This window comes from Aquibaculum arenosum, assembly GCF_029222965.1.
Classification (GTDB): Bacteria; Pseudomonadota; Alphaproteobacteria; order Kiloniellales; family DSM-21159; genus Aquibaculum; species Aquibaculum arenosum.
Window position 1 is genome coordinate 167,596 of the sequence record NZ_JARHUD010000003.1, and the last position, 55,536, is coordinate 223,131.

The 55,536-nt window shown below is 66.1% G+C and carries 55 protein-coding genes, 1 tRNA gene and 1 riboswitch (1 of these 57 only partly in view); of the genes, 38 read left to right on the forward strand and 18 right to left on the reverse strand.

Going from position 1 to position 55,536, the window contains the following annotated elements; translation table 11 throughout:
* Together P2G67_RS05895 and P2G67_RS05900 are read right to left on the reverse strand one after the other, a co-directional pair.
* Positions 1–1,072: the 5' portion of a Na/Pi symporter gene (locus P2G67_RS05895; RefSeq protein WP_275820992.1), read on the reverse strand. Its footprint begins 563 nt before the window's first position; 1,072 of the gene's 1,635 nt are visible here — the first part of the coding sequence; it begins with the start codon at positions 1,070–1,072; its stop codon lies off the left edge, out of view.
* Between the two features lie 14 nt (positions 1,073–1,086).
* Positions 1,087–1,800 carry a hypothetical protein gene (locus tag P2G67_RS05900; protein WP_275820993.1) on the reverse strand — a complete coding sequence of 238 codons (714 nt, stop codon included), beginning with the start codon at positions 1,798–1,800 and terminating at the stop codon, positions 1,087–1,089.
* Between the two features lie 190 nt (positions 1,801–1,990).
* On the opposite strand from P2G67_RS05900, the gene P2G67_RS05905 reads away from it, so the two are divergent.
* The 8 genes from P2G67_RS05905 to P2G67_RS05940 all read left to right on the forward strand — a co-directional run bounded on the left by P2G67_RS05905 (position 1,991) and on the right by P2G67_RS05940 (position 11,703).
* A complete protein-coding gene (locus P2G67_RS05905) occupies positions 1,991–2,440 on the forward strand; it encodes an ATP-binding protein (protein WP_275820995.1) in 450 nt (149 codons plus the stop codon).
* Between the two features lie 21 nt (positions 2,441–2,461).
* Entirely contained in the window at positions 2,462–2,794 is a 333-nt protein-coding gene (locus tag P2G67_RS05910) for an STAS domain-containing protein (RefSeq protein ID WP_275820997.1), read from the forward strand.
* Positions 2,795–2,829: 35 nt separating this feature from the next.
* A complete protein-coding gene (locus P2G67_RS05915) occupies positions 2,830–3,594 on the forward strand; it encodes a hypothetical protein (RefSeq protein ID WP_275820999.1) in 765 nt (254 codons plus the stop codon).
* Positions 3,595–3,677: 83 nt separating this feature from the next.
* Positions 3,678–5,690, forward strand: a complete 2,013-nt coding sequence (locus P2G67_RS05920; RefSeq protein ID WP_275821001.1) for an MFS transporter — start codon at positions 3,678–3,680, stop codon at positions 5,688–5,690.
* Positions 5,691–5,715: 25 nt separating this feature from the next.
* Entirely contained in the window at positions 5,716–6,759 is a 1,044-nt protein-coding gene (locus P2G67_RS05925) for an ABC transporter substrate binding protein (protein ID WP_275821003.1), read from the forward strand.
* A 3-nt stretch (positions 6,760–6,762) separates the two neighbouring features.
* A complete protein-coding gene (locus P2G67_RS05930; protein WP_275821005.1) occupies positions 6,763–7,584 on the forward strand; it encodes a hypothetical protein in 822 nt (273 codons plus the stop codon).
* Positions 7,571–9,568, forward strand: a complete 1,998-nt coding sequence (locus P2G67_RS05935; RefSeq protein ID WP_275821007.1) for a hypothetical protein — start codon at positions 7,571–7,573, stop codon at positions 9,566–9,568. Before P2G67_RS05930 ends, P2G67_RS05935 begins: the two co-directional genes overlap by 14 nt.
* Positions 9,568–11,703 carry a PP2C family protein-serine/threonine phosphatase gene (locus P2G67_RS05940; RefSeq protein WP_275821009.1) on the forward strand — a complete coding sequence of 712 codons (2,136 nt, stop codon included), beginning with the start codon at positions 9,568–9,570 and terminating at the stop codon, positions 11,701–11,703. The genes P2G67_RS05935 and P2G67_RS05940 overlap by 1 nt, the downstream gene beginning before the upstream one ends.
* On the opposite strand, the gene P2G67_RS05945 is transcribed toward P2G67_RS05940, so the two are convergent.
* Positions 11,682–12,515 (reverse strand): formyltransferase family protein, encoded by an 834-nt coding sequence (locus P2G67_RS05945; protein WP_275821011.1) that lies wholly within the window; start codon positions 12,513–12,515, stop codon positions 11,682–11,684. The genes P2G67_RS05940 and P2G67_RS05945 overlap by 22 nt on opposite strands.
* Before the next feature lie 96 nt (positions 12,516–12,611).
* On the opposite strand from P2G67_RS05945, the gene P2G67_RS05950 reads away from it, so the two are divergent.
* The 3 genes from P2G67_RS05950 (at position 12,612) to P2G67_RS05960 (ending at position 15,728) form a co-directional block, all read left to right on the forward strand.
* Positions 12,612–13,259, forward strand: a complete 648-nt coding sequence (locus tag P2G67_RS05950) for a GNAT family N-acetyltransferase (RefSeq protein WP_275821013.1) — start codon at positions 12,612–12,614, stop codon at positions 13,257–13,259.
* 61 nt (positions 13,260–13,320) lie between these two features.
* Positions 13,321–14,703, forward strand: coding sequence for a YcjX family protein (locus P2G67_RS05955; RefSeq protein WP_275821014.1), 1,383 nt, complete (start codon positions 13,321–13,323; stop codon positions 14,701–14,703).
* Positions 14,700–15,728, forward strand: a complete 1,029-nt coding sequence (locus P2G67_RS05960) for a TIGR01620 family protein (RefSeq protein ID WP_275821016.1) — start codon at positions 14,700–14,702, stop codon at positions 15,726–15,728. Before P2G67_RS05955 ends, P2G67_RS05960 begins: the two co-directional genes overlap by 4 nt.
* A 61-nt stretch (positions 15,729–15,789) precedes the next feature.
* Here P2G67_RS05960 and secB read toward each other — a convergent pair whose 3' ends face one another.
* Together secB and P2G67_RS05970 are read right to left on the reverse strand one after the other, a co-directional pair.
* Positions 15,790–16,365 (reverse strand): protein-export chaperone SecB, encoded by a 576-nt coding sequence (gene secB, locus P2G67_RS05965; protein ID WP_275821018.1) that lies wholly within the window; start codon positions 16,363–16,365, stop codon positions 15,790–15,792.
* Positions 16,366–16,485: 120 nt separating this feature from the next.
* Positions 16,486–17,034, reverse strand: a complete 549-nt coding sequence (locus P2G67_RS05970; protein WP_275821020.1) for an FxsA family protein — start codon at positions 17,032–17,034, stop codon at positions 16,486–16,488.
* Between the two features lie 144 nt (positions 17,035–17,178).
* Between P2G67_RS05970 and P2G67_RS05975 the strand changes: the two genes are divergently transcribed.
* The 15 genes from P2G67_RS05975 (at position 17,179) to P2G67_RS06045 (ending at position 33,296) form a co-directional block, all read left to right on the forward strand.
* Positions 17,179–17,889, forward strand: a complete 711-nt coding sequence (locus P2G67_RS05975) for a Tim44/TimA family putative adaptor protein (protein ID WP_275821023.1) — start codon at positions 17,179–17,181, stop codon at positions 17,887–17,889.
* A gap of 10 nt (positions 17,890–17,899) precedes the next feature.
* Positions 17,900–19,165 (forward strand): murein transglycosylase A, encoded by a 1,266-nt coding sequence (mltA, locus tag P2G67_RS05980; RefSeq protein WP_275821025.1) that lies wholly within the window; start codon positions 17,900–17,902, stop codon positions 19,163–19,165.
* Between the two features lie 64 nt (positions 19,166–19,229).
* Complete coding sequence (locus P2G67_RS05985; protein ID WP_275821027.1) at positions 19,230–19,922, forward strand: NnrU family protein; 693 nt, start codon at positions 19,230–19,232, stop codon at positions 19,920–19,922.
* A gap of 33 nt (positions 19,923–19,955) precedes the next feature.
* Positions 19,956–21,551: a murein biosynthesis integral membrane protein MurJ gene (gene murJ / locus P2G67_RS05990; protein WP_275821029.1), complete on the forward strand. Its 1,596-nt coding sequence runs from the start codon at positions 19,956–19,958 to the stop codon at positions 21,549–21,551.
* A 21-nt stretch (positions 21,552–21,572) separates the two neighbouring features.
* Positions 21,573–21,767: riboswitch (cobalamin riboswitch) on the forward strand.
* Positions 21,768–22,006: 239 nt separating this feature from the next.
* The gene (locus P2G67_RS05995) at positions 22,007–23,938 is read left to right on the forward strand and encodes a TonB-dependent receptor plug domain-containing protein (protein ID WP_275821031.1); all 1,932 of its coding nucleotides are present in this window, start codon (positions 22,007–22,009) and stop codon (positions 23,936–23,938) included.
* Between the two features lie 18 nt (positions 23,939–23,956).
* Positions 23,957–24,823 (forward strand): ABC transporter substrate-binding protein, encoded by an 867-nt coding sequence (locus P2G67_RS06000; RefSeq protein ID WP_275821033.1) that lies wholly within the window; start codon positions 23,957–23,959, stop codon positions 24,821–24,823.
* Positions 24,820–25,836 (forward strand): FecCD family ABC transporter permease, encoded by a 1,017-nt coding sequence (locus P2G67_RS06005; protein WP_275821035.1) that lies wholly within the window; start codon positions 24,820–24,822, stop codon positions 25,834–25,836. Before P2G67_RS06000 ends, P2G67_RS06005 begins: the two co-directional genes overlap by 4 nt.
* Positions 25,833–26,624 carry an ABC transporter ATP-binding protein gene (locus P2G67_RS06010; protein ID WP_275821037.1) on the forward strand — a complete coding sequence of 264 codons (792 nt, stop codon included), beginning with the start codon at positions 25,833–25,835 and terminating at the stop codon, positions 26,622–26,624. The genes P2G67_RS06005 and P2G67_RS06010 overlap by 4 nt, the downstream gene beginning before the upstream one ends.
* A gap of 105 nt (positions 26,625–26,729) precedes the next feature.
* Positions 26,730–27,758, forward strand: a complete 1,029-nt coding sequence (gene trpS / locus P2G67_RS06015) for a tryptophan--tRNA ligase (protein WP_275821039.1) — start codon at positions 26,730–26,732, stop codon at positions 27,756–27,758.
* A gap of 413 nt (positions 27,759–28,171) precedes the next feature.
* Positions 28,172–29,083: a sulfite exporter TauE/SafE family protein gene (locus P2G67_RS06020; RefSeq protein WP_275821041.1), complete on the forward strand. Its 912-nt coding sequence runs from the start codon at positions 28,172–28,174 to the stop codon at positions 29,081–29,083.
* The gene (locus tag P2G67_RS06025; RefSeq protein WP_275821043.1) at positions 29,080–29,829 is read left to right on the forward strand and encodes a TIGR02186 family protein; all 750 of its coding nucleotides are present in this window, start codon (positions 29,080–29,082) and stop codon (positions 29,827–29,829) included. Before P2G67_RS06020 ends, P2G67_RS06025 begins: the two co-directional genes overlap by 4 nt.
* Positions 29,830–29,868: 39 nt before the next feature.
* On the forward strand, positions 29,869–30,411 hold the full coding sequence (locus tag P2G67_RS06030) for a universal stress protein (protein ID WP_275821045.1): 543 nt from the start codon (positions 29,869–29,871) through the stop codon (positions 30,409–30,411).
* A 128-nt stretch (positions 30,412–30,539) separates the two neighbouring features.
* On the forward strand, positions 30,540–31,085 hold the full coding sequence (locus P2G67_RS06035) for a NifU family protein (RefSeq protein ID WP_275821047.1): 546 nt from the start codon (positions 30,540–30,542) through the stop codon (positions 31,083–31,085).
* Between the two features lie 231 nt (positions 31,086–31,316).
* Positions 31,317–32,546: a DUF418 domain-containing protein gene (locus P2G67_RS06040; RefSeq protein WP_275821049.1), complete on the forward strand. Its 1,230-nt coding sequence runs from the start codon at positions 31,317–31,319 to the stop codon at positions 32,544–32,546.
* Between the two features lie 216 nt (positions 32,547–32,762).
* Positions 32,763–33,296: a GNAT family N-acetyltransferase gene (locus P2G67_RS06045; RefSeq protein ID WP_275821052.1), complete on the forward strand. Its 534-nt coding sequence runs from the start codon at positions 32,763–32,765 to the stop codon at positions 33,294–33,296.
* Here P2G67_RS06045 and P2G67_RS06050 read toward each other — a convergent pair.
* Positions 33,282–34,166 (reverse strand): methylated-DNA--[protein]-cysteine S-methyltransferase, encoded by an 885-nt coding sequence (locus P2G67_RS06050; protein WP_275821054.1) that lies wholly within the window; start codon positions 34,164–34,166, stop codon positions 33,282–33,284. The genes P2G67_RS06045 and P2G67_RS06050 overlap by 15 nt on opposite strands.
* Positions 34,167–34,570: 404 nt before the next feature.
* On the opposite strand from P2G67_RS06050, the gene ugpB reads away from it, so the two are divergent.
* The 6 genes from ugpB to hslU all read left to right on the forward strand — a co-directional run bounded on the left by ugpB (position 34,571) and on the right by hslU (position 40,871).
* Complete coding sequence (gene ugpB / locus P2G67_RS06055) at positions 34,571–35,893, forward strand: sn-glycerol-3-phosphate ABC transporter substrate-binding protein UgpB (RefSeq protein ID WP_275821056.1); 1,323 nt, start codon at positions 34,571–34,573, stop codon at positions 35,891–35,893.
* A gap of 104 nt (positions 35,894–35,997) precedes the next feature.
* Positions 35,998–36,879, forward strand: coding sequence for a sn-glycerol-3-phosphate ABC transporter permease UgpA (gene ugpA, locus P2G67_RS06060; RefSeq protein ID WP_275821058.1), 882 nt, complete (start codon positions 35,998–36,000; stop codon positions 36,877–36,879).
* A gap of 12 nt (positions 36,880–36,891) precedes the next feature.
* Positions 36,892–37,740: a sn-glycerol-3-phosphate ABC transporter permease UgpE gene (ugpE, locus tag P2G67_RS06065; RefSeq protein ID WP_275821060.1), complete on the forward strand. Its 849-nt coding sequence runs from the start codon at positions 36,892–36,894 to the stop codon at positions 37,738–37,740.
* Between the two features lie 17 nt (positions 37,741–37,757).
* Positions 37,758–38,879: a sn-glycerol-3-phosphate import ATP-binding protein UgpC gene (locus P2G67_RS06070; protein WP_275821063.1), complete on the forward strand. Its 1,122-nt coding sequence runs from the start codon at positions 37,758–37,760 to the stop codon at positions 38,877–38,879.
* Between the two features lie 89 nt (positions 38,880–38,968).
* Complete coding sequence (gene hslV, locus P2G67_RS06075; protein ID WP_275821065.1) at positions 38,969–39,532, forward strand: ATP-dependent protease subunit HslV; 564 nt, start codon at positions 38,969–38,971, stop codon at positions 39,530–39,532.
* Positions 39,504–40,871 carry an ATP-dependent protease ATPase subunit HslU gene (gene hslU, locus P2G67_RS06080; protein WP_275821067.1) on the forward strand — a complete coding sequence of 456 codons (1,368 nt, stop codon included), beginning with the start codon at positions 39,504–39,506 and terminating at the stop codon, positions 40,869–40,871. Before hslV ends, hslU begins: the two co-directional genes overlap by 29 nt.
* 145 nt (positions 40,872–41,016) lie before the next feature.
* Here hslU and P2G67_RS06085 read toward each other — a convergent pair whose 3' ends face one another.
* Positions 41,017–41,466, reverse strand: a complete 450-nt coding sequence (locus P2G67_RS06085) for a MerR family transcriptional regulator (RefSeq protein ID WP_275821069.1) — start codon at positions 41,464–41,466, stop codon at positions 41,017–41,019.
* 78 nt (positions 41,467–41,544) lie between these two features.
* Between P2G67_RS06085 and P2G67_RS06090 the strand changes: the two genes are divergently transcribed.
* Positions 41,545–42,177 (forward strand): cation efflux transmembrane domain-containing protein, encoded by a 633-nt coding sequence (locus P2G67_RS06090; RefSeq protein ID WP_275821071.1) that lies wholly within the window; start codon positions 41,545–41,547, stop codon positions 42,175–42,177.
* A 48-nt stretch (positions 42,178–42,225) separates the two neighbouring features.
* Here the strand turns inward: P2G67_RS06090 and P2G67_RS06095 are convergent, their stop codons facing one another.
* The 7 genes from P2G67_RS06095 to P2G67_RS06125 all read right to left on the reverse strand — a co-directional run bounded on the left by P2G67_RS06095 (position 42,226) and on the right by P2G67_RS06125 (position 48,149).
* The gene (locus P2G67_RS06095) at positions 42,226–43,023 is read right to left on the reverse strand and encodes an amino acid ABC transporter ATP-binding protein (protein WP_275821073.1); all 798 of its coding nucleotides are present in this window, start codon (positions 43,021–43,023) and stop codon (positions 42,226–42,228) included.
* A 14-nt stretch (positions 43,024–43,037) separates the two neighbouring features.
* Positions 43,038–43,841 carry a transporter substrate-binding domain-containing protein gene (locus P2G67_RS06100; RefSeq protein ID WP_275821075.1) on the reverse strand — a complete coding sequence of 268 codons (804 nt, stop codon included), beginning with the start codon at positions 43,839–43,841 and terminating at the stop codon, positions 43,038–43,040.
* A gap of 37 nt (positions 43,842–43,878) precedes the next feature.
* The gene (locus P2G67_RS06105) at positions 43,879–44,535 is read right to left on the reverse strand and encodes an amino acid ABC transporter permease (RefSeq protein WP_275821077.1); all 657 of its coding nucleotides are present in this window, start codon (positions 44,533–44,535) and stop codon (positions 43,879–43,881) included.
* A 10-nt stretch (positions 44,536–44,545) separates the two neighbouring features.
* Positions 44,546–45,217 (reverse strand): amino acid ABC transporter permease, encoded by a 672-nt coding sequence (locus tag P2G67_RS06110; protein WP_275821079.1) that lies wholly within the window; start codon positions 45,215–45,217, stop codon positions 44,546–44,548.
* Positions 45,218–45,351: 134 nt separating this feature from the next.
* Positions 45,352–45,981 (reverse strand): 2,3-bisphosphoglycerate-dependent phosphoglycerate mutase, encoded by a 630-nt coding sequence (locus P2G67_RS06115; RefSeq protein ID WP_275821081.1) that lies wholly within the window; start codon positions 45,979–45,981, stop codon positions 45,352–45,354.
* 114 nt (positions 45,982–46,095) lie between these two features.
* Positions 46,096–46,866 (reverse strand): SAM-dependent methyltransferase, encoded by a 771-nt coding sequence (locus P2G67_RS06120; protein WP_275821083.1) that lies wholly within the window; start codon positions 46,864–46,866, stop codon positions 46,096–46,098.
* Positions 46,863–48,149 (reverse strand): MFS transporter, encoded by a 1,287-nt coding sequence (locus tag P2G67_RS06125; RefSeq protein WP_275821085.1) that lies wholly within the window; start codon positions 48,147–48,149, stop codon positions 46,863–46,865. The genes P2G67_RS06120 and P2G67_RS06125 overlap by 4 nt, the downstream gene beginning before the upstream one ends.
* Before the next feature lie 237 nt (positions 48,150–48,386).
* On the opposite strand from P2G67_RS06125, the gene P2G67_RS06130 reads away from it, so the two are divergent.
* The 5 genes from P2G67_RS06130 (at position 48,387) to P2G67_RS06150 (ending at position 53,727) form a co-directional block, all read left to right on the forward strand.
* The gene (locus tag P2G67_RS06130) at positions 48,387–49,292 is read left to right on the forward strand and encodes an EamA family transporter (protein WP_275821087.1); all 906 of its coding nucleotides are present in this window, start codon (positions 48,387–48,389) and stop codon (positions 49,290–49,292) included.
* Positions 49,293–49,512: 220 nt separating this feature from the next.
* On the forward strand, positions 49,513–50,487 hold the full coding sequence (locus P2G67_RS06135) for a TRAP transporter substrate-binding protein (RefSeq protein WP_275821089.1): 975 nt from the start codon (positions 49,513–49,515) through the stop codon (positions 50,485–50,487).
* A 90-nt stretch (positions 50,488–50,577) separates the two neighbouring features.
* Complete coding sequence (locus tag P2G67_RS06140; protein ID WP_275821091.1) at positions 50,578–51,093, forward strand: TRAP transporter small permease; 516 nt, start codon at positions 50,578–50,580, stop codon at positions 51,091–51,093.
* Positions 51,094–51,098: 5 nt separating this feature from the next.
* Positions 51,099–52,421: a TRAP transporter large permease gene (locus P2G67_RS06145; protein WP_275821093.1), complete on the forward strand. Its 1,323-nt coding sequence runs from the start codon at positions 51,099–51,101 to the stop codon at positions 52,419–52,421.
* 121 nt (positions 52,422–52,542) lie between these two features.
* Positions 52,543–53,727 (forward strand): NAD(P)/FAD-dependent oxidoreductase, encoded by a 1,185-nt coding sequence (locus P2G67_RS06150; RefSeq protein WP_275821095.1) that lies wholly within the window; start codon positions 52,543–52,545, stop codon positions 53,725–53,727.
* A 122-nt stretch (positions 53,728–53,849) separates the two neighbouring features.
* On the opposite strand, the gene P2G67_RS06155 is transcribed toward P2G67_RS06150, so the two are convergent.
* The 4 genes from P2G67_RS06155 to pip form a co-directional block, all read right to left on the reverse strand.
* Positions 53,850–54,146 (reverse strand): type II toxin-antitoxin system RelE/ParE family toxin, encoded by a 297-nt coding sequence (locus tag P2G67_RS06155; RefSeq protein ID WP_275821097.1) that lies wholly within the window; start codon positions 54,144–54,146, stop codon positions 53,850–53,852.
* On the reverse strand, positions 54,143–54,412 hold the full coding sequence (locus P2G67_RS06160; RefSeq protein ID WP_275821099.1) for a CopG family ribbon-helix-helix protein: 270 nt from the start codon (positions 54,410–54,412) through the stop codon (positions 54,143–54,145). The genes P2G67_RS06155 and P2G67_RS06160 overlap by 4 nt, the downstream gene beginning before the upstream one ends.
* 19 nt (positions 54,413–54,431) lie before the next feature.
* A tRNA-Arg gene (locus tag P2G67_RS06165) sits at positions 54,432–54,508 on the reverse strand.
* A gap of 76 nt (positions 54,509–54,584) precedes the next feature.
* The gene (gene pip / locus P2G67_RS06170) at positions 54,585–55,532 is read right to left on the reverse strand and encodes a prolyl aminopeptidase (protein WP_275821101.1); all 948 of its coding nucleotides are present in this window, start codon (positions 55,530–55,532) and stop codon (positions 54,585–54,587) included.
* Positions 55,533–55,536: the final 4 nt, after the last annotated feature.

Consider the following 55,536-nt stretch of genomic DNA (forward strand, 5'->3'; position numbering starts at 1 on the left):
GGGCCGGGAGCCGGGTCAACAGCGCCTGCTGCTCCCGCTCCACCAGTTCCAGGGCGATCGCACTGTCTTCCAGCGCCTGGTCGTAGAGGAAACGCGGGCGCGCCAGCGCTTCAGCGGGAGCTGGCGGCGCCAGGCTGGCGCAGAGACGCAGCAGCGGCCGCTGCAGAGGGTGGCTGAGCAGGGCGCCGGCGAGCTGAATGACCAGGAAGAGCAGTGCCATCTGCAGCGCCGTCCCCTCGGCCAGCGCCTGAACCGCTGCGAGCAGCAGTGGCACGCCCCCGTCGCGCTCCAGCCAGAAGAGCAGCAGCACGCCCAGGCTCCCCAAGAGCTTCACCGCAACCTGGAAGTAGGCGAGCTGACGTGCGCTGCCGCTAAGACCGCCAGCCATGACCGCAACGCTCAAGCCGGAGCCGACGCCTGAGCCCAGAACCAGCACCAGGGTCTGCTCCAGCGACAGCAAACCCAGGCCCGTGAGCGTGACGGCCATGATGGTGAGGGTGGCCGAGGATTGCAGGATCAGCGCGCCGAGCAGGCCGATCACCAGCCCAAGCCAGTCGGCGGTGCCGGCGAAGGTCAGGAAGGCGCTCATCCACTCGAGTTCGCGCAAGGGGCCGGCCGCGGCCTTGATGTACTGAAGGCCAAGGAACAGCAGGCCGATGCCCAGCAGCGCGCCGACCACATGCCGCCAGCGGGCCGATCGCTCGACATCGAAGTAGTAAGCAAAGCCCACCAGACCGAGCAGGAAGAGCACCAGCAGCCTGATATCCATCGCCGCCAGCAGCACCAGACCCGCCGTTCCCACATTGGACCAAGCCACCAGCGGAGCGGCCCGGCGCACCTCCGTAAGACCGGCCGTGACCAGACCCACGGCGATGAAAGTCACGGCGTTGCTGCTCTGGGTCAGCGCACCCGCCACCACACCAACGATCGCGCTTGTGCCGGACCGGCGGGTGGCCGCCGCCACGGCACGGCGGAAACGCCGGCCGGTCATGCGCTTCAGATGGCTGCCGATATAGCGGATGCCGATGAAGAAGAGCCCGAGGCCGGCGAAAAGACTGGCGAAACTTTCCATCCCGTCCGTCCAGTTCAGCCGCGCCCCACTGGCTTGCGCCCGCCAGGGTCACGCAGAGCCAAAAGCAGGAGGAGCGCCAGCAGGCCGATACCGAGCCCGTGCGCGAACAGCACGACCTTGTGCAGGGCCTCATAGCGGCGTTCCGCGGCAACTCGGGCCTCCTGCAGCGCCTTACCCAAAGCGGCCCGCAGCTGCTCTGCCAGGGCATCCAGCGCCTGATCCAGTTCGCGATCCACCCCGCGAACCCGGGCGTCCACCGCGACAGGGTCCCGGCGTCCCGCCTCCTCGAAGGCAGCGGCCGCCGCTTCATAGTCCGCCTGGATTCGCTCATGCAGCGCACGCGCCGCCGACGCGCGTTCCGCCAGGGCCGCTGGCGTGCCCGGCGCACTGGCAAGGGCTGCCAGCGCAGTCTCGACGCGCTCGCTCTGGGCCTGCATCGCTACACGATAGCGGGTGTAATCCTGCGCATCATGGCCGCGCAGCAGGAGATTCTTCCACTCCTGCACCTGTCGCTTGAAGGCGACCTGCGCCGTTCCGGCCTCGCGGCTGGCCTCATCCAGGTCCTGAAGCGTCTGGACCGTCTGCCGGTGCCCCTGGTCGGCATAGTAAAGGCTGAAGAGGGCGACGATTCCGGCAATCAGGATCGCAAGGATGCCCAGCGCGCCGATGGTCAGTCGCGCCCGCCGCGTTGACTGTTCGCCATAGGCATTGCGTTGCAGGCGCTCCACCCAACCCCCCTAACAAGCTGTAATATTTACTTAATACTCGCCGCCGCCCGTCGAGTGCCAAGCTAGGCCGGAAGGCCGTGGCGCGCAACACGCAATGCCGCGCCCTCCAAGGCACGGATCAATTGCAGGGTTTACTCCCTGTGCAGCCGCGATCACTGTGGTATGGTGGCGCCACGGGGGCGAGGGAAGAATGTCCGAGGCCAAGAGCGCGCGATTGGAACTGCGACTGCGCAACGACTTGACGGAGCTCGACACGTTAAGCGAGGCGCTTGAGGAATTCTGTGAGGCCAAGGCGGTGCCCACAGGCGCCGCCTATCATCTCAACCTCGTGCTCGATGAGCTGGTGACGAACATCGTCAGCTACGGATACGAGGAGGATGCCGGTGAGCGGGAGATCGTGATTCAATTAGAGCGCGAAGCAAACGCCGTTGCCGTGGTCGTGGAGGACGATGGCGTGGCTTTCAACCCTCTGTCCGCCAAGGAGCCGGACCTGGACGCCTCGGTGGAAGAGCGACCCATCGGAGGTCTGGGCTTGCATTTTTTGCGTACTCTGATGGATGACCTTTGCTATCGACGCAAGGATGGGCGAAATAGGCTGGGATTCCGCAAGCCGCTGACGGACCAGCCCAACGCGGCATAGAGCAGACGAGGTAGGAGCACGATGCAGATTGATGAAACCATGGACGGTGACGTCCTGATCCTGTCGATTCAGGGGCGACTGGACAGCAACACCTCCAAGCAACTCGACGAGGTGTTGACCAACCAGGTTCAGAACCGCCCTGCGGTCGTCCTGGATTTTTCAGGCCTCGAGTACATCAGCTCCGCTGGATTGCGGGTGCTGCTCAAGGGCGCGAAGCAGGCGCGGGCCAGCAACGGCAAGTTGGCGCTCTGCTCCCTGTCGCCGCACGTCCGCGAGGTCTTCGACATCAGCGGCTTCTCCAACATCTTCTCCATCCAGGCAGACCGGCAGACCGCTCTGGCTGCCGTCAAGTAGCGCGGAGTCCAGCCAAGCGGTACGGGAACAGTCGCATGCGACTGTCGGTCAAGATTGCCGTCTACATGGTGGGGATCATCGCTTTCGCCCTGCTGCTCCTGACCTATCTGACCAACGCCAAGTTCCGCTCACTGCAAGAGGAGGTGGAGCAATCGCGCTTCCTCGTGCTGGCGCTGGACGTCAAGACGACGGCCGAGCGCGGACTCGCACTCGGCCTCACCCTTGAGCAGATGGACAATCTCGGGGGCATCCTGCACCGCCTGGTGGAGACCCACGGGGACATCCTCTCCCTGGTGATTCTCGACCAACAGGGTGAACTGCTGCACCTCGCCGGCGCGCTCCCGGACGACTCCGGCTTGTCCTCGGGCCTGGAACGCTTGCAAAGGCCGGAACGGGGCGGCGATGACACTCTGGTGCTCTCCAACAGCCGGTCCTTTGGACTTATGGTACCGCTGCTCAATGCCTTCGGGCAGCAGGCCGGGGTGGTGGCGCTCCACTATGACCGCGCGGCCAGCAGCGCGCTGGTGCGCCAGGTGACGCTGGAACAGCTGCGCTTCGGCCTGGCCGCCTTGCTGCTGAGCTGCGTGGCAGCACTGTTGCTGACCGGCTGGTATCTGCGCGGCGTCACGCAGGGCTTTGCACGACTGACCCGCCTGGTCGAAGGCCGGGAACGCCAGGCTCCAGTGGTCGGCGGCTTGCCGGCCGACGATCTGGAGCGCCGTTTCCAGGTCGTCCATCAACAGGTTGGGGAACTGGAAGCCAAGGTCGAGAAGGCCGAAAACGCGCTGGCGCGCCGCTGAGCGGACTCGACTCCGCTCGAAAGGGAGCGGTTGGCAGATCCGCAACTTCAGCCAGCCGGCGCTCAAGGGGGATGGGGCAAAAGGTGATCGAGGAACGCGGGCTCAAGCGCCTGTCCTACGGGCTTATCGTCCTGACCCTTGCGCTGCTCACTGCTGCGCTGTCGGGCGTGGCCTATCTCAGCCTGCAAAGCTTCGAGCGGGTGCTGCAACCGCGTCTCGAGGCCAAGGCCGGGGTGGTCGCCAGCGTCATCGGCAGCGAGATCGATCGCGCCCTGGCCGCGGGAATCCCGCTCGAGGAGCTGCGCGGCTTTCAACCCTTTGCCGCCGCCATCCTGGAAGACCATCCGGAAATCCTGAAGATCGAACTGCGCGACAGCAGCGGCCAGACACTGTTCGCCAGTTCGGAGCAAAGCGTGCCGGCCGAGGCGAGCTGGAACGAGACGGTCGCCGTCGGCACGGCCGGCGCAGAAGCGGGGCGGCTGGCCGTGGCCGTGGCGCCGGGCTACGTGACGGATCGCCTGCGCGAGATTCAGGCGGAGATTCTGGTCATCCTGCTGGTGGCGCTTTTCCTCACCTTCGAGGTGCTGCTGGTGGTGGTGGCCATGTTCGTCACCGAACCGGTGCGACGCCTCAGCCACCTGATGGCCGATGGGGAGCGGGGCTTCTTCCGCCATCTGGTCCCGGGAGAGACGCGCGACGAGATCGGCCGCTTCGCCGCCGCCTTCAACAGGGTGGTGCGGCGTGAGCAGGAGCGCTTTGCTGCTCTGGAGGAAGCCTTTTCCCGCCTGCGTCCCACCGCGCCGCCGGAACTCAGCGCTCTGATGCAGGATCTGGGCGAGCGCCTGCGCCCCGAAGCGCGCCCCGCCGCTGCCACCGAGGGCAGCATTGCCGATGTGCGCATGCCGCTCTTCCTGTTCTTCTTCGCAACGGAACTCAGCCGCTCCTTCCTGCCGATCTTCGCGCGCGACCTTTACGAGCCGCTGCCCGGCCTCTCCTACGAGCTCACCATCGCCCTGCCGATCGCACTCTACCTCTTCCTGGTGGCGATCTTGACCCCCATGGCCGGGGCGCTGGCCGGCCGCTTCGGCAGCCGCCTGCTCTTCCTGCTCGGCCTGGTGCCGACCGGGGTCGGCTTGCTGATGACCGCCCTGGCAAACGACATTGCCATGCTGATCCTCTGGCGCGCGGTGAATGCGGTGGGCTTCGCGCTCACCACGATCGCGGCCCTGGACTACATCGCCCGGGCGGCGGGGCGGAGCCGTCGGGCTGAAGGCATGGCAATCTACACCGCAGCCTTCGTGACCGCCGGGCTTTGCGGCACCTCCATCGGCGGCATCCTCGCCGACCGCCTCGGTTATCACGCCACCTTTCTCGTGGCCGCAGCGGTGACCCTGCTCTCAGCCTTCATGCTGGTGATCAACCTGCGCGACCGAGGCACCTCGGCGATGGGTGGCGGGGTGCGGCTGCGCTTGGCCGACTTCGGAACGGTGCTGGCGAACCCGCGCTTTCAGCTCTTGATCCTCATCGCTGCCATTCCGACCCAGCTGCTCACCACCGGCTATCTTTTCTACGCCACCCCCATGCTGCTTGATTCGGTCGGCTACTCCACCTCGGTGATCGGCCAGACCATGATGGTCTACTTTGTGGTGATGATCCTGATGGGCGTGCCGATGGCCCGGCTGGCGGACCGGGTGGGGCGCTACCGCCTTTTCGCCGGCGCCGGACTGCTGCTGGCCGGGCTGGCGGCAATGCTGCCCTCTTCTCTGGAAGGCAGCGCCCACTTCGCGCTTTGGGTTGCGCTGTCCATGGGTCTGGTGGGCGTCGCCCATGCGCTCTGCATCCCCTCCCAGGGCGCTATCCTGCTTCAGGAGGCCGATCGGGTTGGCGGGGACAGGCGCACCGCTGCGATTTCAGCCTACCGTGTTCTGGAGCGCATCGGCAGCGTCCTGGGCCCGATCCTGGCGGCCAGTCTGGCCGCCCTCTACGGCTATGCCTGGACGATCGGGCTGCTCGGGCTGTACGTTCTGGCCTGTGGGCTTCTGTTCACGGCGATCTCGCTGCTGCGCGCACGCGGCGGTGCCAGCGCGGTGAACTAACGGAAGCAAGGGGGGACACAAAAAGATGCAAAGGCGCATAACAACCGGCTGGGTCGCGGTGAGCCTGCTGCTGGGCGTGCTCCTGGGCATCCTGATAACGGCCCCGGCCACGCCGCTGCATGCGCAGCAACCGGAGGCCGCCGAACGCCATCACGTCTATATCGCCACCTTCCGCGGTTGCGAGGAAGTGTGCGAGGCCTTTAAGAGCTACCTGCTGGACCGCGGCCTGGCGGTGGATTTCATCGAGCGCTCCATCGAACGCGACACCGCACGCATTCCCGAGCTGGTGGCCGAGGTGAAGGAGTTGCAGCCCGACCTCCTTGTCACCTGGGGCACGGCCATCAGCCTCGGCATGGTGGGCCCCGCCGGCACCGCTGACAGCGAGGCCTATGTCACCGACATCCCGGCCGTCTATCTCTACGTGGCCGACCCGCTGGGCGCCGGGCTGGTCAACCGCCCAGACATGTCGGAGCGCCCCAACCTGGCCGGCGCGAACATTCAGGTACCCCTCGAGGCGCAGTTGCGCGTCATGCAGTCCTACCAGGAGGTGGATCGCATTGGGGTGGTCTACGGTGCCGATGAACTGAACTCCGTGGCCGCTGTGACCGCCCTGCGCGTCGCAGCGTCACGCTTCGGCATAGAGGTCATCGAGCAGCAACTGGATCCAGGTCCGGAAGGCCCGCCCCTGCCGGAGAGCATCGCGCCGGCAATGCAAGCGATCGCGGAGAAGGATCCAGACATTCTGGTCACGGTCTCGAGTTCCTTCCTCATTCAGAACGTGGAGGCCTACACCGCCGCCGCGGTCGAGGCAGGCCTGCCGCTTTTCACCTCGGCGGAGCTACCGATCCGCCAGGGCGATGCCATGCTCGCACTCTTTGCATCACTCTCCAGCATCGGCCAGGTTGCCGGATATCAGGCCGAGCAGATCCTGCGCGAGGGTGCCGACCCGGCCACCCTTCCCACGCCGTCTCTGCGCCGCTTCACCCTGCTCATCAACATGCCGGTCGCGCTCGCGCTGGAGCGCTACCCGCCCATGCTGGTGCTCCAGATCGCCGAGTTGATGGACTGAGGCATGCCGACGGCGCTCGCCCTTCGCATGACGACGATTCTCGGCAGCGTGCTGCTGCTGCTTGCCCTGCTGTTCAGCCTCACCCTGGAAGCAATGCATGTGGACAGCGAGAGGGACCTGCGCGAAGGCCGCTTTGCCTACAGCCTGGCGCAGTTGAAGCAGCGGGTGGAATCGCCCCTCTCCCTGGGGCTCGAAGTGGAAAGCCTCGACTACCTGCAGCAGCTGCTCGAGATGGAGGCCGCTGCCGATCCCGAAATCCTTTCCATCGACCTGTTCGATTCCGAAGGCAGCCTCCTCTTCACAACGGACCGCGTCGGCATCCGCCAGGCCGTGCCCGAAGGTTGGCTGGAGGCCACCCTGGCACTACCGACACCGGACGAGGCCGAGCAGACCCCGCAAAGCGAAGCGATCTGGCATCTGGACGAGCGCGACGGCCAGGCCCTGGGCGTGGCGCTGCACAACGATTTCGGCCTGGTGGTCGGTGGATTGGTGCTGCGCCACAGCATCACCCGTGTCGGCGAAGGCTACCTCTCGACACAGAACATGGCACTGGCCCTGCCTTTGGCGCTGGCCCTCGGCGGCACCCTGATCGGCGGCCTCTTGTTCCAGCGCCTCTGCCGCCCCGTCGAAAGGGAAGCCGCTGCGCTGGCCGAGGCCCTGTATCGGCATCAGACCGAAGCCAAGACCCTGGACAGCAAGACGGCGAGCAATGCCACGGGCAGTCTGACGGCAACGGTCACGGTCCTACACAGCGCGGTTCAGGCCGCCGAGCGTCGCTGCCGTGAGGCAACCGGTGAGGTGGAGCGCATCGATGGCCGTAACTGACCAGTTGCCCCTGGCTCCAGGCGCCTCGGTGACGAAGGGCGAGACGCTGGACGAAACGGCGGAGGCCGACAGCCGGACCCTGCTTGTGCAGACTGCTTGGACGCTGCGGCTGCGGACCCGGCTGGTGCTCTGCGGCCTCCTGATCGTGCTGCTGACCGCCGGGCTGAGCGGCTGGCTTGGCCTGCGCGCTGTCGAGCACCGCCTGGAAGGGGAGATGATCTCGGCCTCACGCACCGTGGGCAACGGCTTGGTGCAGCAGTTCGAGCTCGCCTTGGAGGCCGGCATCCCCTTCGACCGTCTAACCGGTGTCGAGGACTTCCTGGCGACGACCACCAGTTTCGACGAACGCATCGGCTTTGCCGCCCTGCTCGACGGCGAGGGCGCGAAGGTCGCAGCCGCCGGGCGCAACAATGGCCTGGTGCCGGACCGACTGACCACGGGCGCGCTCAACGCAGAAGCCTTCCGCCCCGCCGGCCATCTGGCGGTGATTGCGCCCATCTCGCACCAGGGCACGACCCAAGGCTATGTGCTGGTCGGCGTCGGCGATGGTTTGCCGTCACAGACGATCCTGGCCTTCACGACCGCCGCCGCGCTGGCCACGCTGGCCCTGCTGGTGCTGCTGCACGAGGCGCTGCGCGCAACCCTGTTCAAGAGCGTGGAGCGACCCGCAGAGGCGCTCGCGCGCCTGGCGGCGGCCTTGGAGCGCGGCGACCTTTCTCGCACCACCTGGCTTGCAGCCCCGGGCAGCATGGGCCGGCTGCTCCTCGCCACCCGGCACCGCCTTGCCGGCGTCAACACCGCCTTCCACGCCTTCCTGCTCAGCGCCTTCGCCGCCCGGGCCGGCCACTTCGAGCCGCCGGTCCTGCGGGAGATTACCGATGTCGTGCGACGCGGGCTCGGCCCGCATCGACTGCCCCCGGTGGCCGGTGCCTGGCCGGTGGCCGTGGCCGGCGACGGCCTCTTCCGGCTGGCTGCCTTTGCCCTGCTGCTGGGCGAGGCGGTGCTGCTGCCGGGCTGGTGGAACCTCGGCGCGCTGGAGGCACTTTCGCGAGACGCCGCCACGGCGCTACTGGCTCTGCCGCTGCTGCTCGCCATCCCGCTGGGGTATAATCTGGCAGGGCGTGCTCTGGCCGGCTTTGCTCCGGGCATGACCTTCACCGCCGGTGCCCTGATCGCCGCCGCCGGACAGCTCGGCCTGGCACTGGCGGACACGCCGGAAGCGGTGGCGGCGCTGCGTATACTCGGTGGACTGGGCATCGGTATGGCCTTTCACCCGCTGGGAGGTGGGGTGGCGCTCACGCGCGGGGCGCTACTGGCCCTGGTGGCCGGCACCGGTCCTGGCTTCCTCTTCCTGGCGCTCACCGGCTCACCAAACCTGGCACCACTGGCCGCGCTGGTCACCGCCATCGGCGGCCTGCTCGTCGGCCAGAGCCTGCCGGAACGCAACGAGGCAACGGATAACGCTTCGCAGGCCCATGCAACGCCACGCTCTCGCCCCCTGCCGCTGTTCAGCCTCGGTCTGCTGACGGCCCTGCTGCCGACGCTGCTCGCGAACCGCGCAGCAGGCAGCGGCCCCCCCGACATCGTCGCACTGCTGGCCGTCGTCATCGCGCTGGCGGCCGGTGTGCTGCTCTCGGGCAGCCTTGCTCCGGCGCTGGGGCCAGTGCGCACCCGTCGATTCGCCGCACTGGGGGGCGGGCTCTGCTTCGCGCTTGCGGCCTTCCTGAGCCACACGGCCCCCTCGACGCTGCACGCCATGGCGGTTCCGGCGTTGGCGGGCGCTGTGCTTGCCGGGCTGCTGCTTATCGCAGCGACCCTGACCGCCGAGGCGGGCGAGTGCAGGCCCCGGAGCACGCAGAATGTCATAGCCCTTGCCGGCGGCGCGGCGCTCGGCCTGCTGGCGATCAGCGCCTTCGGCTGGCCGCTCCTCTTCGCCCTGGCGGCCGCCGCCCTCCTGGCAACCAGTCTCATGGGGAGGCGCTGATGAGTGCGCGCCTGCGCCTGCTGTTGATCGCCGGCCTGCTGCTCGCGCTCGGAGTAGCCGGCAGCCTGATCTGGACCCGCAGCGTCGCGCTTCCCAGTGTCAGCCAAGCCGAGTTCCAGGTGCATCAGCGCGAGCAAGCGCGGCTCTGGCGCACACTGGTGGAGCAGCAGACGGGGCTGCTCTCCCTGGCCGCCGAGGAGTTGGCCGAACAGCCCTGGCTGCCCCGCCTGCTGGACCAGGACCGCCCCGACCTGCTGGCCGCGCGCATCGCAAACGAACTACCGAACCTGGAGCGGCGCTACGGTCTGCGCAGCGTCGAAATCATCGACAACGAGGGCCGGCTGCTCTACCCGCAGACAGAGACAGGCTCCAATGGAGAGCGCGTCAGCAACCTCGAAGCCCGCGCCACCACCGCCGCCGGTGCCAATGCCGAGGGGGGCGATGAGTTCGCCGGCTTCCGACAGAATGCGCAGCGCGATTTCGTGCTGGCCTTCACCAGAACGCTACCAAACGACGCGCAGGTAATCGTCTCCACCGGCATGGACCGGCTGCTCCAGGGCATCTCGCGCAATGGCGTTGCGCCGGCACGCCCCGCAGCCTTTGCCGACCTGCGTGGTCAGACCGTCGCGCTTTCTGGACCGGACGAAGGCCAGTCGCTGCTGCGCCGGGTGGTCGCCGGGGAGGTTGCGGTGCCAGAGGGCCTGCGGCTGCTGGAAACACCACTGTCCGATATCGCTGAGCGGCCCATCGGACAGCTTTTCTCGTTGCTGCCGGCCGAGCCGGTGAGCGAGACCATGAACCGGCTCTTCCTGCTGACCGCCGGACTGGGCTTGGCGCTCTTCCTGCTCCTGCTCCTGGTTCTGGCCCGGGCGCTGCGCAGCGAGTTCGCGCCCCTCGACCGCCTGATCCACGGCGTGACCGCTCTGGCCGCCGGCGACAGCGAGGTCGAAGTGCCGCGCCATGCTGGCAATGACGAGGCAGGCCGCCTCTCCAGCGCGCTGCAGCAGTTGCGCCAACGCGCGCTGCTGCTCACCACGCTGGAAATCTCGCGTGAACGGCAGCGGCGGCGGCAGGAACGCTTCCTGCGCCGCCAGCTCACCGGACTGGCCGAAACCCTGGAGGGCAAGGACCGCGAGGCGCTTTTGGGCGACCTGGAGCGCCTGGAACGCACGGCGCGCCGCGACAGCGCGCAGCAAGGCAGCGATCTGCTGGGCGCCGCCGATGGCCGCCTGGAAAAAGCGTTGCTCGAGCCCCGCGCCGGCGGCCAGGACGATTTCGCGCTTCTGGCCGTGGCCTTCGAGAACCTCTCCTTCCGCATCCGCGACCAGAACGCCAACCTGAAGCAGCTCGTCTCGGAGCTGAACGAGGCCCTGCGCGCCAAGAGTGAATTCCTGCTGCTGCAGCAGGAACTGGACATGGCGCGCTCAATGCAGCTCTCCATCCTGCCGCCGGACCGCCCCGAACAGAACGGCTTGGCCGTGCATGGCATGATGCTGCCGGCCAAGGAGGTGGGCGGCGACTTCTACGATGCCTTTGAACTTCCGGACGGGCGCTTGGCCCTTGTGGTCGCCGACGTCTCGGGCAAGGGCGTGCCGGCGGCCTTCTTCAGCCTGATCACGCGCACCCTGCTCAAGGCCATCGCCACCGCCGACGCCGAGCCGAGACAGGCCATCGAGCGGCTGAACGATCTGCTCTGCGCCGAGAACGAGCAGATGATGTTCGTCACCCTGTTCTTCGGTTTGCTGGAGCCGGAGACCGGCCGCTTCCTCTACGTCAACGGCGGCCACAACCCGCCCCTGCACCTGCGCGCCTCAGGCGAGGTGGAACTGCTCGATGTCACCGGCGACATGGCCCTGGCCGTGATGGAGGAGCAGGACTACCAGGAGCGCGAGGTCGTTCTGGAGCCCGGCGACCTGCTGCTGCTCTACACCGACGGCGTGACCGAGGCCTGCGACCCCGAGAACAACGAGTATGGGGAGGAGCGCCTGCTCAGCGAACTGCGGCGCAACCAGGAGACGCCCACCTGGATGATGCCCCAGGCCCTGGGCAACGCGGTCAAGGCCTTCGAGAACGGCGCCGCCCAGGCCGACGACATGACCATCCTGGCAACGGGCTACCGCCGCGGCGGAAGCTGACTCTCTGCCCCTTCGGGCAGGAAGTGCCGGGCCAGCGCCAGATAGTCCTCCGGCTCCACCATGACCTTGCCCGCCGCCTCGAAGCGGGCCAGGGCCGCCGCATCGGGCAGCGGCAGATAGCGGCGGGGGGCCGTGGGCGATTGCGGTTGCAGCCTGGGCGGGCTCCCTTCCGCGAGACCGCGGGCCAGTTCGGCCAGCATGTCGGCGCCCTGCAGGTAGTTCTGCACCATGGTGTGAAAGAAGGAGCGCCCCGGCTCGATTGGGCGCTGGCGCATCAGGGCGATGGGGCCGGTGTCGATGCCCTCATCGATCTGGTGCACCGTGGCCGTGGTGCTGGCTTCACCATCGTGCATCGCCCAGAAGGCAGCATGCAGGCCCGGGCGCTCCGGCAGGGCGCCGGAATGCAGGTTCCAGGCACCCAAGCGCGGCAGGGCGATGTCCTCGGGCTGCAGCAGGAAACCGAACTTGAAGGTCAGGATCATGTCGGGCGCGAGTTCGCGGTAGAGTGCACTGCGACCGGCACGGCCCATGCCGTCGGCGATGATCAGGCGAATGTCGTGACGCGCTGCCAGGCTTTCGAAGGGCGCCAACTCACCCGGCGCCCCCGCGGCCGCGGCAAGAGGAAAGAGCACCTGGTTGGGCAACTCTTCCTCGAAAAGCCGCAGCATGCGCAACTGCGGCACTGCCAGCGCGCCGCTGCGCAGGCGGTTGGCCAGGAGCAGGGTGATCCGTGCAGGCGGAAGTTGTGGCAGCATGCGATGAAGCATCAGGTTCGCCACCAGATCGCGCTTGCTACAGAGAAGTAAATGCACCGCTACCTCGCCACTTTGTAGAACCACCCGTAAGGGTATAGGCTCCTTTGCTGAACGTCACGCCGGCAGGAAAAATCAAGCGGGGGATAAGCGTCAATGCCGTCACCAGAGATGGAGCAGACAGCGGCTTCACACACGCATCGCTACCGGCCGCCCGAAGATGGCGAGCGTCTGCGCGCGCTGCTGGAAGGCAAGGCGCTTTGCCCGCTAGCAGCCGTATGTCAGGGCGATGAGGTTGAGGCACGCCTCGCACCCTGCCCCTCCGGCGAGCCGCTGCGCTTCCTCTCACCAGATGCCGAGGAGACGATCCGCGCCCTGTCGGAAGCAATTCGCTTTCTGCCCAAGGTGACCTGGAAGACCAGCCACACGGAAATGCTGCTCAACGGCCTGCGCGACGGCCGCTGGCACGGCATGGCGCTCGAGCAACAAAAAACGGCGAACCTTGTCTCTTATCTCGACTATTGTCTGCGCGAAGAGCTCAACGAGGTGGAAATCGGCTTTTGCATGACCCATCCGGATCATCGCGGCCGGGGCCTGGTGAGCCGACTGCTGGCCAGCCTGCTGCTGCTGCACTTTCATCGTGATTTCCGGGTTTCCACCCATGAATCCAACCTGCCCATGAGTCGCGCCCTGGCCCGTTTTGGCTTTACCGTGGTCGAAGAAAGGCCACGCGATCGGATCAACGGAGAGACCACGCTCTACCTCACCCGGAAAGCCGGCACCGGCTTCCCCCTGGAAGCATGAGGCTCGGTTATGCAGCATTTCCTTTTGCCGCTGCCATCTCGAAGCCCTATCTCCTGGCGTCATGGACCTTTATTTCGATCGTCTCTTTGACCGCGCGCTCGATGCCGGACGCGGACTGGTAGAACGTCGGCTCCGCCTCGGCGTCACCGGCCTCGCCGAGGCCGGCAAAACGGTCTTCATCACCGCACTGGTGCAGGCGCTCCTGCACCCTGCCGCCCTGCCGCGGCTGCAGGTGGTGGCCGAGGGACGGCTGCGCACCGTGCTGCTGCGCCCGCAGCCCAGCCAGGACCTGCCCCGCTTTCCTTTCGAGGACTGCGTCGCGCGCCTCACCGGTCGCGACGGACCGCCGGACTGGCCCGAAAGCACGCGCAACCAGGCCGAGCTTCGGCTGTCGCTCCGTTACCTGCCGGGCGGGCTGATGGGCCGGCTGGGCGAGCGGGTGCTGCACCTCGATCTCTTCGACTATCCCGGCGAATGGCTGCTCGACCTCGCCCTGCTGCAACAGGATTACGAGAGCTGGTCCGCCGGCGCACTGGCCAGCCTGCGCGAGGCCAGCGCGCTGCCGGAAGCGCGCGCCTTCCTGGAACTCTTGCATCGCCTGACGCCCGATCGCGCCGACGCCGCTGCCGAGACCCAGGCCATCGAGGCCGCCCGGCTCTTCACCGCCTATCTGCTGGCACGACAGCGCAGCCTGGGCCGGGCCGCACCGCTGGGGCCGGGTCGTTTCCTGCTGCCGGGCGAGCTGGAGGGCTCGCCGCTGCTCACCTTTGCGCCGCTGCCGCCGCGCGGCAATGAGACAACGGCGCGCAGCTCGCTGCGCCGCCTGATGGCCGAACGCTACGACGCCTATCGCGAGCAGGTGGTGCGCGCCTTTCACCAGCGCCATTTCACCCGCCTGGACCGCCAGATCGTGCTGATCGATCTCGCCGGCCACCTCAGCGCCGGCGAGGAGCGGGCCGACGCCTCGGCCGCGGCGCTGGACGCGGTGCTGGCCGCCCTGAGGGTGGGCGGCAGCGGCTGGCTGCCGCGCTGGCTCTCGCCGCACATTGATCGGGTGCTCTTCGCCGCCACCAAGGCGGACCATCTGCCAGGCGACCAGCACCAGGGCCTCGAGGAACAGCTGCGCCGCAAGCTCGATGCGGCTCTGCGGCGCACGGCCTACAGCGGCGCGGAATTGGAAACCCGCGTGCTCGCCTCCCTGCGGGCAACGCGCGAGGTGGAGGCCCGCGGCGAGGCACGGCGCTATGTCGCCGGCACGCCCTACGGCGGCGAGAAGCCGCTGGCGCACTATCCGGGCAGGATTCCCCAGACCGGGCGCCTGGCCAACGGCAGCTTTCGCATCGAACGCTTTCGCCCGCCCGCGGACCTGGACCCCACTGGCCCCTGGCCACACCTCGGTCTCGACCGGGCGCTGGAATTCCTCATTGGAGACTGGGTGGAATGAGCGACGCAGAGGGTCCACGCTCCCGCCCCCTGGAAGAGGTGGAGGCGACAGCTCCGCAGGCCGAAGCGCCGCGCGCGGAGGCGCCACACTCCTTGCCGCTGGAAGCCACGCGGCTGCTGCCGGTCGACGTGGAGGCACGCGACCCGGCCGACCCGCCGCGCCGCTCCCTGGCCCTGCGCCTGGTCCTCGCGGGCGGCGGCCTGTTGCTGGGTGGCGCCCTGGCACTGCTTGCCGAAGATCTGATTCGCCGTGCCCTGGAGCCGGCGGGCCAGCTTGCCTGGATCGGTCTGGCGGGATTGGGGCTGCTGGCACTGGGCCTGCTGCTCGCCTTCCTGCGCGAGTGGCACGGCCTGACCAGCCTCGAGCGGCTGCGCGCGGCACGTCTGCAGGCGGAAAGCGCCGAGGCTGCCGGGCAGCCCGACGCCGCTCAGGCTGTCGTCAAAGAATTGAAGCAGCTCTACAACCGCCGTGCGGACATGGAGTGGGCACTGCGTCGGGTGGAGGACCAACAGGCCGCAGCCGCCGCCTCCGGCGCCCTACTGCCTCTGGCGGAGCGCGAGCTGCTCGCGCCCCTGGATCAGCGCGCGCAGAAGATCGCAGTGTCCGCGGTGCGACGGGCCGCCATGATCACGGCGATCAGCCCCTTTGCGCTGCTGGACATGCTGGTCAGCCTGATGATCGGTTTGGGACTCTTGCGCCGCATCGCACGCATCTACGGCGGGCGGCCCGGCTGGCTCGGAGCCTGGCGTCTGCTGCGGCTGTCGCTGGCCCAGGTTCTTGCCAGCGGCGCCCTGGATCTGGCCGACGACAGCATCGGCGACCTGATCGGGGCCGGCATCGCCTCGCGCCTGTCCCGACGCGCCGGCGTGGGGCTGCTCAATGGCTTGCTGACAGCCCGCATTGCCACCGCTGCCATGGATCTCTGTCGGCCTTTCCCCTGGGACCGGGAACCACCGCCCTCGGCCCGAGGGCTCCTGCGCCGCGCCCTGACCGACCTCGGCGGCAGCAAGGAAACACCCCCCTGAAACGCAAACAGCCGGCCCTGGTGGGGCCGGCTGTCTGAAGCCAGATAACTTTGGAACGCCCTCAGGCGTTGCCGGCCGGCGCGCCCTGGGTGGCCTCGGCCTGGGCCTGCTGCTCCTGCGCCTTGCGCTGGCGGTAGAGGCTGACGAAGTCCACGGGATTGATCAGCACCGGCGGGAAGCCGCCTTCGCGGGTGATGTCGGCCACGATGCGCCGGGCGAAGGGGAAGATCATCGTCGCGACGTCGATCAGCAGCACCGGCTCAATCCGGTCCTCCGGGATCATGGAACCGAGCGTAATCAAGGCCCCATAGTCCAACTCGATCATGAACGCAGCCTTTTCCTCGTGCTTCGCCGAGGCGCGGATCTTGAGCATCACCTCATAGAGGCGCTTCTGCTGCTCCTGCTGGATCGGCCGCGCATTGACGTGCATCTGGATGTCGAGCTGCGGCGACTGGCGCATGCTGGCCAGCACTGCCGGCGCACGCGGGCTTTCGAAGGAGAGGTCCTTCACGTACTGGCCGTGAATGACGATGGGGGCTTCCTGCTTATTCTCGCTGCCCTGGTTCTGGGCGGCCTGGGTTTGGTCGGCTCCCCCGGTCGCGGCGCCTGTCGGCGCGCTGCTGTTCTGATCGCTCATGATTGCTCCGCACGGCTTATAGGGTGTCTTGACGGCGGCCGATTGGCTATCACGAACCCACCGTCCGTACAACTCTGCAGGAGGATCGGCGGCGGGCGTTTTCGCCCGGTCCGCCGGTGGTCAGGCTGAGCCGTGGCCCGGAGTTCGCGGCCCCTTCGGCGGCCGGTCGCCGTTTTGATCATTGGCGGGCAGCTCGCCCTGGCTGTCAACTTGGACCCAGTCCCCCTCGATGGTGTCGCTACGCTGCGGCTGGCCGTGCGGCCCTGAGCGGTGGACCTCCTCGCCATCGCGATAGACCCGCGTGCGCATGCGCATCTTTTCCGCGCGAATTCGGCTGCGCCTGAACAGCCAGCCGCGCACCGGCGGCAGCAGCAGCAACACGCCCAGGGTGTCGGTCGCAAAGCCCGGCAGCAACAGCATGGCGCCGGCTATGGCCAGGCAGATGCCGTCGAACATCTCGCGCGCCGGGACCTCGCCACGGTCGAGTTGCTGACGCGCCTGCGTGACCACCGCGAAACCTTGCAGGCGGACCAACCAGATGCCGACCACGGCCGTGAGGATCGCCGTCGCCAAGGTTGGCCAAAGGCCAATGGCGTCGCCCACTTCAATGAAAAGCCCCACTTCGATGAGCGGGACGGCAAGGAGAATGGCCAGGATCAGCAGGGGCATGCTTGCTCTTTTTCCGTTGCTTCCCTATGTACGGGGGGTGGGGCACTGGACACTACAAGGGCCCCACAACGCGTCTCGTCAAGGCCTTTCGCACATCGGCTGCGTGGGGTCGGCTTCTTGCGCGGAAATCATCGGATCGACCGAATGGGTGAAGGCAGTCAGTTGCTCGATATCATACTCTTTGCAGCGATCGCGGCCTTCCTCGTTCTCAGGCTCAGGAATGTCCTTGGACGGCGTACCGGCGATGAATCGCGACCGGATTTCGATCCTTTCAAGCAGCGCCCCGAGCAGAAGAGCGGGCAGGAGCAGGACGCCGATCGGCAGCCCGATGATAAGGTGATCCCGCTGCCGGGCAACGGTCGCCGACCGCAGGAGGCCCCATCCATGGCGGACGCAAACGATCCCGTATCGGCCGGCGTCATCCAGATCCGACTGGCAGACAGCAACTTCGATCCTGACGGCTTCCTTCAGGGCGCGCGCGCCGCCTTCGAGATGATCGTCACCGCCTTCGCACAGGGGGACAAGGATACCCTGCGCTCTCTGCTGGCCGACGACGTCTACAATGACTTCTCCCGCGCCATCGAGGAGCGCGCCAGCGAGGACCAGACCCTGGACACCACGCTGGTCAGCATCCAGCACCCGGAAATCATCGAGGCCGAGATGCAGGGCAACACCGCCTTCGTGACGGTCAAGATCGTGTCCGAACAGGTCAATGTCACCCGCGACTCCGAGGGGCGTATCATCGAGGGCGATCCCAGCGACGTGGTCCGCCTGACCGACATCTGGACCTTTGCCCGCAACACCCGCAGCCGCGACCCGAACTGGGCGCTGGTCGCCACAAGCAGCCCGAACTGAGGCGCGAGGTATGGCGCTGCCCGGTCAGGCGCACGCGGGTCGCAAAGCAATTCGATCATGGGCCCTGCCCAAGGGTTCGACCTCGCTTCGCATCCTGGCTCGACTGCTTCCTGCCGCGACGCTGGCGCTCATCCTTGCCTCTTGCGAATCCCCCAAGGAAGAACCGCCACGCGGCCTCAAGCTGCAGCCCGCCTCCTTCAGCGACCTGCCGGGCTGGCAGGAAGATGACGTGGCACGGGCCCTGCCGGCCCTGCGGCGCTCCTGCGGGCGACTGCTGACCCAACCTGATGAGCGGCCGCTGGGGCCCGAGGGCCTCGCGGGCAGCGTGGCGGACTGGCGTGCTCCCTGCGAGAATCTTGCCAACCTCCCGGAAGACGATGACGCAGCGCTGCGCAGTTTTCTTGAAGATGCCTTCCAGCCCCTGGCGGTCAGCGACGGCGAGGACACGCAGGGCCTCTTCACCGGCTACTACGAAGCGGAGCTGAACGGCAGTTTGGAGCGCAAGCCTGGCTACGAGGTGCCGCTGTTCGAACGCCCGAACGACCTGGTCGAGGTGGACCTGCGCGATTTCCGCGCCGACCTGCCGCCGGAACGGCTGGTTGGCCATGTGGATAACGGCCGGCTCAAGCCCTATCCCGAACGTGCCGCGATCGAGAACGGCCACCTCGCCGGGCAGGAGGCGGAACTGCTTTGGGTCAGCGACCCGGTCGATGCCTTCTTCCTGCACGTCCAGGGCTCGGGGGTGGTGCAGCTGGACGACGGCCGACGGCTGCGGGTCGGTTTTGCCGGCTCTAACGGACGGCCCTTCTATGCCATTGGCCGGGCCCTGATCGACGAAGGCATCATCGAGCGCGAACGCAGCTCCATGCAGGCGATCCGCGACTGGCTGCGCGCCAACCCGGATCGGGCCGAAGCGCTGATGCACCGCAACGAGCGTTTCATCTTCTTCCGCGCCATCGACGGTGAGGGACCCATCGGGGCTCAAGGCGTGGCCCTGACGCCCGGGCGTTCCCTGGCGGTCGACCCGGAAGAACTGCCACTCGGCGCCCCGCTCTGGCTCGAGACCACCTGGCCGGCCAGCGACCAGCCCTTGCAGCGGCTCATGGTGGCGCAGGATACCGGCAGCGCGATCAAGGGCGTCGTGCGCGGCGACTTCTTCTGGGGCAGCGGCGAGGCCGCCCTGGAGCAGGCCGGTCGCATGCGCCAGCAGGGCCGCTACTGGCTGCTGCTGCCGCGCAGCGTGGCCGAGCGCCACGCCAGCACCTCCCAGCGTTGATTGCATTGGATTTGAAACCACGAGGTTTCAGATCGAATGCGTTCGGGTTTAGACTGCCGGCGCCATGCTGGACATAAACGAACTCCTTGCCGCGACCGTGCTCTTCGTCGGCGGCCACCTGCTCCTCGCCAGTGCGCCGCTGCGCGGCCTGCTGCACGGCAAGCTGGGCGCGACCGGGTTCCGTATCCTCTATTCCCTCGTGGCCGTCGTCACCCTGGTCTGGATGATCAAGGCCTACACCCAGGCGCCCTTCGTGCCGCTCTGGGCCTTCGTGCCGCTGCTGGACTGGGTGCCCCTGCTGGTCATGCCCATCGCCTCGATCCTCCTGGTCGCAGGGGTCACCACAACCTCCCCGACTGCCGTGGGCAGTGAATCGGCCGCCCTGGCAGCCGATCCGGCGCCGGGAATCCTGCGGGTCACCCGTCATCCCTTTCTCTGGGGCACGGCGCTCTGGGCCATCAGCCACCTGCTGGCGCGGGGCGATCTGGCCAGCCTGGTGATGATGGGCGGCATCCTGGCGCTGTCCCTGCTGGGCATGAAGCAGATCGACCGCAAGCGCGAACTGCAGCTCGGCGCCGGCTGGGGACCGGTGAAGCTCACCACATCGCTGCTGCCCTTCCAGGCCATCGCGGAAGGCCGTACCGAGATGGATTGGCCGGGGATCGGCTGGTGGCGCCCGCTGCTGGGCATCGCGCTCTACCTGGCCTTCATCATCCTGCACCCCTGGATCTTCGGCGTCCCGGCCGTGCCCTTGTAGGGGCGCGCCTACGCCGCACCGGCCGCGACCCCCATGCTGCTCCGCGCCTTCGCCACCGTCGGTTCGCTCACCGCCGTCAGCCGCGTGCTCGGCTTCATCCGCGACATCCTGATGGCCGCGGCGCTTGGCACCGGGCCGGTGGCCGATGCCTTCTTCGTCGCCTTCCGCTTTCCTAATCTCTTCCGTCGTCTCTTCGCCGAGGGCGCCTTCAACGCCGCTTTCGTGCCGCTCTTCGCGACGCGGCTGGAGCGTGACGGCAAGGCGGCGGCCAAGGCCTTCGCGGAGCAGGCGCTGGCGGCACTGACGGCCGCGGTGCTGCTGCTCACCGCGCTCTGCTTGCTGGCCATGCCCTGGCTGATGCAGGTGATCGCACCGGGCTTCACCGACGACCCAGAGCAGTTTGCCCTGGCGGTGGAGCTGACCCGCATCGCCTTTCCCTACCTGCTGGCCATGGCGCTGGTGGCGCTGCTCTCCGGTGTGCTGAACGCGCTCTATCGCTATGCAGCGGCGGCGGCCGCGCCGATCCTGCTCAACCTCTTCTTCATCGCCGCCATCATCTTGGTGCTGCCGCACTTTCGCGATGCGCCGGGACAGGTACTGGCCTGGACGGTCTGCCTGGCCGGGCTGGGACAGCTGCTGCTCCTGCTTTGGGCGGCCAAGCGCGCCGGCATGGCGCTGCGGATGCCGCGCCCGCGCCTGACGCTGGAGATCCGCCGCTTGTGGCGACTCATGCTGCCGGGCGTCGCCTCGGCCGGGGCCATGCAGTTCAACCTGCTGGTCGGCACCATGATCGCCACGCTGCAGGCCGGTGCCGTCTCCTACCTCTACTACGCCGACCGGCTGTACCAGCTGCCGCTCGGCATCATCGGGATCGGCATCGGCGTGGTGCTGCTGCCGGAGCTGGCCCGCAAGCTGCGCGCGGGTCGGGACGATGAAGCCCACAGCAGCCTGAACCGCGCGCTCGAGTTCTCGCTGCTGCTCACCCTGCCGGCAACCGCAGCCTTGCTGGTGGCGCCCTTCCCGATCATCTCGGTGCTGTTCGAACGCGGCGCCTTCGATGCCGAGGCGGCACGCCTGACTGCCTGGGCGCTCGCCGCCTTCGCCATCGGGCTTCCGGCTTATGTCCTGGTTAAGGTCCTGCAGCCGCCCTTCTTCGCCCGCGAGGACACGGTGACGCCGCTGCGCTTCGCGCTGGCTTCGGTGGCGGCGAACCTGATCCTCAGCCTGCTGCTCTTCTTCACCATCGGGTTTGTCGGCATCGCGCTGGCAACCGCGCTCTCTTCCTGGCTGAACGTGCTACTGCTCGCCGGGCGCCTGCGCCGGCGGGGCTTTCTGCACTTCGATGCCCGTTTGCGCCGACGGCTGCCGCGCTCCTTGGCCGCCGCACTGGCCATGGCACTTGCGCTCATTTTGCTCCAACCCCTGCTGGCTGATCTCTTTGCCGGCGGCGAGATTGAACGCATCCTCGCTTTGGCACTTCTGGTGATGGCAGGCGGTGGGCTCTATTTTCTTCTGGCCTTCGCCCTGCGCGCGGTCGAGCCGGCCGATTTCCGTGCCGCCTTCCGGCGCAAGACCACAAGCGGCGACGGCGATCAATCGCGTAATGAGAACCGCCCGCGAAAGGCTTGACCGGGCACGAGCACCTCGGCCACACTCCGCGCCGCCGACGGTGCCCGCAAGGGCCCGAGAGGGAACGCGGTAGGAGTCATCCGAAGCCGCGGCTGCCCCCGCAACTGTGAGTGGCGAGCCAGCACCCAAACATACCACTGGGCGGACAAGCCTGGGAAGGTCGGGTGCGGGCCGGGACCCACGAGCCAGGAGACCTGCCGTCGGCACGGAGTCGCGCACGAGCGCATCGGACGGGGGTGCCGGTGTCGAACGTCCTGCCTTGGCAGGACCTCGGTCGTTCGGCGCGACGCTTCGAGGGGAAGTCTCGACCGATGCCGAACGAACGCACGCATCCTTTCATCACCACAACCGCCCAATAACCCGACCGCAGACCTGCATAGCCCTTCCGGGCGCTGCACGCGCGGCGTCCGGCACGCTGTCCCAGGTCGCAGTCCTCTGCACCAAGGAATTCTGCCATGCGCAAGCCTTTCGGTGGGGAGCGGGCGGTTGCAATCGCCGCCCCGCTCACCCTGCTCCTTTGCCTCTCAACCCTCTCCGCGGCGCCCGTTCAGGCGCAGGAGAGTACTGCGGACGCTGCGCAGCTCGACCCGCTGGTGGTCACCGCCACCCGCACCGAGCGCCCGCTCAGCAGCGTCGGCAGCAGCCTGACGCTGATTACTGCCGAAGATCTCGAGAACCGCGGCACGGACTATGTCGCTGATATCCTGCGTGAAGTGCCTGGGGTTAGCGTGACCCGCAGCGGCGGGCCGGGGGCCCTGACCGAGGTGCGGCTGCGCGGCACCGAAACCAACCAGACCCTGGTGCTGATCGACGGCATCGAGGTGAATGACCCCGCCGGTGCCTCCTTTTTTAACTTCGCCCATCTGCTGGCGGCAGACGTGGCACGCATCGAGATCCTCCGCGGACCTCAAACGGTGCTCTATGGCTCCGAAGCCGTGGGCGGCGTCATCAATGTCATCACCAAGAGCGGTGTCGGTCGACCGAGCGGAGCCGTCAGCCTGGAAGGCGGCTCCTTCCGCACCGGGCAGGCCAATGCCAGCCTCGGCGCCGGAGGAGAGCGCTACAACGCCTTCATCAGCGGCACCCACATGCGCAGCAACGGCATTTCTCAGGCTAAGAGCCCCGGCGGCAGCCTGAAGCCCGACGGCTACGAGAACAGCACGGTCTTCACCAAGCTGTCGGCGCGTCCAGTGGAGAATCTGGAGCTCGATTTCGTGGCGCGCTACACCCGCTACGACCAGGACATCGACGACTTCACCACCCGGGCGGTTGAAGCGGACCTGCAGACCAAGGGCGATCAGCGCTATGGCCGCGCCCAGGCCCGCCTGGACCTCTTCGATGGCCACTGGCAGCAGCGCTTCGGCGCCACCCTGACCCGCATGAAAGCCCGGGATTACAACAGCGGCAACCGGACCAACACGGCTATCGGCGGCAAAACGAAGTTCGACTATCAGAGCGACGTCCTGTTCGACACGCCGGAGTTCGCAAACGCGTCGCATCTGGTGACGCTGGGGCTGGAGCAGGAACGCGAGAGCGTGGAGCTGAGCAGCGCCTTTGCCGACCTGGACCGCAGCTTCCGCACCCGCAGTGTCTTCGGTCAATACCAGATCGACCTGCTGGAGCGGGTGTCTCTGACCGCTGGCTTGCGTCACGACGCCAACCAGCACTTCGAGGACGCACAGACCTACCGCTTCACCGCCGCCTACAACCACGTGGAAACCGGCACGCGCCTGCGCGCCTCCTACGGAACGGCGGTGAAGAACCCCACGGTCACCGAGCTCTACGGCTTCGACCAGACCTACCAAGGCAATCCCGACCTCAAGCCGGAAAGCAGCCGTGGCTGGGACATCGGCATCGAACAGGATCTTTTCCAGGAGCGCCTCACGCTCGGCGCCACCTGGTTCCAGCAGAACATCGAGGACCTGATCACCGGTGCCGGACGCACCTCGGTCAACCTGGACGGCCGCTCGCGCTCACGCGGTGTGGAGCTGACCGCCGATCTCGATCTCTCCAGCGGCTTTTCGCTGCAGGGGAGCTACACCTTCAACGACACCCGCGATCCCAACGGCGACCGCCTGACCAAGCGGCCGCGGCACAGCGGCAGCGTGAATCTCAACTACCGCTTCCTGGAGGATCGGGCGAACCTGAATCTGGGTGTGCTCTACAACGGCAATCAGCACGATCTGGCCTTCGACCAGAACTTCAACACCTCAGTGGTTTCGCTGCGCTCCTACACGTTGGTGAACCTCGCTGGCTCCTACCGCATCACCGACAACCTGGAGGTCTTCGGGCGCGTCGAGAACCTGCTGAATGAAAACTACGAGGAGAGCTACACCTACAATACGCCTGGACGCGCGGCCTACGCCGGCCTGCGCCTGCGCTTCTAGGCCGGGACGCTGCGAGTCATGCGCTTCATCTGCAAGGTCTGCCGGTGGCCGTCCTGGCTCGCAGCACTCCTGCTCGCGTTTGGTCCTTCCGTTGGCTGGGCCGAGACCCCCAGTCGCATTGTTTCGCTCAACCTCTGCGCCGACGAGCTGCTGCTGCGGCTTGCCGACCGCGAGGACATCGCCTCGGTCACCTTCCTGGCCGCAGACTCGCGGGTATCATCGGTGGCCGACCAAGTGGAGAGCTTGCCCCTCAACCGGGGCCGGGCCGAGGAGATTCTGCCGCTCAAGCCCGATCTGGTGCTGGCTGAACCCTACACCACCCGCAGCACGGTCGAGCTGCTTCGGCGGCTCGAGGTGCCGATCCTCGACGTGGCCGTGCCCAGCACCCTGGAGGAGGTGGAAGCCCAGATCGCCGAGGTGTCCGCCGCGCTGGGCCGGCCAGATCGCGGGCAGGCCATGATCAAGTCCATGCGCCAGGCGCAAGCAAGGCTTGGCCCTCCACCGGAGGGACCGAGGCCCCTGGCTGCGGTCTATCGGCCCAACGGCTTTCTGGTCGGACCGGGCACCCTGGTGGATGAAATTCTGCGGCTTGCCGGCTTCAGGAACCTTGCCTCGGAGGGCCTGCAGAATCACAACGGCGTGCTATCGATCGAAACGCTGCTCTGGCATCGCCCAGATCTGCTGGTACTCAACAGCATTGAGGAGCCCATGCCCTCCCTGGCCCATGAAGTGCTCTCTCACCCCGCCCTGGAGGACGCCTTTCCCGAAATGCAGCGCGTCGTGGTGCACCCTGCGCTCTGGAGCTGCGGTGGACCGGGGCTGATGGAAGCCCTCGCCAAGCTGCGCAGTGCCGCCAAGCGCCTGGCGATGGGCAGCGGCGAATGACCGAAAGCCGCGGCAATGCGCCCATGCCGGCCTGGCTGCTGCCCGGATTGGGGCTGCTCGTCATTCTGCTCTTCTTCCTCTCCCTGGGGGTGGGAACGATGCCCCTGCCACTGACCGGCACGCTGGCCGCTTTGTTCAGGGGCGAGAGCAGCCTGGAAACGCTGCTCCTTCTGGAACTGCGCCTGCCCCGCGCCCTGCTGGGCCTGCTGGTGGGGGCAAGCCTGGGTCTGGCCGGTGCTGCCATGCAGGGCTTCCTGCGTAATCCCCTGGCGGAACCGGGCGTGATCGGCGTGTCGAGCTGTGCCGCCTTCGGAGCCGTACTGGCCTTCTACAGCGGCATCTCTCTCACCTTTCCGCTGGCACTGCCCCTCGGTGGCATCGGCGGCGCATTCCTGTCGGTGCTGTTGCTCCATCTCCTCGCCGGCCGGGAAGCCAGCACGCTGTCGATCATTCTCGCCGGTGTTGCGATCAATGCCTTCTCCGCCGCGCTCACCTCCCTGGTGCTGAACTTCGCGCCCAATCCCTATGCCGCGCTGGAAATCATCTTCTGGATCATGGGGTCCCTGGCCGACCGCAGCATGGAGCATGTGCAACTGGTGGCGCCGATCATGCTGCTGGGCTGGCTGCTGCTCCTTGCCTCCGGCCGGGGGCTGGACGCGCTTACCCTGGGTGAGGACACGGCGGCCAGCCTGGGCATCGACCTGGGCTATCTGCGCCTCAAGCTCATCCTCGGCACCGCCTTGGCGGTGGGCGCGGCCGTGGCGGTCTCCGGCGCCATCGGCTTCGTCGGCCTGGTGGTGCCTCACCTCCTGCGTCCCCTGGTGGGGCAGCAGCCGGCGCGCCTGCTACCGGCCTCGGCGCTGGGTGGGGCCGCCCTGCTGCTGGCCGCCGACCTCTTGGTGCGGCTGCTGCCCACCGGCCCGGAACTGAAGCTGGGGGTGGTCACCGCCCTGGTCGGCGCGCCCATCTTTTTGCTGCTGCTGCACCGGCTGCGGCGGGAGATGGCCGAATGATGCGCATCACCGCCGAAGCCGTCAGCGTCGAGATCGGCGGCAAGCCCTTGCTTGACGGCGTCGATCTGGAGGTGCGGCCGGGCGAACTGACAGGCCTGATCGGCCCCAACGGCGCCGGCAAGACCACCCTGCTGCGGGTGCTGGGCGCCCTACGGCCGCCGGGGTCGGGGCGGGTTCTCTACGACGGAAAGACCATTGCCCGCCGGGAGCGCCCCGCGCTCGCACGGCGGCTGGCCTATCTGGCGCAGGGCGGCGAGGCGCACTGGCCGCTGCGGGTCGAGCGCCTGGTCGCCTTGGGCCGCCTGCCGCACCAGGGGCCGCTCGGCCGCGCCTCGGCCGAGGACCAGTCGGCAGTGGAACGGGCCTTGCAGCGCAGCGGCGTCGAGCACCTGCGCGCACGCACCCTCGCCACCCTGTCGGGCGGGGAGCGCATGCAAGTTCTGCTGGCCCGCGCGCTCGCGGTCGAGGCCGAAGCCCTGCTGGCCGACGAACCGGTGGCCGCCCTCGACCCCCATCATCAGCTGCGGGTCATGGACCTGCTGCGCGCCGAGGCCCGCGCCGGCAAGGCCGTGGTCGTGGTGCTGCACGACCTCTCCCTGGCCGCACGCTTCTGCGACCAGTTGGCCCTGCTGCACCGCGGCCGCCTGCTCGCCCAGGGACGGCCCGAGAGCGTGCTGGGCGACCGTGAGCTGGCCAGCGCCTATGGCGTACGCGTGCTGCGCGGCATGGAGAGGGGCGAGCCTTTCTTGTTGCCCTGGGAGCGGCTGGAGGCCGGCGAACGGCCATGACCGGCTGCCGGCCCGCTGCTTGACCCTCTGCCCGGCAGGGGCGATAACCCCTTCCGTTCCGTTCCCGCAGCCCGCGTTTGCTTTTCAGTGCCTGGACCCAGCGACATGAAGCGCATCTTTTCCGGCGTGCAGCCCACCGGCAACCTGCACCTGGGCAACTATCTCGGCGCCATCCGCAACTTCGTCGCCCTGCAGCACGACTATGAGTGCATCTACTGCGTGGTGGATCTACACGCCATCACGGTCTGGCAGGAGCCGGCCGCCCTGCGCGCCCACACCCGCGAGGTGACGGCTGCCTATCTCGCCGCCGGCATCGATCCCAAGCACTCGATCATCTTCAACCAGTCGCATGTCTCGGCCCACGCGGAGCTCGCCTGGATCTTCAACTGCGTTGTGCGCATGGGCTGGCTGAGCCGCATGACCCAGTTCAAGGAGAAGGCCGGCAAGCATCGCGAGAACGCCAGCGCGGGCCTCTTTGTCTATCCCAGCCTGATGGCCGCCGATATCCTGGCTTACAAGGCCACGCACGTGCCGGTGGGCGAGGACCAGAAGCAGCATCTGGAGCTGACCCGCGACACGGCCCAGAAGTTCAACAACGACTACGGCGTCGACTGCTTCCCGATCACTGAGCCGCTGATCCTGGGCGCGGCGACCCGGGTCATGTCGCTGCGCGACGGCAGCAAGAAGATGAGCAAGTCCGACCCCTCGGACATGAGCCGCATCAACATGACCGATGAGGCAGACGCCATCGCCCAGAAGATCCGCCGCGCCACCACCGATCCCGAGCTCCTGCCCGGCCCGGCCGCGCTGGACGAGGCGGGGCGCCTGCCGGAGGAAACCCGCAAGGCCCGGCCCGAGGCCTGGAACCTGCTCGGCATCTATGCGGCTCTGTCCGACAAGAGCTGGAGCGAGGTCCTGCAGGAGTTCGAGGGCGCGCAGTTCTCCGCCTTCAAGAAGGCGCTGACCGAACTCGCCGTGGACAAGCTCGGGCCGATCGGCGCTGAGATGAAGCGCCTGCAGGCCGACCCAGAGCATGTGGACGGCATCCTGCGCGACGGCGCCGAACGTGCCGCGGCCATCGCCGAGCCCATCCTGCGCGAAGTGCAAGACGTCGTCGGCTTCCTGCGCCCCTGACGCGAAGGGCGCCTGGAAAGACAGACCGTCGCGAAGCTTTAGCGGGCTGGCACCGACCGAATGGGTTGGCAGGTCAGCCGCGAAGAAATCCCGTTTCATCAGTGTCGCATTTGCGCTCTGATGAAAGCTGTGGCTCTGCTCTAGTTGTTTGAAACTAGAACAGATTTACGCATTTAATTTGAAACCTTGTGGTTCAAATTGATTTCGATCCGGTCTAGGATTCCCGGTCACAGTCGTTCCAGGGGCCGATTCAGGGTCCGGTCCAGGGCCCGGTCCAGGGGTGGAACGGCCGCGTCGGCGAAGGGGTTTTCGCACATGGGTGCAGGCAGGCAGGAAGGGGTCATGACCGAAAGGGTCGTTGTCCCCGAGTCTTGCCTCGTTTGCCGCAGCCAAAGGGAGTGCGCCTGAGCCCCATGCAGATTTACCTGCCGATCGCCGAAATGTCCGTGAACGTCTTCCTGCTGCTCGGTCTTGGCGGCGCGATCGGTTTTCTGTCGGGGGTCTTCGGGGTCGGCGGCGGCTTTCTCATGACGCCGCTTTTGATCTTCATCGGCATTCCGCCCCCCATCGCCGTGGCCACCCAGGCCAACAACGTCATCGCCTCCTCGGTCTCAGGCAGCTTTTCGCAATGGAGCCGGGGCAACGTCGATTTCAAGATGGGGCTGATTCTGCTGGGTGGCGGTTTCGCCGGCTCGACAATCGGCGTGGCGATCTTTTCCCTGCTGCAGACTCTCGGTCAGATCGACCTGGTCATCAACCTGTCCTACGTCGTGTTGCTGGGGACGGTTGGCGTGCTGATGCTGATCGAGGGCACCAGGGCGCTGCTGCGCCGCCGCCGCAAGATCAAGCCGGGCAAGCTGCACACCCACACCTGGCTGCATGGCCTGCCACTCAAGACGCGGTTCCGACGCTCCCGGCTTTATGTTTCCGCCCTGCTGCCCTTTGTCATCGGCTTCGCCGTGGGCATCCTCAGCGCCATCATGGGCGTGGGTGGTGCCTTCGTCCTGGTACCCTTGATGATCTACCTGCTGGGCATGCCCACTGCCATCGTGGTGGGTACGTCGCTGTTCCAAATCATCTTCGTCTCGGTCAACGTCACCTTCCTGCAGGCCATCCAGAACCAGACCGTGGACATCGTGCTGGCGCTGCTGCTGACCATAGGCGGCGTCGTAGGCGCCCAGTTCGGTGGCCGCTTCGGCGCGCGCTTGCCCGGGGACACGCTGCGGCTGATGCTGGGCATCCTGATCCTGGGCGTGGCCGTGCGGCTCAGCCTGGAATTGGTCGTGCCGCCGGATGACCGCTACAGCCTGGGGATACCCTCGTGAGCCGGTCGCTGCGCGCTCTGCTGCTCTGCCTGCTGGTGTTGGGCGGGACCGGCCTGCCCGCGCGATCGGCCGGACTCATCGCCGACCTCTCCAATCATTTGGTCGCCATCACCAGCGGTTTTGCCGGCGTCGACGTGCTGCTCTTCGGCGCCATTGACGAGCCGGGCGACCTCGTGGTGGTGGTGCGCGGGCCCGAGCGCACCCAGCCGGTGATGCGCAAATCCAATGTTGCGGGCATCTGGATGAACACCGCGCGCATGACCTTCGAGCGGGTGCCCAGTTTCTATTTCGTGGCCTCGAACCGGCCGCTGTCTGAGATCGCCTCGGAGCCGGTGCTGCGCGCCAATCAGTTTGGGGTGGAGAATCTCGGCATTGCCCTGCCGTCGGCCCGCGCCGGCGGCCGGGCCGCTACGGAGTGGCGCGAGGCCCTGATCCGCAACAAGCAGCGCCAGGGCCTCTATGTGCGCGAGACCGCCAGCGTGGCTCTGCTGGGCCAAAGGCTGTTTCGCACTTCGGTACACCTGCCCTCCAACGTGCCGCCGGGCCTTTATCGTGCCGAGACCTACGTGCTGCAGGACGGGCAGGTCGTCGCGGCCCAGACCACGCCCCTGTCCATCAGCAAGTTGGGGGTAGAAGCCGATCTTTATGCCTATGCCCATGAACAGCCTGCCGCCTACGGCGCGATTGCCGTGCTGGCCGCCTTGGTGGCAGGATGGCTGGCCCACCTGCTGTTCCGGCGCTCCTGAGGCCGGCAGTGGGGCAGCAAGCAAACAGCGAACGCAGTCATGGCTGACGAACGAGTGAACCAGGAACCAGCGGGCGACGAACGAGCGGAGGGGGAGCCCAAGACCGGCGAGGCAAAACCCACCGAGCGGGTGATGCTTGTGGTGGTCGACGACAGCCTCGAAATGCCGGTTGCCCTGCGCTATGCCTGCCGCCGGGCGCGCCATGCCGCGGGGCGCGTCGCCCTGCTGCACGTCATCGAGCGCACCGAGTTCCAGACCTGGCTCGGCGTGGGAGATCTGATGGCCAAGGAGGCGCGCGAGCAGGCCGAGCGGCTGATGCAGCGGGTCGCCAAGCAGGTGATGGAGCAGGTCGGCAATATGCCGATCCTCTATCTGCGCGAAGGCAAGCAAAGCGACGAATTGATGCGGCTGATCTCGGAAGAGCCTTCGATCTCGATCCTGATCCTGGGTGCCAACACCGACCCGGGCGGCCCGGGTCCCCTGGTCTCGGCCCTGACCGGTAAGATGGTCGGCAAGCTGCGCATCCCGGTGACCATTGTGCCCGGCAACCTGTCGAGCGAGGACATCGACGCCATCTCCTGAACATGGCTGCCTTGCGCTGGCGCCGGCCGGGAAGCGCCCGGCGCGCTTGAACTGCTGTGCCAACTCGACCATCTTTCAGACAGCATTCGTGAGACTGCTGTTGACTGCCAGCATTACCGGAGCACCCCATGTTCATTCAGACCGAGCAGACGCCGAACCCGGCGACTCTCAAGTTCCTGCCCGGCCGCACGGTCATGCCCGAGGGCACGGCGAGCTTTGCCGACGCCGATGAGGCCGAGCGCTCACCGCTGGCCAGCCGCCTTTTCCAGGTCGAGGGCGTAAGCGGCGTGTTCTTCGGCCAAGACTTCATCTCGGTCAGCAAGGATGAGGAACGGGAGTGGTATCTGCTGAAGCCGAGCATTCTCGGCGTGATCATGGAGCACTTCGTCTCCGGGCAGCCGCTGATCCTCGAAGCCGGCGCCGACGGCCATGCCGAGGGTGACGACAATGAGGTGGTCTCCCAAATCAAGGAACTGCTGGACACGCGCGTGCGTCCGGCCGTAGCCCAGGATGGCGGTGACATCCTTTTCCACGGTTTCGAGCGTGGCGTGGTCTTCCTGCGCATGCAGGGCGCCTGCTCCGGCTGCCCGTCATCCACGGCAACGCTGAAGATGGGCATTGAGAACATGCTGCGGCACTACATCCCGGAAGTGACCGAGGTGCGCGCGGTCTGATCGCTTACCGCCAAGCGGCGGATCCATTGCCCAAGAGCCGGCCCGGTGCCCTGCGCCGGGCCGTTTTTTGTCGCGGGTTTTATTTATCGGTGGCGGGAACCAGGGACGGCACAAAGCTGTCACATTTTAGAGGCGGGACCTCCGTGGCGGCGGCCGGTATTCTTGCAGGAGTATGCTGGGTGGCCAATTTGCGTGGGCGGTTCCCGGGAACGTTGGGGAAAAGCAGGTTCGATGCAGCAAGAGAAGACGCCAAATCGGGCGGCGACGCCAGGTGGCGACGGGCGTGTCGGGCTTCTCGACAGCCTGCGCGGCTTTGCCATTCTCGGCATCCTGCTGATCAACGTGCAGTCCTTCGGCCTGCTCTCCAGTGCTTTCCTCAATCCCAAGGCACTGGGCGAACCTCCGGTCGCTGACTACTCCGTTTGGCTGATCACCCACCTGCTGGTGGACGAGAAGTTCATCACCATCCTGACCCTGCTGTTCGGCGCCGGCATAGTACTGATGGCTGAGCGCTCGAAGCTGGAGGCCCAGGAGTTCGAACGGGTTTTCCGCCGGCGCATGCTCTGGCTGCTCGGCATCGGCCTGGCGCACGGTTTGCTGCTCTGGCGCGGCGACATCCTGACCAGCTACGCCATCTGCGCCATGGCAGCCGTTCACTTCCGTAATCGAACGCCCTGGCAACTGCTGAAGATCGCCCTGGTGCTGCTGCTCGTGCCCACGGTCATCGCCGTACTGATGACCATTGGCCTACATTTCCTGCCGCCGGAGCGCCTGCAGGAGATCGCGAACGCCCATTGGCTGCCCAGTCGCGAGGTGATCCGGAGCGAGGTCGCGCTTTACACCGGGCCTTGGCTCAGCACCATGGGCGCGCGCGCGTTGGACGGCCTGACCATCCAGGGCTGGATGCTGATCACCGAACGCTTCTGGCGCGTGCTGGCGCTGATGCTCATCGGCATGGCGCTTTTGCGCATCGGTTTCCTGCGAGGACAGTGGGAACCGCAGCAGTATCGTCGCATCGGTCTGCGGGCGCTGGCCATCGGACTGCCCTTGGTGGCGCTGGGTGTGCTGCTGAACGAGGTGTTCGGCTGGGATCTGCGCTATTCCCTCTACCTGGGGGACATCGCCAACTACTGGGCCAGTGCTCTGGTGGCGATCGGCTGGATCGCGCTGCTGGCCCTGCTGTTTCAATTCAACCTGCTCGGCCGCATCTCCCTTTGGCTCACCGCCGTCGGTCGTCTGGCGCTCAGCAACTATCTGCTGCAGACGCTCATCTGTGCCTCGCTGTTCTACGGCTTCGGGCTCGGCCTCTATGGTGAGCTGGACCGGCCGATGCTGCTCCTGGTGGTACTGGGCATCTGGATCACCCAGATTCTGCTCTCCATCTGGTACCTGAAGCATTTCAAAGTCGGTCCCTTCGAATGGGCGTGGCGCAGGGCCTCTGCCCGCCCGCTCTTCGCCTAAGCTGGACACCTTTCGAGGGAATTGGCTTTCGCGCCAAAGCCGTGCTATAGGCAATCTGCTAAGGATGAGGTTCAGAGGGCTTGCCATGACCTACGCGCCGCGACGACGAAGCCGGCTTGCTGCCGAGGCTTAGCTGCGCGTACCGCGATGGTCCGTCGCCGCTCCTGTTCCCCGGGCGCCAGCCCGCCCGGACATCCTGACGACGGAACCCTCTCCATGGACTTCGAGATTCTCCCTGAGCGGCCTGCCGACGCTCCCCTGATTGAACCACTGCTGGATCGGGCCTTCGGGCCGGATCGCAAGAGCCGCACCGTTTATCGCCTCCGCGAAGGCATCGCGCCCCTGCCAGGCATGTCCTTTGCCGCCGTGCATCCCGACGGCTCCCTGCTCGCCTCGCTGCGCTTCTGGCCGATCCTGATCGAGGAAACACCCGCAATCCTGCTGGGCCCCCTGGCCGTGGAGCCGGCCTATCAGGGTCGTGGCGCCGGGCGTGCCCTGGTGCGCCATGCCTTGAAGGAGGCCCGCCGGCTGGGTCACCGCCTCTGCGTCGTTGTGGGTGAGCCCGAATACTATCGTCCCTACGGCTTCACGGCCGCATCGCCCTACGGTCTCGTGCTACCCGGACCGGTGGATCCCCGGCGTTTTCAGGTGTTGGAGCTATCTCCGGGCAGTTTAGAAGGCCTGCGCGGCCTGATCCGGCGCGCGGAGACGCACGCCATGCCCACGCAAAGCAGCTCACGCACGGCCTGACGAAGCGCCCTGCTCCGAGGCCTCCTGGCGCAGCAGCGCCTTCTTGCGTGCAACGCCCCAGCGGTAGCCGCCAAGGGCGCCGTCGCCGCGCAAGACCCGATGGCAGGGCAGGATCAGCGCCACCGGATTGGCGCCGCAGGCACCGCCCACGGCACGCGCCGCCTTCGGCAGGCCAAGGCTGGCGGCAAGTTCGGTGTAGCTGCGGGTCTCGCCGCAGGGAATGGCGGCCAGCTCATTCCATACCCGCCGCTGAAAGGCCGTGGCCCGGATGTCCAGTGGCAGGTCGAGATGGGGCTCCCCGCCCGTCAGATGCTCCACCAGCAGATCCAGTGCCACGTCCACGGCGACAGGGTCGCGCATTAGGGCATCGGCCGCCGGGTACTCGGCGCACAGCTGTGCTTCCAGTTCCTCGTCCTTGTCTCCTAGTGCCACGAAACAGATGCCCTTGTCCGTCGCCGCCACCAATAGGCGTCCGAGCGGGGAGTCCGTGCTCCCCCAGACGATGCGCGCCCCCTTGCCGCCACGGGCATAGCTGGCGGGAGTCATGCCGAGCCGCTCGCCGGCCTGTTCGTAAACGCGGCTTGAGGAACCGTAGCCGGCGCCATAGAGCGCATCGGCCACGCCCTGCCCGCTGCGCAGCTCACCACGAAAACGCGCCTCGCGCCGTGCCGCGGCCCAGTCCCGCGGGCTGACGCCCAAGTGCTTGCGGAAACGGCGGTGCAACTGCCAGGGACTGCAGCCCAGTTGTGCGGCAAGCCGCTCCAGGGACAGCGGTTCCATCTGGCTGTCGAGCAGCCGGCAGGCCTGCTCAACCATTTCCAGTGCGTCGCGCTCTACCCTGCCCTGCTGCGTCGTGTCGTGGACCGTCATCTGCGTTCGCCTTCCTCGTTCCTCAGGCTGATCGGCAGACTAGCGACCCGCCGATGCGGTCGCTATCCGAAGCTTGCGGCCTTTGCACTCAGCCGCCGCTTGCGCCGCGAAGATTGAGCGGCTACGAACGATAATGTGCGGAAACGAAACTTGGGAGCGGAGATGCCGCCAGAGCCGCTGTTCGCATACGAAAAGGCTTGTCCTTTGTCATCGAACAGCAACAATAGGTTCACATCAGGTTCGTCCATGACGACTAATGGGGAGCAAGGACGCCCCGGTCGAGCCGAAGCGTCGCGCCTGCGCAACCGCTGGGCGCGGCGCAGAACAGGCTGCCGGGGTTCCGCGTGAGAGGTTCGTCGGCGCTCCGTCAGTTGCGGAGGGCCATGGAAATGAGGGAGACAGAAATGACGTTCAAGTCTAAGACGCTGGCCGGTGCCGCCGTCGTCGCGCTGCTCGGCATGACTCAGGCCGCACAGGCCCAGGTCGAGGTGAACTGGTGGCACGCCATGGGTGGCGAGCTGGGCGATCGCGTGAATGAGATCGCAGAAGGCTTCAATGCCAGCCAGGACGACTATCAGGTCAATGCGGTCTATCGCGGCAACTACACCGAGACCATGACCGCCGCCATCGCCGCCTTCCGCGCGCGCGAGCAACCGCACATCGTGCAGGTCTTCGAGGTCGGAACCGCCTCCATGATGGCAGCCGAGGGCGCCATCTACCCGGTCTATCAGCTCATGGAAGAGCACGGCGTCGACTGGGACCCCAGCGTCTACCTGGCGGCCGTGGCCGGCTACTACGCCGATCCGAACGGCAACATGCTCTCCATGCCCTTCAACAGCTCCACCCCGGTGCTCTACTACAACAAGGACGCCTTCGAGGCCGCCGGCCTGGACCCGGAGCAGGCGCCCGAGACCTGGGATGACCTGGTCGCGGCCAGCGAGGCCATGATCGAGGCCGGCGCCACCGAGTGCGGCTTCACCACCGGCTGGCAGTCCTGGGTGCAGATCGAGAACTTCTCGGCCCTGCACAACGTCCCGCTCTCCACGCATGCCAACGGCTTCGAGAGCCTGGAAACCGAGTTCCAGTTCAACAGCGACCTGCACAAGCGCCACATCGGCAACATGGAAGCCTGGCAGGAAGACCGCATCTTCGAGTATGGCGGTCGGCGCTCCGACTCCCGGCCTAAGTTCCTCTCCGGCGAGTGCGGCGTCTACATGGACTCCTCGGGCTCCTACGCCGCCGTCAGCGCCGGCGCCGATTTCGAATTCGGTGTGGGCATGCTGCCCTACTACGACGATGTGGAGGGCGCGCCGCAGAACTCCATCATCGGCGGCGCCACCCTGTGGGTGCTCGAAGGGCACGATGCGGAAGAGTATGAAGGCGTTGCCGCCTTCTTCCAGTACCTCTCCTCTCCCGAGGTGCAGGCCTCATGGCACCAGGACACCGGCTACCTGCCGATCACCTATTCCGCCTATGAGCTCTCGCAGGAGCAGGGCTTCTACGACGAGAACCCGGGAACGGACGTCTCGATCAAGCAGATGACCCTCAACGACCCGACGGACAACTCCCGCGGCCTGCGGCTGGGCAACTTCGTGCAGATCCGTGACGTCATCAACGAGGAGCTTGAGGAAGTCTGGTCCGGCAATAAGTCGTCCGACGAAGCCCTCGAAGCGGCGGTGGAGCGCGGCAACGCGCTGCTGCGTCAGTTCGAGGAAGACAACTCCTGATCTAGCGTAACGGGGCGCCGCCCAGCGGCGCCCCGCTTGCCTGCCGACCGGTCTCCGGGTGATCCGTCTCCCGGCGACCGGACCCTGGCACTCGAGGGCCCTGGATGCACAAGAAGGTCACCTTCGGGGGTTTCGGTTTCCCCCTGCTGCTGCTCCTGCCGCAGCTTGCGATCACACTCGTCTTTTTCATCTGGCCCGCGGCCCAGGCGCTCTATCAGTCGGTGCTGCGCCAGGACGCCTTCGGCCTGCGCACGACCTTCGTCGGGCTCAACAACTTTGCGCGGCTGCTGAGCGACTCCTCTTATCTCGGCTCCTTCAAGGTCACGATGGTCTTCAGCGCCTCGGTGACCCTGGCCGGACTGGCGATCGCGCTGCTGCTGGCGGTCATGGCCGACCGCACCATCAAGGGCGCCACCGGCTACAAGACCCTCCTGATCATCCCCTACGCCGTCGCGCCCGCCGTGGCCGGCGTGCTCTGGTATTTTCTCTTCAACCCCTCGATCGGCATCCTGGCCTACCTGGTGCGCGGCATGGGCTACGCGTGGAACCACCAGACCAGCGGCACCGACGCCATGATCCTGGTGATCATCGCCTCGGTCTGGAAGCAAATCAGCTACAACTTCCTCTTCTTCCTGGCCGGCCTGCAGGCGATCCCCAAGTCCCTGATCGAGGCGGCGGCCATCGACGGCGCGGGGCCGTGGAAGCGCTTCACCTCGATCATCTTCCCGCTGCTCTCGCCCACCACCTTCTTCCTCATGGTGGTGAACGTGGTCTACTCCTTCTTCGAGACCTTCGGCGTCATCCATGCCACCACCTCGGGCGGGCCGGGCCAATCCACCACCATCCTGGTCTACAAGGTCTTCACCGACGGCTTCGTGGCGCTGAACCTCGGCTCCTCGGCGGCCCAGTCGGTGATCCTGATGTTGATCGTCATCCTCCTGACCGCCATCCAGTTCCGCTACATCGAGCGACGGGTGCAGTACTGATGGGGCGCGCCGATGGTTGAAAATCGTCCCTGGCTGACCTTCTTGCAGCACTTCGTGCTGCTTTGCGGCGTGGCGCTCGTGGTCTTTCCCATCTGGATCGCCTTCGTCGCCTCGACCCACGACGGCCGCAGCCTGGTCTCGGGCGTCATCCCGCTACTGCCCGGCGATCTCTTTTTCGAGAACTACCGCACGCTGCTCTCCGAGGGCATGGCGGGCAGCGGCGGCGGGCCGGTCTGGCTCATGCTGTTCAACTCGCTGGTGATGGCGCTGTCCATCGCTGTGGGCAAGATCGCGATCTCGCTGCTCTCGGCCTTTGCGGTGGTCTACTTCCGCTTTCCCTTCCGCATGTTCTGTTTCTGGATCATCTTCGCCACCCTGATGCTGCCGGTGGAGGTGCGCATCCTGCCGACCTTCGAGGTGGTGGCCAATCTGGGCATGCTGAACAGCTACGCCGGACTGTCGATCCCGCTGATCGCCTCGGCCACGGCCACCTTCCTCTTCCGCCAGTTCTTTCTCACCGTGCCGGATGAACTCACGGAGGCCGCGCGCATGGATGGCGCCGGGCCCTTCCGCTTCTTCAAGGACATCCTGGTGCCGCTCTCGCGCACCAACATCGCCGCCATCTTCGTCATCATGTTCATCTACGGCTGGAACCAGTACCTCTGGCCCCTGTTGGTGACCACCGACGAGTCCTTCTACACCATCGTCATGGGCATCCAGCGCATGGTGACCGTCGCCGATTCCTATCCCCGCTGGCATCTCGCCATGGCAACCACGGTGCTGGCGCTGCTGCCGCCGGTGATCGTGGTGGTCGTCATGCAGCGGCTCTTCGTGAAGGGCCTGGTCGAGACCGAGAAGTAACGGAGCCACCTCCTCCCATGGCCGACATTGCCATCAAGAATGTGATCAAGCGCTACGGCGACACCCAGGTCATCCATGGTGTCTCCATCGACATCAACGACGGCGAACTCATCGTCATCGTCGGCCCCTCCGGCTGCGGCAAGTCCACGCTGCTGCGCATGGTGGCGGGGCTCGAGGCGATCAGCGGCGGCGAAATCTCGATCGCCGGGCGCGTGGTCAACCGCCTGGAGCCCAAGGACCGGGACATCGCCATGGTGTTCCAGAACTATGCGCTCTACCCGCACATGAGCGTCTTCGACAACATGGCCTATGGTCTCAAGATCGCCGGCCGGCCGAAGGAGGAGATTCGCGAGCGGGTGGAGAAGGCCGCCAAGCTTTTGGAACTGAGTGCCCTGCTCGAGCGCCGGCCGCGGCAGCTCTCCGGCGGACAGCGCCAGCGGGTGGCCATGGGCCGGGCCATCGTGCGCAACCCCTCGGTCTTCCTCTTCGACGAGCCGCTGTCCAACCTCGACGCCAAGCTGCGGGTGCAAATGCGCCTCGAGATCAGGCAACTGCAGCGCTCGCTCGCCACCACCTCGCTCTACGTGACCCACGATCAAGTGGAGGCCATGACCCTGGCCGACCGGCTGGTGGTGATGAACCAGGGCGTCGCCGAGCAGATCGACACGCCGATCAACATCTACGACCGGCCGGCCACCGTTTTCGTCGCCGGCTTCATCGGCTCGCCCTCCATGAACTTCCTGCCAGGCGAGGTCGATGCCAAGGGAGAGGCCATCGCACTGGCGCAGGGCCCGCGCCTGCGCAGCATCAGCCAGAAGCTTGGCAACCACGCCGGACGCTCCATCACCCTGGGTGTGCGTCCCGAGCACCTGCAGCCCGTGGCCGAGGGCGAGCAAGACTTCCACCTGGAGGCCGGGGTCGTGGAAACCCTGGGTGCCGACGTTCTGGTGCATGGCCGGCTGGTGGAAGCCGGCGCGGCCGCCCCGCAGGTCGAAGGCGAAGGCGGGGCCGGCATCGTCGCCGTGCGCCTGCCCGGCCACGCCAAGGTCGCCGAGGGCGACCGCCTGCCACTGAAGGCCCAGGATGGCCTGCTACACCTCTTCGATCCCGAAAGCGGCAAGCGGCTGGCCGACGTTTGATACCGCGCGCGGGCGCGAATCCCTGCCAAGCCTCCGCAAAAGTCGCCTCGCTGCTTGACCCGTCCCCTCGGCTTCGCCATCTAGCCTGCATGTCCGACGAACAGTCTTCCTCACAATCCGTGTCCTGGCACGGCACCACCATCCTCTCGGTGCGCAAGGGGGGAAAAGTGGTGATCGCTGGTGACGGCCAGGTGAGCTTCGGCCACACCGTCATGAAGTCCAACGCCCGCAAGGTCCGCCGGCTCGGCCGCGGCGATGACGTCATCGCCGGTTTCGCCGGCGCCACCGCCGACGCCTTCACGCTCTTCGAGCGGCTGGAAGGCAAACTGGAGAGCCATCCAGGCCAGCTCCTGCGCGCCTGCGTTGAGCTGGCCAAGGACTGGCGCACCGACCGCTACCTGCGCCGCCTCGAGGCCATGATGGCCGTGGCGGACAAGGACCATTCGCTGGTGCTCACCGGCAACGGTGACGTGCTGGAGCCCGAAGACGGGCTCATCGGCATCGGCTCCGGCGGCAGCTATGCGCTTTCCGCCGCGCGCGCACTGGTGGACATCGACAGCCTCGACGCCGAGGCCATTGCCCGCAAGGCCATGGGCATCGCAGCAGGGATCTGTATTTACACGAATGACAACGTCACACTCGAAAGCCTCTGAAGCCCCCGCTCCGGAAGTCACCGGCGCCTACGCCTTCAGCCCGCGCGAGATCGTTTCCGAGCTCGACCGCTACATTGTCGGCCAGCGCGAGGCCAAGCGCGCCGTCGCCATTGCGCTGCGCAATCGCTGGCGCCGGCAGCAGCTGCCCGACGATCTGCGCGACGAGGTGCTGCCCAAGAACATCCTGATGATCGGTCCCACCGGCGTGGGCAAGACGGAGATCGCCCGCCGGCTGGCCAAGCTGGCCCAGGCCCCCTTCCTCAAGGTGGAGGCCACTAAGTTCACCGAGGTGGGTTACGTGGGCCGCGACGTGGAATCGATCGTGCGCGATCTCGTGGAGATCTCGATCCACATGACGCGCGAGCGCCTGCGCAAGGCGGTGCGGGCCAAGGCTGAGCTAAACGCCGAATCACGTTTGGTGGATGCCCTTGTGGGCGCCAACGCCAGCCAGGAAACCAAGGACAAGTTCCGGCGCATGCTGCGCGACGGCAAGCTGGGCGACCGCGAGGTCGAACTGGAACTCCAGGACAGCGGCGGCATGCAGATGCCGACCATGGACGTTCCCGGCATGCCCGGCGCCCAGATGGGCATGATCAATCTGAACGACATCTTCGGCAAAGCCTTCGGCAACCGCACCCGCAAGCGCAAGGTGACGGTGGAAGACAGCTACGACCTGCTGATGGCCGAGGAGAGCGACAAGCTGCTGGACGAAGAGCAGGTGGTCAGCGAGGCCATCGCCGCCGTCGAACAGAACGGTATCGTCTTCCTGGACGAGATCGACAAGATCACCGCCCGCTCCGACCAGCGCGGCGGTGCCGACGTCAGCCGCGAGGGCGTGCAGCGCGATCTTCTGCCGCTGATCGAAGGCACCACCGTGGCCACAAAGCACGGGCAGGTGAAGACCGACTTCATTCTTTTCGTGGCGTCCGGCGCCTTCCATCTCGCCAAGCCGGCCGACCTGCTGCCGGAGTTGCAAGGCCGCCTGCCGATCCGTGTCGAGCTCTCCGCCCTCTCGCGCGAGGACTTCAAGCGCATCCTCACCGAGCCGGAGAACTCCCTGATCCGTCAGTATCGGGCTTTGATGGGAACTGAGGAGGTCGAGCTGGTCTTCTCCGACGAGGGCATCGAGGCCTTGGCCGACTTGGCCGCGGAGATCAACTCTACGGTCGAGAACATCGGGGCACGCCGGTTGCACACGGTGCTGGAGAAGTTGCTGGAGGAGATCTCCTTCACCGCAAGCGACCGCGGCGGTGAGCGCATCGAGATCACGCCCGACATGGTGCGCGAGCGTGTCGGCATCCTCTCCAAAGACGCCGACCTCTCGAAGTTCATCCTCTAGAGCAGATCGACTCAAATCGGGTTCGCGAAGCGAACCGGTTTGAGTCGTGAATCTGCTCTACACCCTTAATTCAGAGCGGATTCACGCGTTTGTTCTGAACGCTGCGCGTTACAGATCAAACGCGATCTACTCTAGGGAGGTCCGGTCACAGTCCGGCGCCGAGGTGCTCCGCCTCGGCGCAGAGGCTGTGGTCGGCCAGGGTCTCGATCACCCGGCACCGGGCCACCCTGTCGCCCTGACAATGATCCAGCATACGTCCTAGTTCGTGGCGCAGCGAGAGTAGCTGTGCGATGCGCTGCTCGACCGCCTCCAGTTGCCGAGCGGCGATCAGGTCGGCTTCATCGCAGGGCGCTTCGGGATGATCTGCCAGGCGCAGCAATTCGCGCACCGCCTCCAGCGGAAAGCCCAGGCCGCGTGCATGGCGGATGAAGGCTAGGCGCTTGCGGGCCACCTCGTCATAGAGGCGTTGGCCTCCAGCCGTCCTGGGCGCCGGCGGCAGCAATCCGATCTCCTCGTAATAGCGCACCGTCTGCACCTTCGCGCCCGCGCTCCGCGCCACTTGGCCGATGGTCATCCAATTTTCCGTCTTATCCATGCCGCCGGTCCCTTGAAGCTACAGTCACTGTAGGGATTAGGTAGAGAGGCGACCTCGCAGCAACAAGGAGCAGAATGCGTGAGTGCCTCTTGCCATAGCCATGCGCCTCAATTCGAAGGACTGTCTCTCGCCTATCGCCGCATCCTCTGGCTGGTGATCGCCATCAACGCTTCGATGTTCCTGGCCGAGATGATCGCCGGCCAACTCGCCGGCTCACGGGCCCTGCAAGCCGACGCGCTCGACTTCGCCGGCGACAGCCTCACCTACGCGATCACGCTTGCGGTCATCGGCCGCTCGCTGCTGGTGCGCTCCGGCGCGGCACTCCTCAAGGGCGTCAGCCTGCTGTTGCTCGGACTCTGGGTGTCGGGGAGCACGCTGTGGAGCGTGTGGCACGGCGGCCTGCCCGAAGCCCATGTCATGGGTCTTTTCGGTCTGCTTGCCCTCACAGCGAACCTGGTTTCCGTTTTGCTTCTCATGCGCTGGCGCGACGGCGACGCCAACATCCGCTCGGTGTGGCTCTGCTCGCGCAACGACGCCATCGGGAACGTCGCCGTACTCCTGGCCGCTCTCGGCGTGTTTGGCATGGGCACGGCCTGGCCGGACCTGCTGGTGGCCGGCCTGATGTCGATGCTGTTCCTGAGCAGCGCCTGGCAAATCCTGCGCCGAGCGCTTGCTGAGCGACGCGCGGCTTTGGCGAGCGAGAAAACATGAAGCGCTCAGCGGTGAATTCCATGCAGCCGTTGCGTAAGCGGCGGAACCCTACACGATGTTTTGCTGCTGAATGCCGATCTGACCGAGGAACTTGCGGGTCCGCTTGTGTTGCGGACGGGTGAAGAACTCGCTGGGCGGGGCGGTTTCCACGATCTCGCCTTCGTCCATGAAGACCACGCGGTCAGCCACTTTGCGCGCAAAACCCATCTCGTGGGTAACGCAAAGCATCGTCATGCCACCTTCCGCAAGATCGATCATGGTGTCCAAAACTTCCTGCACCATCTCCGGGTCGAGCGCGGAAGTGGGTTCGTCGAAAAGCATGATCTTGGGGTTCATGCAGAGCGCACGGGCGATCGCCACGCGCTGCTGTTGGCCGCCGGAAAGCTGGGCCGGATACTTATCAGCCTGCTCGGGGATACGCACCCGCTCCAAGTAACGGCGCGCCGTCGCTTCGGCCTCTTCGCGTGACACGCTGCGGACCCGGCGTGGGGCCAGGGTGCAGTTCTCCAGCACCGTCATGTGCGGGAAGAGATTGAACTGCTGGAACACCATCCCGACTTCGCGGCGGATCGCCTCCACAGCGGCGCTGCCCGCAGTCAGGTCACGGCCATACACCAAGATACGACCGCCCTGAATCTCTTCCAGGCGGTTGATACAGCGAATGAGCGTCGACTTGCCGGAGCCCGATGGCCCGCAGATGACGATCCTCTCGCCACTGCGGACCTCCAGGTCGATCTTCTTGAGCGCATGGAAGTCGTCGTAGTGCTTGTCCACCCCTTCCATGCGCACGGCTATGTCGGAGCCTCGCGAAGCTCCCGTTGCTCCTGTCTGGAGTTCCGTCGGCATCGCGAAGCCTTTCCTCAATCTGCCGAATTGCGAACGAACTCAGGCAGCGGGGAGTCGAGCCACTTCTGGTGGATTTCATCCAGGCGGCCGTCGTCCTTCACCCGCTGCAGGAAATCATTGATGTAGTCCAGCAGCTCGCTGGAGCCGGGCCGCACCGCGATGCCCTGCACCTGCTCGGAGATGTCGAACTTCACATCGAAGCGCCCCGGCGCCATCTGCTCCAGCTGAGCAATGACAGTGTTCGAGCAGCCAATCACGTCGACCTGGCCCGAGAGCAGGGCCTGCACCGCCGAAGCATCGTCATCGAAACGCTGAATGTGGGCGCCTTCCGGAGCCAGCTCAGTGATGCCCGTGTCCTGGGTGCTGGCCCGGGCGACACCGATCGTGATGCCCTCGAGGTCCTCGGGCTCCGCGACCTCCACATCCTTCTCGCCATAGACCGAAATTTGGATGCCCACATAGGGCTCAGAGAAGTCGACGCTCTTGGCCCGCTCTTCCGTGATGCCCAGAGAGGCCACCAGCAGATCGACCTGATTGCTGACCAGATAAGGAATGCGGTTGGGGCCGGTCACGGGCACGAGATTGACCTCGACCCCCATGTCTTCAGCCAGGAGTTTCGCTACGTCGGCATCGAAGCCATCGGGCTGATTCTGCTCGTTCATGATGCCGAAGGGCGGAAAATCGACCAGCATGCCGATGTTGGCCGTCCCCCGCTCCTGAATCTCCTCCACCGTCTGCGCCTGCAGCGGTGCGCTCGAGAGACCGATGGCCAGGGCCGCACCGGCTGCCAGTGAAAAGGCTGATCTCATCATCTTCATGTACTTTTACTCCTCCCTTGCGTGGATCGCAGTTGGTTCATCGGGCTGTCGAGCGCGCGAAGTGGCGCTCCAACCGCCGTGCCAAAAGCGACAGCGGCCAGCATAGACTGAAATAGATCAGGGCGACGACGCCAAAGACCTTGAAAGGCTCGAAAGTGGCATTGTTGATGATCTGGCCCGAGCGAGTCAGCTCCATGAAGCCGATGATCGAAGCCAGTGAGGTTCCCTTGATGAGCTGCACCAGGAAACCGACGGTCGGCGCCACCGCGATGCGCGCCGCCTGGGGCAGGATCACGTAGCGCATGCGGTCGCGATAGTTCAGTGCCAGCGCCGTTGCCGCCTCGTTCTGGCCCGGCGCCACGGCCTGGATACAGCCGCGCCAGATTTCTCCAAGAAAGGCGCTGGCATGCAGGGAAAGCGCCAACAGCGCCGCGATCCAGGCGTTCAGCGGCAGGCCGAAGATGTTGGCGCCAAAGTAGACCAGAAAGAGCTGCATCAGCAGGGGCGTGCCCTGGAAAAGGCGAATGTAGCCGGTCGTCACCAGGCGCAGCAGCTTCATCGAGGAGGTGCGCGCAAGTGCGATCCCCAAGCCTCCGAGCCCGCCGCCGCAGAAAGCGATGGCGGAGAGCGCGATCGTCCACTGCACCGCCGTGAGGATGAAGAGAAACTCGTTGAAGCCGAAGGGACGGATCATCGCATTGTCCCTAGCGGCTGAGTGGATAGTTGAAGGCGACGCGTTCCACCAGCTTGAACAGGCTCGAGAAGCCTATCGAGAGGAAGAGGTAGATCAGCGTGATGACGAGATAGACCTCAAAGGCTGCGAAGGTGGCAGACTGGATGTTGTTGCCGATGGCTGTCAGGTCGTCAGCCGAAATTGCCGAGACCACGCTCGATGTCAGCATCAGGTAGATGAACTGGCTGGTGAGCGCCGGATAGATCGCGCGCATCGCAGGCTTCAGGATGATGTAGCGAAAGATCTGCAGGCGCTTCAGACCCAGGGCGAAGCCGGCTTCGATCTGCCCCTTGGCGATTGATTCGATGCCGGCCCGGATGATCTCGGTGCCATAGGCGCCGAAGTTGATGATCAGGGCCAGGAGTGCTGCGGAGTTGGGCGTGAGCCGCATACCCAGCGCCGGCAAGCCAAAGAAGATAAAGAAAATCTGGACGAGAAAGGGGGTGTTGCGGATCAGCTCGACGTAAGCGTTCACGAGCCAGGCCAGGGGCCGCGGGCCGGAGGTTTTCAGCAGGGCGAAAAGAATGGAGACCAGAAGGCCGACCAGCATCGCGCTGCCCGAGAGCTGAATGGTCAGCCAAGCGCCTTCCAGGAGCTGATCAAACCGTTCGAATACCGGCTCAAACCGGAAGGTATAGCCCAAGAGGCGCCCCCACTTCCTCCGTCGTTTCAGTCGGCAGGCGCCAGCTTAGCAGCAGCCTTAATCGGATCAAATTGCAAAAACGCGCAATCCATTGGTGCAAAAAAACTCCGGGACTCGCCTTTGGGCGCCCCACCTCAGCCTTCGAGAAAGCGGTAGCGGCCTGGTTTGCCCTCGATGACCTCGAAGACCATCGGCACGCCAGTGGGAATCTCCACGGTGGGGATCTCCTCCGGGCTGTGGCAGCCCAGGGCCACCAGCAGGGCGCGCACCGTGTTGCCGTGGGCGCCGACGAGGACGGCTTCGCCGCGCGCCAGGCAGGGCGCGATTTCCGCCTCGTAGTAGCGCCCGGAGCGCTCCACCACGTCCTTCAGGCTTTCGCCGCCCGGCGGCGCGATGTCGTAGCTGCGGCGCCAGATGTGAACCTGCTCCTTGCCGTACTTCTCCGCCGTCTCGGCCTTGTTCAGGCCGGCAAGGTCGCCGTAGTCGCGCTCACGCAGGTCATCGTGGCATATGATGTCCCAACCGCCGTCGCGGCGCAGATGCTCGTTGGTGCCGCTTTCCGCCAAGGCGATTTCCGTGGTCTCGATGGCGCGCTTGAGGGTGGAGGAGAAGGCGCGATCGAAGCGCGTGCCCGCCAGTGCGCGGCCGCCCTTGCGCGCCTCTTCACGACCAAGCTCGGTCAGGCCGACGTCGACGAAACCGGTGAAGCGGTTTTCCGCATTCCATTGGCTCTGGCCATGACGCAGGAGAACAAGCAGGGACATCGGCGCAGCTTCCTCTGAGCAGTGGGTCGTCGGTGCCACCGGTTGTAGCCGGGGCCAGGCGCGATGGGAAGAGACTGAAGCCCTGCCCGAGCGCCGCGCCCGAGCCCAATGCGTTTAGGTCCCGCGCTTCTCCGCCAGGATCCAGACCTCCTCGGCCTCGCCGGCGAAGGGCTCGCCGTCGAGGCTGGACCAGCAGGCGATGGTCTCCAGGCCGGCGGCCCGAAGCAGGCCCTCCACCTCCGCCAGGGTGAAGACATGGTGACGGGCCAGATGTTCTTCCTGCGCCTGGCCGCGCCGAAAGCGATAACGCGTGGTCAGCACCCGGCCTTCCGGGTCATAGGCGTTCTGCGCACGCATCTCGATGCCGCCACGCTGCACCCGCACCTGCGGCTCCAGGAAAGGCAGCAGCGTTTCCGCCAGGTTTGCGCTGTGCAGCAGCAGACGTCGACCCGGCTGCAGGCAAGCCGCCACGGCGGCGAAGATGGCTCCGGTGGCCGCAGCATCCTCGTAGCCCAGGGAATTGCCCAGGAAGTAGGCGCCCTGGAAGCGGTCGGGCCAGGGCAGGTCGCGCAGGTCGCGCTGGCAGAGTTCGAGCTCGACCTCCGCCGCCGCAGCGCCAGCACGCGCCGCCGCCAGAGCCCGTGGCGAGAGATCGACAGCGGTGATGCGATAGCCCACAGCCGCCAAAGGCACGGCCAGTCGTCCATCGCCGCTAGCCAGGTCCAGCAGAGCATCGCCCGGATCCACATCCAAGGCATCGGCAACCAGGGCAGCTTCCTGGGCCGTGCGCTCCGGCGGGCAGGCCGCGCGCCAGAGTTCGGCCGCCAGGCCCTCGAAGAAGTTGCGGTACCAGTCGGCCGGCGCCTCACCCAAGGAATGGCTCATATCCGCTGACCGCGGGGCAGGAAAAAGAGATACCAAAGCAGGGAGAGGAGCTGCAGGCCCACCACGCCGCCAAAGGCGAGTTGATAGGCTTCGGCTGGATAGTGGCCCTGAGCCTCTGGCGCCGCCAGGTCGAGCAGACCGCCGATGGCGTACTGCATGGCAAAGGCTCCGATGAAGACCATCAGGTTGAGCGAGGTGTTCACCCGGCCGCTGAGCGACAAGGGAAAAGATCGGGCCAGCCGCGGGTAGATCACCATGCAAAGATTGGAGGTGAAGCCGAAGGCCATCCACGGCAAGGCCGATTGCGGCGCCAGTTCCAGCACGATCGCCAGCTGCGGCAGAATGAAGAGGATCGCACCCAACACCATGGCTGCATCCAGACCCAGCCCGATGCGTTCCATGCCGTCGGCCAAGAGGCCGCCAAAGAAGAAGCCCACCGTCATGGAGAGCGCCAGTGCCAGCAGCACGCCCGCTACGGCGGAGGAGGAAAGCCCGCCCACGTCGGCCAGCCAGGGTCCGGCCCAAAGCCCCTGCAGCGAGAGACCGGCAGCCAGACTGGAGACGCTGAGCGGCACGGCGGCCCAGAAAAGCCGGCTGCTCAGGATCCGTCCCAGGCCGGCGAGCTGCTCACGCAGATTGGACTGCGCCGCCCCCTGCTCGCCACGCGGCGGCACCACCAGGAAAATGAGGGAGGCAACCAGCAAGGTCGCGCCGGACAGAATGAGGAAGAGCGTACGCCAGTCGACCAGGTGCAAGGCCGCCTCGACCGGAGCCGTGGCGGTGGCCGCACCCAGCCCGCCGACCATTAGAAAGCAGCCATTGACCAAGGCCCAGCGCTGCGGCGGGAACCAGAGACTGAGCGCCTTGAGCGAGGCCATGAGCCCCCCGGCACAGCCCAGCCCAATCAGCGCTCTTCCGATCATCAGGGTTGTGAGTGACTGACCCAGTGCGAAGACGACACCGCCTATCGCAGCAAAAAGCAGCAGTCCCGCCTGGACCCGCCGGGGCCCGAAGCGGTCCAGCAGCAGGCCGAGCGGCAGCTGGAAACAGGCAAAGGCAAGGAAGTAGGCGGCCGTCAGCAGGCCAAGCGCCGAGGCATCGAGGCCCAGCTCCGAGAGCAGCCGACCCGAGATCACGGCATTGACCGAGCGGAACAGGTAGGAGAGGAAATAGCCGCCGGCAAAGGGCAGAGCCACCACCAGCGCGATACGCAGCAGCCCCAAGTTTGGCGTTTCCTCCTGTTCCGCGCTGCGGCTAGAACGCAGCTGCGCCTCTGTCGTCATGTCCGTCCCGATCCCTCACACCCGCGGAAGCCCACACCTTTCCTGAGCCGAAAGCAGCCTTTCGGCCAGCCCGGCACGCAGCAGCCCTGCCGCGGTGTGGAAACCGCAGCGACCCTAAGAGGAAAGGGCACAGCGAACAACCGGCGCGCGCCTCATGGCTGCTTCCCGCCACGCGCGCCTTATCGCGGAGCGGGACAGCGGCTAAGAGTGGGGACCAATCAGCAGTGGAGACCCGCCTTGGAGTGGCTGTGGATTCCCATCACCATCGCCGCGGCGCTGTTCCAAAACGTCCGCACCGCCCTGCAAAAGCACCTGACGGGACGGCTGTCCACCTATGGCGCCACCTTCACCCGCTTCGTCTACGGCGTGCCACTGGCATTGGGTTATGTGCTGCTGCTCAACCAGGGTCTCGGTCATGCGCTGCCGCAGCCCGGCACCGGCTTCCTGCCCTGGGTGCTGCTGGGCAGCATGACGCAGATCCTTGCCACCGCGGCCCTGCTGGCCTGCTTCCGCCAGCGCAACTTCGCCGTCGGTACCGCGCTTTCGAAGAGCGAGGTGGTGCAAGCCGCGCTCTTCGCTCTGATCTTCCTCGGCGAAGCGGTCACGGGTTTGGGGGTGGCGGCCATCGCCTTGGGCACCGCCGGAGTCATGCTGGTCGCCGTGGAGAAGGGTCGTTTGAGCTGGCGCGGACTTTGGGCCGGCCTCGCTGGCCCCGCCGCGGGGCTCGGGCTGCTTTCGGGTGCGCTGTTCGCCATCTCCTCCGTTGCCTTCAGGGGGGCTGCTCTTTCCACCGGCCATCCCTCCTTCCTCATGGCCGCCGGCTGGACCCTGCTGGCCGCGGTCTTGCTGCAGACCCTGATGCTGGGACTCTGGCTTTCCCTGCGCGAGCCCGGGCAGCTCCGAGCGGTCTTCGCCAGCTGGCGCCTCTCGGGGCTTGTGGGCATCACCGGGGTTCTGGGCTCGGCCTGCTGGTTCACCGCCATGACGATCCAGCAGGTGGCCTATGTACGCACCCTGGGCATGATCGAACTGGTCTTCACCTTCCTGGTCTCACTGCTGATCTTCCGCGAGCGCCCCAGCGGGCGGGAATGGCTGGGCACCCTCTTGCTGCTGGCTGGCATCTTGCTGGTACTGCAGCGCTGACGCAGGCCCTCAGAACGCCTTGTCGGTGGCCAAACAAGCTGTTCCGAACGAAGACCCTGTTAGCGACCGTCCCCCGCGAGCGAACTTTTCGACGTCCCGTTGCTCTGGTAGCCTGCTGCGACCAGAGGAGACTGGAGTCACGCCGCGATTACGAAACATCTCATTTCGGCAGGCGCGATCCGGAGGGAAGCATCCACTTCACGTTATGAGGGACGAAAAGATGAAAAGAATTACCTCTTTGCTCGCAGCCTGCGCTGCGCTGTCATTTTCTGCCGGAACCCTTTCGGCCGAAACCTGGGACATGCCGCTCGCTTATCCGGCGACCAATTTCCATTCTGAGAATGCGGCCAAGTTCGCGCAGTGCGTCACCGAGGGCACAAGCGGAGAACTGGAGATCGTCACCCATCCAAACGGCTCGCTCTTCAACGGCTCCGACATCAAGCGCGCTGTTCAGACCGGCCAGGCACCGATCGGCGAACGCCTGATCTCAGCGCACGCCAACGAGAATCCCCTGTTTGGCATCGATTCCATCCCCTTCCTCGCGACCTCCTTCGAGGCCTCCGAGAAGCTCTGGGCGGCGGCCGAGGACAAGATGAAGGAGGTCCTGGACAGCCAGAACCTCGTTTACATCTACGCAGCCGCCTGGCCGCCCCAGGGGCTCTACGCCAAGAAGGATATTAACAGCACCGAGGACCTCCAGGGCGTGAAGTTTCGGGCCTACAACACGGCCACGGCGCGCATCGCCGAGCTTGCGGGCATGGCTCCTGTGCAGATCGAGGCCGCCGAACTCAGCCAGGCGCTGGCCACGGGTGTCGTCGACAGCATGATCACCTCGGGCTCGACGGGCGTTGATTCCAAGGTCTGGGAGAGCGTTTCGCACTTCTACGATGTGCAGGCCTGGCTGCCGCGTAACCTCGTGTTCGTCAACAAGGGCGCCTTTGAAGGCCTCGACGAAGAGACGCAGAATGTCCTCCTCGAATGCGGTGAGACCGCCGGCGAAGAGGGTACGCGCAAGGCAGAGGAACTGACTGGCGGCTATCTGGAGGAGCTGCGTGCCAATGGCATGACGGTGGAACCGCCCTCCGATCAGCTGCGCGAGGAGTTGGCCGTCTTCGGCGAGACCATGACTGAAGAGTGGATCGAAAGCGCCGGCGAGGATGGCGCCGCGATCATTGAAGCCTATCGGGCGCAGTAGGGAACAAGAGGGACCCGGTCGTAAGGGCCGGGCCCCTTCCCACACCTCTTCCCAGCCTTGGGGGCTGCATCCGTGAATGAAGTGGGTCGCATGATCCGCCGCCTGCTCGACGCGCTCTATTACGCAGCAGGTGGGCTCGCCGCGCTCTGTCTTATCCTCATTCTGATCGCCATCACCCTGCAGATTGCAGCGCGGTGGTTCGGGATCCCGCTGCACGGACCTGCCGAGATTGCGGGCTATTTGATGGCGGCAGCCTCCTTCCTCGCCCTCGCGCATACCCTCAATCATGGGGCACACATTCGGGTGGGGCTCTTGCTCAACTTCCTCGGCAAGAAACGCTTCTGGGGGGAGCTCTGGTGCCTCCTGGTCGCCTCCGCCGGCAGCATCTATGTCGCCTGGTATGCGGTGAGGACCGTCTACTGGTCATGGCTGCTGGGCGATGTCAGCCAGGGGCAGGACGCCACCCCGCTTTGGATCGCTCAGACGCCGGTTGCCGTCGGCTCCATCATTTTGGCGATTTGCCTCCTTGATAATCTCGTTACGCTGCTCATCACCGGGCGCGACAACATCCGTGCCGGTGTCACCAAACCGAGCCGCGTGGAGTAGAACTCGTGGAACAGCTCTACGCGATCGGCCTTTTTCTCTTTGTCCTCTTCCTGCTGCTCGGCTCTGGCGTCTGGATCGGTCTCGCCCTGCTCGGCACCGCCTACATCGGCATGGAGATCTTCGCCGCCCGGCCCACCGGCGACGCCATGATGACGGCGATCTGGCGGCAGTCGTCTTCCTGGACCCTAACCGCCCTGCCGATGTTCATCTGGATGGGCGAAATCCTCTATCGCACACGCCTGTCTGAAGACATGTTCAAGGGGCTCTCGCCCTGGATGGCGCGTTTGCCGGGCGGCCTGATGCACACCAATATCGCCGGCTGTACCGTGTTCGCCGCCGTCTCCGGCTCCTCGGCAGCCACCCTCACCACCGTCGGCAAGATGACCATTCCGGAGCTGCGTCAGCGCAACTACCCCGAAACCATGGTCATTGGCACCCTGGCGGGCGCCGCAACCCTCGGCCTCATGATCCCGCCCTCGCTGACGCTGATCGTCTACGGCGTCTCGATCAACGAGTCGATCACCAGCCTCTTCATTGCCGGCATCATCCCAGGCCTCGTGCTGGGAGGCTTCTTCAGCCTCTACGTGATCCTGGTTTCGCAACTCTCGAAAAAGTACAAGCCAACCCCCGAGGCCCGGATCAGCTTTCGGGAGAAGCTCGAGCGCTCGCGCTTTCTCATTCCAATCTTTCTGCTGATCCTACTGGTGATCGGCTCGATGTACCTGGGAGTGGCCACGGCGACTGAGGCTGCGGCAATCGGCGTCATCGGCGCGATGATTCTGGCGGCCACGCAAGGCTCGCTCAACCGAAAGGTCTTCTTTGAAAGCCTGCTCGGCGCGACCCGCACCTCCGCCATGATCGCGCTGATCCTCGCCGGTGCTGCCTTCCTCACCATGGCGATGGGCTTCACCGGCCTGCCCCGTGCACTTGCCACCACGATCGCCACGCTTGAGCTCAGCACCTTCCAGCTCATCATGATGCTGATGATCTTCTACATCGTGCTGGGTTGCTTCCTTGACGGTATCTCCATCGTGGTCCTGACCATGGCGATCGTGGAGCCGATGGTGCGCCAAGCCGGCATTGATCTCATCTGGTTCGGCATCTTCGTGGTCATCGTCGTGGAGATGGCCCAGATAACGCCGCCCATCGGCTTCAATCTCTTCGTGCTGCAAGGCATGACCGGGCATTCGATGAGCTTCATCGCCCGCGCGGCCCTGCCAATGTTCCTGATCATGTTCGCCATGGTCTTCCTGATCATCGCCGTTCCGGAACTGGCCACCTGGCTGCCGGAGCAGGTCCGTCCGGTGGCGGGTTCCTCGGTGCAGTGAGGTTGGCCAATCCGAAGAGCGGTCTGTCGATGGCACAGCATCTTCCCTCGCTCAGCACACCCTTTTCCCGCCGGCCCGACTTCGTCACAATCCGCGCCGCCTGACAAAAGGGAGAAGCAGGGTGAGTCCGACGGCGTACGACGTGGTGATCGTGGGTGGCGGCGTGATTGGCAGCGCGGCCGCCTATTTCTTGGCCGCCAGCGCCGACTTCACCGGCCGTGTCGCCGTGGTGGAAAAGGACCCCTCCTATCAGAGTGGCGCCACGGGGCGCTCCGCCGGCTCGATCCGCCAACAGTTCTCCACGCCGGAGAACGTCGCCATCTCGCGCTTCGGCGCCGCCTTTCTCAAGTCCCTGCCGGAGCATCTCGCGGTCGACGGCCAGACGCCCGATCCCCAGTTCCAGGAAAAGGGCTATCTCTTTCTGGCCGGGGCTTCCGGGCTCGACATTCTCCGCCACAACCACGCGGTCCAGCGCGCAGGCGGTGCGCAGGTCGCCCTGCTCGAACCGGCCGAACTGCACGAACGTTTCCCCTGGATGCGGATCGAGGATCTGGCTGGCGGTTCCCTTGGTCTGGCCGATGAAGGCTGGTTCGACCCCTTCGCCCTGCTGCAGGCCTTCCGCGCCAAGGCGCGCAGCCTGGGCGTCGACTACCTCAATGACGAAGTGGTGGGGCTAGAGCTTGAGGCGGGGCGCGTTCAGGCCGCGAAGCTGGCGTCCGGCGGGCGGCTCGCCTGCGGCTGGCTGATCAATGCCGCCGGCATCCAGGGCAGCCGTGTCGCCGCCATGGCCGAGATCGACATCCCGGTCCATCCCCGCAAGCGCAACGTCTTCGTCTTCGACTGCCGCACGCCACTGCCGCACTGCCCGCTGGTGATCGATCCCAGCGGCCTCTATTTCCGGCCGGAGGGCGAGGGCTTCATCTGCGGCATCTCACCGGGCGAGGGCGAGGCGGATCCCGACTGCGAGGATCTCGAGGTGGAGCACGCGCTCTTCGAGGAGCGGCTCTGGCCCCTGCTCGCCGAGCGGGTTCCCGCCTTCGAGGCGATCAAGCCCACCGGTGCCTGGGCCGGTCACTACGACGTCAACAGCTTCGACCACAACGCCATTCTCGGCCCGCACCCGGAGATCACCAACTTCCTCTTTGCCAACGGCTTTTCCGGCCACGGCCTGCAGCAGAGCCCGGCGGTGGGCCGCGGCCTCATGGAATGCATCGTCCACGGCGGCTGGCAAAGTCTCGACCTCTCCGCCTTCAGCTTCGCGCGCCTGCGCGAAGGCCGGCCGCTGCGCGAGGTGGCGGTGGTGTGAGGGGGCGGGAGGCTCCGCCTCAGTGCCGCGGCGCCTCGTCCGGAAGCAGCATGCTCAGCCGACCCGCTGCGCCTCCAGGCGCTGCCGGTCGAGGGAAAGCGTCCGTTGAGAGCGGGCTTCGTTCAATCGTCCTGCTCACTGAAGGTACGATTTTCACGACAATGCCAAAGTCGCAGTATGAAGATGGTCCGGTTCGCGATCTCGTATCGCAGCTCGTAATTCCCAACGATGATCCGCCTGACCTCGCGTGGCTCATAGGGCGCCAGCTTTTCACCAATCCTCGGATAGTCCAGCAACCGATCGGGGGCATGAGCAAGTTGCTGGACCACCCTGGCCGCGGCTTCAGGTGCAACGGGGCTTAGGTGCTCGTACAGGCGCAGCAGATCCGAGGAAGCTCTGCGCGTCCACTGGACCTTCATTCAGTGGGCGGTGGAAGCGGGTTTCCGGTCCCGAGGCTGTCAGCCCAGGCTTGGATTGCCCGCTGGTCGATCACGCGCCCTGCGTCGACATCCTCCAGGGCTTCGAGCGTCATCCGGTGACGCTCCTCCTCCTGATCCACCCATGCTGCAAGCGCCTGTTTGATCACCCAACCACGCGGCCGCTCTAGCCGCGCAGCCATTTCATCCACCTGCTTTACAAGACTGAGCGGTACATGCGCGGTGAGGACTTTGGTCTCTCCACCCATAAAACTGCCTCCGTCAGATTGGCGACCCCGGCTGGATTCGAACCAGCGACCTACGGATTAGGAATCCGTTGCTCTATCCTGCTGAGCTACGGGGCCGTTGCGGTGTGGCGTTTGTGGGTCGGTTATAGCAGGGGCGGATCGCTGGCCCAAGATGGTTGCTTAGCAATCCGCTCTACAGCCTTTTGAAGCGTTCCGTGGCCCGAACGAGGGCGCGGCGGATGTTGGGTTCCATGGCCGAGTGGCCGGCGTCGGCGATCATCTCGAAGCCCGCTTCCGGCCAGGCCTGGGCCAGTTCCCAGGCGGTGATAGGCGGGCAGACATTGTCGTAGCGCCCCTGGACAATCACCGCCGGGATGTGGCGGATGCGCGAAACCCCACGCAGCAGCGCCCCCTCTCCCAGGAAGCTGCCGTGGGAGAAGTAGTGCGCTTCCAGGCGCGCCAGGCCGATGGCCGTGCGCTCGCGGCCGAAGGCGGCGACGGTGTCGGGGCTGGGCAGCAGGGTGGAGCAGGCACCCTCGTAGGTGCTCCAGGCCTGGGCCGCCGGCCGGTGCACATCAGGATCGGGGTCGCTCAGGCGTTTGAGATAATTGCCAAGCAGATCGCCGCGCTCCGCCTCGGGCAGGTGGCCGGCAAAACGCTCCCAGGCCTCGGGAAAGAAACTGCGCAGGCCATAGAGAAACCACTCGATCTCCCGGGCCCGGGATAGAAAGATCCCGCGCAGCACCAGTGCCGCCACCCGCTCCGGGTGGCGCTGCGCATAGGCCAGGGCCAGGGTCGAGCCCCAGGAGCCGCCGAAGACCTGCCAGCGGGCGATGCCCAAGAGCTCGCGCAGGCGCTCGATGTCGGCGATCAGGTGATCCGTGGTGTTCTCGTGCAGCTCCCCCAGCGGGGTGGAGCGCCCGGCGCCGCGCTGATCGAAGATCACGATGCGATAGTGCGCCGGATCGAAAAAACGCCGGTGATCCGCCGAAGCCCCAGCGCCCGGCCCGCCGTGAAGGAAGAGCACCGGCTTGCCGCCGGGATTGCCCGACTGCTCCCAGTAAAGCTCGTGCAGGTCATCGACGCGCAATCGCCCCGTTTCATAGGGCTCGATCGGCGGGAAGAGTTCAAAAGGCGGCATCGAC

Bases quoted from the DNA above. Each gene is read 5' to 3' on its own strand.
- P2G67_RS05905 (WP_275820995.1), top strand. From the start codon at position 1,991: ATGTCCGAGGCCAAGAGCGCGCGATTGGAACTGCGACTGCGCAACGAC.
- P2G67_RS05910 (WP_275820997.1), top strand. From the start codon at position 2,462: ATGCAGATTGATGAAACCATGGACGGTGACGTCCTGATCCTGTCGATT.
- P2G67_RS05915 (WP_275820999.1), top strand. From the start codon at position 2,830: ATGCGACTGTCGGTCAAGATTGCCGTCTACATGGTGGGGATCATCGCT.
- P2G67_RS05925 (WP_275821003.1), top strand. From the start codon at position 5,716: ATGCAAAGGCGCATAACAACCGGCTGGGTCGCGGTGAGCCTGCTGCTG.
- P2G67_RS05930 (WP_275821005.1), top strand. From the start codon at position 6,763: ATGCCGACGGCGCTCGCCCTTCGCATGACGACGATTCTCGGCAGCGTG.
- P2G67_RS05935 (WP_275821007.1), top strand. From the start codon at position 7,571: ATGGCCGTAACTGACCAGTTGCCCCTGGCTCCAGGCGCCTCGGTGACG.
- P2G67_RS05940 (WP_275821009.1), top strand. From the start codon at position 9,568: ATGAGTGCGCGCCTGCGCCTGCTGTTGATCGCCGGCCTGCTGCTCGCG.
- P2G67_RS05950 (WP_275821013.1), top strand. From the start codon at position 12,612: ATGCCGTCACCAGAGATGGAGCAGACAGCGGCTTCACACACGCATCGC.
- P2G67_RS05955 (WP_275821014.1), top strand. From the start codon at position 13,321: ATGGACCTTTATTTCGATCGTCTCTTTGACCGCGCGCTCGATGCCGGA.
- P2G67_RS05960 (WP_275821016.1), top strand. From the start codon at position 14,700: ATGAGCGACGCAGAGGGTCCACGCTCCCGCCCCCTGGAAGAGGTGGAG.
- secB (WP_275821018.1), bottom strand. From the start codon at position 16,365: ATGAGCGATCAGAACAGCAGCGCGCCGACAGGCGCCGCGACCGGGGGA.
- P2G67_RS05970 (WP_275821020.1), bottom strand. From the start codon at position 17,034: ATGCCCCTGCTGATCCTGGCCATTCTCCTTGCCGTCCCGCTCATCGAA.
- P2G67_RS05975 (WP_275821023.1), top strand. From the start codon at position 17,179: ATGGGTGAAGGCAGTCAGTTGCTCGATATCATACTCTTTGCAGCGATC.
- mltA (WP_275821025.1), top strand. From the start codon at position 17,900: ATGGCGCTGCCCGGTCAGGCGCACGCGGGTCGCAAAGCAATTCGATCA.
- P2G67_RS05985 (WP_275821027.1), top strand. From the start codon at position 19,230: ATGCTGGACATAAACGAACTCCTTGCCGCGACCGTGCTCTTCGTCGGC.
- murJ (WP_275821029.1), top strand. From the start codon at position 19,956: ATGCTGCTCCGCGCCTTCGCCACCGTCGGTTCGCTCACCGCCGTCAGC.
- P2G67_RS05995 (WP_275821031.1), top strand. From the start codon at position 22,007: ATGCGCAAGCCTTTCGGTGGGGAGCGGGCGGTTGCAATCGCCGCCCCG.
- P2G67_RS06000 (WP_275821033.1), top strand. From the start codon at position 23,957: ATGCGCTTCATCTGCAAGGTCTGCCGGTGGCCGTCCTGGCTCGCAGCA.
- P2G67_RS06005 (WP_275821035.1), top strand. From the start codon at position 24,820: ATGACCGAAAGCCGCGGCAATGCGCCCATGCCGGCCTGGCTGCTGCCC.
- P2G67_RS06010 (WP_275821037.1), top strand. From the start codon at position 25,833: ATGATGCGCATCACCGCCGAAGCCGTCAGCGTCGAGATCGGCGGCAAG.
- trpS (WP_275821039.1), top strand. From the start codon at position 26,730: ATGAAGCGCATCTTTTCCGGCGTGCAGCCCACCGGCAACCTGCACCTG.
- P2G67_RS06020 (WP_275821041.1), top strand. From the start codon at position 28,172: ATGCAGATTTACCTGCCGATCGCCGAAATGTCCGTGAACGTCTTCCTG.
- P2G67_RS06030 (WP_275821045.1), top strand. From the start codon at position 29,869: ATGGCTGACGAACGAGTGAACCAGGAACCAGCGGGCGACGAACGAGCG.
- P2G67_RS06035 (WP_275821047.1), top strand. From the start codon at position 30,540: ATGTTCATTCAGACCGAGCAGACGCCGAACCCGGCGACTCTCAAGTTC.
- P2G67_RS06040 (WP_275821049.1), top strand. From the start codon at position 31,317: ATGCAGCAAGAGAAGACGCCAAATCGGGCGGCGACGCCAGGTGGCGAC.
- P2G67_RS06045 (WP_275821052.1), top strand. From the start codon at position 32,763: ATGGACTTCGAGATTCTCCCTGAGCGGCCTGCCGACGCTCCCCTGATT.
- P2G67_RS06050 (WP_275821054.1), bottom strand. From the start codon at position 34,166: ATGACGGTCCACGACACGACGCAGCAGGGCAGGGTAGAGCGCGACGCA.
- ugpB (WP_275821056.1), top strand. From the start codon at position 34,571: ATGACGTTCAAGTCTAAGACGCTGGCCGGTGCCGCCGTCGTCGCGCTG.
- ugpA (WP_275821058.1), top strand. From the start codon at position 35,998: ATGCACAAGAAGGTCACCTTCGGGGGTTTCGGTTTCCCCCTGCTGCTG.
- ugpE (WP_275821060.1), top strand. From the start codon at position 36,892: ATGGTTGAAAATCGTCCCTGGCTGACCTTCTTGCAGCACTTCGTGCTG.
- P2G67_RS06070 (WP_275821063.1), top strand. From the start codon at position 37,758: ATGGCCGACATTGCCATCAAGAATGTGATCAAGCGCTACGGCGACACC.
- hslV (WP_275821065.1), top strand. From the start codon at position 38,969: ATGTCCGACGAACAGTCTTCCTCACAATCCGTGTCCTGGCACGGCACC.
- hslU (WP_275821067.1), top strand. From the start codon at position 39,504: ATGACAACGTCACACTCGAAAGCCTCTGAAGCCCCCGCTCCGGAAGTC.
- P2G67_RS06085 (WP_275821069.1), bottom strand. From the start codon at position 41,466: ATGGATAAGACGGAAAATTGGATGACCATCGGCCAAGTGGCGCGGAGC.
- P2G67_RS06095 (WP_275821073.1), bottom strand. From the start codon at position 43,023: ATGCCGACGGAACTCCAGACAGGAGCAACGGGAGCTTCGCGAGGCTCC.
- P2G67_RS06100 (WP_275821075.1), bottom strand. From the start codon at position 43,841: ATGAAGATGATGAGATCAGCCTTTTCACTGGCAGCCGGTGCGGCCCTG.
- P2G67_RS06105 (WP_275821077.1), bottom strand. From the start codon at position 44,535: ATGATCCGTCCCTTCGGCTTCAACGAGTTTCTCTTCATCCTCACGGCG.
- P2G67_RS06115 (WP_275821081.1), bottom strand. From the start codon at position 45,981: ATGTCCCTGCTTGTTCTCCTGCGTCATGGCCAGAGCCAATGGAATGCG.
- P2G67_RS06120 (WP_275821083.1), bottom strand. From the start codon at position 46,866: ATGAGCCATTCCTTGGGTGAGGCGCCGGCCGACTGGTACCGCAACTTC.
- P2G67_RS06125 (WP_275821085.1), bottom strand. From the start codon at position 48,149: ATGACGACAGAGGCGCAGCTGCGTTCTAGCCGCAGCGCGGAACAGGAG.
- P2G67_RS06135 (WP_275821089.1), top strand. From the start codon at position 49,513: ATGAAAAGAATTACCTCTTTGCTCGCAGCCTGCGCTGCGCTGTCATTT.
- P2G67_RS06140 (WP_275821091.1), top strand. From the start codon at position 50,578: ATGATCCGCCGCCTGCTCGACGCGCTCTATTACGCAGCAGGTGGGCTC.
- P2G67_RS06155 (WP_275821097.1), bottom strand. From the start codon at position 54,146: ATGAAGGTCCAGTGGACGCGCAGAGCTTCCTCGGATCTGCTGCGCCTG.
- P2G67_RS06160 (WP_275821099.1), bottom strand. From the start codon at position 54,412: ATGGGTGGAGAGACCAAAGTCCTCACCGCGCATGTACCGCTCAGTCTT.
- pip (WP_275821101.1), bottom strand. From the start codon at position 55,532: ATGCCGCCTTTTGAACTCTTCCCGCCGATCGAGCCCTATGAAACGGGG.